The sequence below is a fragment of the Phenylobacterium sp. genome (assembly GCF_046291545.1).
In the GTDB taxonomy this organism is placed as follows: Bacteria; Pseudomonadota; Alphaproteobacteria; order Caulobacterales; family Caulobacteraceae; genus Phenylobacterium.
Genome location: NZ_JBKBSM010000002.1, coordinates 1 through 56,627 on the forward strand (window position 1 = coordinate 1; position 56,627 = coordinate 56,627).

Sequence of the window (56,627 nt, forward strand, 5' to 3'; positions counted from 1 at the left end):
CGCCTGGGCCGTGATCCTCGGCGCGGCGGCGACCGCCGAGGCGGCGGCCGGGGCAGGCGGCGGGGAGTCGTAGAGGCTGGCGGGCGCGGGCGCCGGCGCGGCCTCAACGTCTCCCAGGCTGTAGGCGCGCGGATCGGCCGCGCGCGGTGCAGGGGCGCTCGGCTGAGGCGCCGCCGCGGCCGGCGGCTCCACCTTGCTCGCCCAGGTCAGCATCCGCCCGCCATAGGCCGGGGCGGCCGCGGCCAGGCGCACGTCGGCGCGCGGCGGGCCGTAGCGGTCCAGCGCCGGCTGGGCCGATGCGGCCTGGGAGGCCCCGGCGAGCACCAGCGTCGAGACGAAGGCGAGCTTCACATACATGCGGCGACGGTTACACCGCCGCGCTTAATCGCCGGCTAACGGCCGCGCCACCACTTCAGGCCGGCCTTTTCAAGGCGGTCGAAAGCCGCATGCAGGGCCGCGCCGAGGAGCCCCAGAACGACCAGGGCGGCGAACATGCGGGCGGTCTGCAGGCGGTTGCCGGCCTCGAGGATCTTCCAGGCCAGGCCCTGGGCTCCGCCGGAGCCGGCGACGAACTCGGCCACCACCGCGCCGATCACGGCCAGGCCCCCGGCCACCTTGTGGCCTTCCAGCAGGAACGGCACGGCCGAGGGCAAGCGCAGCCGGAGCAGCCGCTGCGCGCGACCTGCGCCGTAGAGGTCGAACAGGCGCTCCAGGTCAGGGTCGGCCGACTTCAGGCCGGTGAGCGCGCCCGAAAAGATCGGGAAGAAGGCCACCACCGCGGCGAGACCGACGATGGCGCGTTCGGGATGGTCGATGCCGGCCCAGATCACCACCAGCGGCGCGATGGCCACCACCGGGGTCACCTGCAGCACCACGGCCAGGGGGCGCACGGCCCGCTCCGCGGTCGGGCTGAGGGCCACGCCGAGAGCCAGCGCCTGGGCGAGCACGCTGGCGACCAGCAGGGCCGACAGCGCCATGGCCAGGGTGTTCCACGCCGATCCAAGCAGGTCCGGCGCGTCCGCCGCCAGGGCGACGGCGACGGCGGACGGCGGCGGCAGGAAATAGGCCGGCACCTCGCCCAGCCGGCAGGCCGCCTCCCAGGCGCCGAGCAGCAGCGCGATCAGGGCCAGCGGCGCGAAGACGGCGACCAGGCGGCTCATGCGGCGGGCTCCATGGCCGCCTCGAGCGCATTGGAGACAGCCTCCACCGCCCGCCGGAACGGCTCGCTCGCGCGAAAGCCGTGGGGCCTGGGCAGGGGGCCTTCGACGGCGAACTCGCCGGCGATGCGGCCCGGTCCGCGGCTCATGACCACCACGCGCGAGGCCATGTAGACCGCTTCCTCGACATTGTGGGTGACGAAGACGATCGCCGGACGGCTCTCGCTCCACAGCGCCAGCACGTCGTCGGCCAGGGCGCGGCGGGTGATCTCGTCCAGCGCGGCGAACGGTTCGTCCAGGAGCAGCAGGCGCGGCTGGGTCACCAGGGCGCGGGCGAGGGAGACCCGCATGGCCATGCCGCCCGAGAGCTGGGCGGGGCGCGCCGCCTCGTGGCCCGCCAGGCCCACCCGTGCGAGCGCCTCGGCGGCCTGGGCCCGAGCCTCGGCCTTGCCGGTCCCGGCGAGCTCCAGCGGCAGGGCGGCGTTGGCCTGCGCCGACATCCACGGCGCCAGCGTCGGCGCCTGGAAGACCACCGAGGTCTCCCCCCGGCCGGGCGTGCGCCGCACCCGGCCGCGGCTGGGGCCTTCGAGCCCGGCGAGCAGGCGCAGGGCGGTGGACTTGCCGCAGCCGGAAGGCCCGACCAGGGAGACGATCTCGCCGGCCGCCAGGGCGAGGCTGACCGGCCCCAGGGCGCGGCCCCGCCCCGGATAGTCGACCTCGACGTCCTCCAGGGCGGCGATGCTCACTGGGCGGCCTGGTCCACGAACGACAGGGTGTAGGCGCTCTTGGGGTCGAGCGTGGCGGGATAGACCCCGTTCTGCTTGGCCATGTCCGCGAACTCTGTCCAGCGCGCCTCGGTCATGACGCCGATCCCGCGGGTGGCGGCGTCCCCGCCCTGGACGATGCCGTAGGTCTTCAGCTTTTCCCGCGCCTGGTCCAGCACGTCTTGGGTCATCTCGGGGTTGTCCTTGAGGATCAACCGGTTCGCCGGCGCAGGATCGCCCTCCAGATAGGACTTCCAGCCCGCCGCGGTCGCCTCGACGAAGGCCTTCACGGCGGCGGGGTTCTTGGCGATCAGGCTGTCGGGCGCCAGGACCATGGTGGCGTATCCCGGGTAGCCGTTGTCGGCGAGCAGGAAGACCTTGGGCTTCAGGCCGGCCTCCTTCTCGATCGTGTAGGGCTCGGAGGTGACATAGCCCTGCTGGGCCACCCGCTTGTCGGCCAGGAACGGCGCGGAGTTGAAGGTGTACTTGCGCACCTGGTCGTCGGTGAAGCCATACTTGGCCTTCAGCCACACCCAGAAGGCTGTGACCGAGGCGTCCGACAGCAGGATCGGATGGCCCTTAAGGTCGGCCAGGGTCTCGACGCCCTGGTCGGGGTGGGCGATCAGCACCTGCGGATCCTTCTGGAAGATGGCCGCCACGGCCTTCACCGGCACCCCCTCCTGGGCGAGGTTCAGCACGATGAAGCTGTTGGAGCCCATCCCCATCTCGACTGCGCCGGACGCGAGCAGCTGAGGCACGTTCACCCCGGGCCCGCCCTGGACGATCTGAACGTCCAGGCCCCGCTTGGCGTACTCGCCGGTGGCCAGCGCCTGATAGAACCCGCCGTGCTCGGCCTGCGCCCGCCAGTCGGTGGCGAAGCGGATCGTCGTGCGGCCGTCGGCCGGCGCGGCGTCCTTCCTGGCCGGCGAACAGGCGCAGAGGAGGGCGGCGAGGGCGATCGCGAGGGGACGTAGGACTTTCATGCGGACTCCCGGACTCGAAGGCGGAAACCTAGAGCGCGGCCGTCAAAAGTGGAGTCCGGTTTTTCGTCGGCGGGAGCGCCGCGCCGGCTCAGGCGGCCCGCAGGGCGCCTTCCCTGTCGCGCCCGGCCCAGCGCGAGAGCATGGCGTGCAGGTCCTCGATCCTGATCGGTTTGGCCGCCACGTCGACCATGCCGGCCCGGCGGCACCGCTCGGCGGTCTCGGGCATCACGTCGGCGGACAGGGCGATGATCGGCGTGCGCGCCGCCTCTCCGCCCAGAGCCAGGATGCGCCGTGAGGCCTCCCAGCCGTCCATGTGCGGCATGTGCAGGTCCATCAGGATGGCGTCGTAGACGTCCAGTTGCGCGGCGGCGATCGCCTCCTCGCCGTTCTCGGCCACGGTGGTCCGGCAGCCCAGGATGTCGAGCAGGGTCGCGCCCAGTTCGCGGTTCATCGGATGGTCGTCCACCAGCAGCACGCGGATTTCGCCGTGCGCCTGGGCTTCGGCGGCCGCGGTCGGCGCGTCGTCCGCCACCGCCGTGGGCGCCGGAATCTCGAACCAGAACTGCGACCCGGCGCCGGGCGTGCTGGTCACGCCGATCCGCCCGCCCATCCGCTCGGTCAGCCCCTTGCAGATGGCCAGGCCCAGGCCCGTGCCGCCATAGGCGCGGCTCACGGAGCTGTCGGCCTGGGAGAAGCGCTTGAACAGACGGTCGAGCTTGTCGGCCGCCACCCCGACGCCGGTGTCGATGATGCTGAACCGCAGGCGCCGCCCGGCGCCGTCGCCCTCCACCTCCAGGCGCAGCTTCACCGCGCCAGCGTCGGTGAACTTGACGGCGTTGCTGAGTAGGTTGAGCAGGATCTGGCGCACGCGCAGATCGTCGATCAGCACCGGCCGTCCGGCGTCGCCCTCGATCTCCACGGACACGTCCAGGCCCTTGGCGCGGGCGGCGTCGGCGACAATGGCCATGGCCCCGTCGGCTACCTCCCGCGGCGCGCAGGCCCGCGGCAGGAGCTCGATTTCCCCGGCCTCCATCTTGGAGAAGTCGAGGATGTCGTTGACCACCGCCAGCAGCGAGGCGCCGGCTTGGTCGATCAGGCCAAGCTGGCGGCGGGCGTCGGCGGAGAGGTCCTCCCGGCGCAGCAGCACCTCGGTGAAGCCGAGGATGCTGTTCATCGGCGTGCGGATCTCGTGGCTCATCGTCGCCAGGAACTCGGCCTTGGCCTGGCCGGCCTTCAGCGCCCGGGCCTGGGAGCGGCGGGCCAGGTTGCTGCGGTTGGTCCACAGCCGCTTGAGCCGCGCCTGGTCGCTGACCGCCATCGCCGTCGCCAGGGAGGTCAGGAAGATGGTGGAGATCAGCAGCTGCCCCGCATGCATGCGCTCGGTCATCGTCCAGCCCGGATTGACCCCGTCGCCGAAGGGCGCGAGGGCGACGAAACCGACGGTGATGGCCGTCAGCAGCAGCATCGCGAAGCCGGTGCCGCGGGGCCCGACCCTGAAGGCCGCCAGCAGCGAGGCCGGGAACAGCAGGAAATGCAGGGGCAGACCGCGGAAGGCGAAGGCGGCGACGGTCGCCGCGGCCAGGGCGGCGTAGATCGCGACACGCTCCCAGACCGGGCGCCGGAAGTCCCGCGGCGTGATCCGCGCGAGCAGGAGCGCGGGCAGCACGAGGGCCATGCCGAGACCGTCGGACACGAACCAGGCGGTGAAGGTCAGCATCGGCGGGCGCTCGAGGATCACGGCCTCGACGGCCGCCGCGGCCGCCGCCGACACCGCCGCCGCCGGCGCCACCGCCAGGCCCAGCAGCCGCGCCACCCGGTTGAAATTGGTCAGGCGCACCGTGCGCCCGCAGGCCAGGCGCGCGAGGTGGGCGACCAGCAACGTCTCCATCACGTTGACTGCGGACAGGGACAGGTTCGCCGGCCAGCTGTCGTGGCGCAGGACGCCCAGGCCGATCTGGCCTGCAAAGCAGACGGCCACCACCCCAAGCCCCCAGGCCCGGGGCAGCATCAGCAGGGCGGCCGCCATGAAACCGTTGGCCACCCAGATCGGCGCAGCGCCGTCGGTCTCGGAGATCAGGGCGAGCCCGATCTGGGCGCCGATCATCGAGGCCACGGCGAGGCCTGCGGCCAACGCCAGGCGCCGGTTGAAGGTTGTGGTCGCGAAAGCCGCCATGAGCGCTCCAAGGAACACCGTGGCTTTAGAGCGCTCTCTGCGAGATTTTCGTTAATTCAGCGGCGTTTCGTCCCGACCGCCTTGGCCGGCTGCGCAAATAGCAAGAGGGCGGCGCTTCGGTCGCCCGGAGCGTCGCCCTCTCATCCAGATCCGTTGGGGGATCTGCGCCGGAAAGGTCGAGCCTGACTTCGATCGCGGGTGTCCCCGCAGGTTTCCGTCACTGCCCGGTGTCCATCAGAGGCAGGTCCCTGGGTCGCCCCAGCTTCCATCTCCTTTGAACCGCCTGCGGCGCTTGCGTTCCGGTCGCCCGGTTCGCCGTCGCCGCAGTTCCTCTCGGCCACTTGACGTTGCGCCCGAACCCTCTATGAAGCAAGCGCCAGAGTCGCCATCAGTGTGGGCGACGGTCGCGTCCACGGTGGACAGTCTGTGGATTGTCTGGGGGCGGACGGGTTTTTCCCGTTTCGATTCAATCGCCAAGGTTATCCACAGGAAACCCTTCGCCCGCCTGCGGGCGGCGAATCACGGGTCAGCGGCCGGCTTCCAGCGCCTCGCGCCGCTCCTCGAGCTCCAGCCATTCCTCTTCGCTGTCGGCCAGTTGCGAGCGCGCGGCCGCCAGGGCCTGGCCCAGCCGGTCGAACGCGGCGGGGTCGCGGCCGTACAGGGTCGGATCGGCGAGGTCGGCTTCGAGCCTGGCGATCTTCTCGGGCAGGTCGGCGATCAGTCCCTCGAGCTCGCTCAGCCGCCGCTGGTCCTTGTACGACAGCTTGGAGGGCCTGGCCGCGGGCGCGGGACGCTCCGCGCGTGGGCGGGCCGCGGACGTTGCGGCGGCCGGGCGCAGGAAGCCGGGGTTCTGGGACAGGAAGTCCTGCCACCCCCCGGGTGTCTCCACCACCTCGCCGCGGCCGTTGAGCGCGATGGTCGAGGTCGCCAGCCGGTCGACGAAGTCGCGGTCGTGGCTGACCAGGATCAAGGTGCCTTCGTAGTCGGCCAGCAGGTCCTCGAGCAGGTCGAGGGTGTCCATGTCCAGGTCGTTGGTCGGCTCGTCCAGGACCATCAGGTTGGCCGGCGTGGCCAGGGCCCGCGCCAGCAGCAGGCGGTTGCGCTCGCCCCCCGACAGGCTGCGCACCGGCTGCCTGACCTGGGCCTCGGTGAACAGGAACTCCTTGGCGTAGGCGGCCACGTGCTTGGGCTGGCCGCGGACCACCACCTGGTCGCCGCCGAGCGGGGTGAGCACGTCCTTCAGCGTCATGTCCGGCTTCAGGTCGGCGCGGGCCTGGTCGATGTAGGCGATCTCCAGATTGACCCCCAGCTTGACCTCGCCGGCGTCGGGCTCCAGCTCGCCCAGCAGCAGCTTCACCAGGGTGGTCTTGCCCGCCCCGTTGGGCCCGACGATCGCCACCCGGTCGCCTCGCAGGATCCGCGTGGAGAAGTCCTTGACGATCACCCGGTCGCCGAAGGCCTTGGTCAGGCCCTTCACCTCGGCCACCCTCTGGCCGGACAGGCCGGAAGAGGCGAGCCCCATGCTCAGCGAGCCGCGCGCCTCGCGCAGCCGCTCGGCCTTGGCGGCGCGCATGTCCAGAAGCCGGCGGCGGCGGCCCTCGTTGCGCGCCCGCCGGGCGGTGACGCCACGAGCCATCCAGTGCTGCTCGCGCTCGATCGCCTTGTCGAGGCGGCGGGCCTCCTCGGCCTCCGAAGCCATGATCCGCTCGGCCCAGTCGTCGAAGGCGGCGAACCCCCTGTCCAGCCGCCGCACGCGGCGGTGCTCCAGCCAGAACGAGCGGTCGGTCACCCGCTCCAGGAAGGCGCGGTCGTGGCTGACGATCAGCATCGCCGCGCCGCTGGCGGCGATCTGGGCCTCAAGGGTCTCGATCGCCAGGATGTCCAGGTGGTTGGTGGGCTCGTCCAGCAGCAGCACGTCCGGCGCGTCGGCGAAAGCGCGGGCCAGGGCCGCGCGCCGGATCTCCCCGCCCGAAAGACCCGTGGTCGCCTTCGCCGGGTCCATGCCGAAGGCCTGCAGCGCCGCCTCCGCCTCGTGCGCGGCCGCGCCGCCGGCGGTGGCGTAGTCGAGCAGGCTTGCGCCCTCGATCTGCGGCTCCTGGCGCACGAAGGCGATCCGCGCGCCCGGCGTGACGGTGCGTTCTCCGGCGTCGGCCTCGATCTCGCCGGCCAGCACGCGCAGCAGGGTCGACTTGCCGGCGCCGTTGCGGCCGACGAGGCAGGCGCGGCTGCGCGGCTCCAGCCCAAGGTCGACGCCGTCGAACAGCATCACGGGGCCGTCCGCCAGGCGGACGTCCTTAAGGGCGAGGATGGGGGGTCTCATGCGGCGAGGGACATAGCGGGGCGTACGATCCGTTCAAGGCTTTCCGGCCGTCCGGTCACGACGGCGGCGTCTCTGGGCCCTCCCCCAGGCTCTCCGCCGGCTCCTCCGCCTCCGCCTGGGCGGCGAGGCGGCCGAACTCGGAGGCCAGCACCCCATAGAAGCCGTTGCGGGCGTCCGGCGCGGCCGCGGCGGCCTCGGCCGGCGGGGCGATCCAGTCGAAGTCGCGGATCGGCAGGTCCTTGTGAGCGGCGATCATGAACCGCCGCCAAATCTCCGCCGGCAGGTCGCCGCCGGTCACGCGGTCCATCGGCCGGTCGTCGTCGGCGCCGACCCAGACCGCGGCCACATAGTCGGGGGTGAAGCCGACGAACCAGGCGTCGCGCCAGTTCTGGCTGGTGCCGGTCTTGCCCGCCGCGGGACGGCCGAAGGCGGCGCGTACGCCGGTGCCGGACGTCACGACCTTCTTCATCATCGAGACCATCTGCGCCGCGCGCGCCCGATCGTAGGCCGGCGCGGGGGCGGTCGGCGGGCGGACATGGACGGCGCGCCCGTCCATGGTGCGGATCTCCTCGACGATCCAGGGCGCGATCCGTCCTCCGCCCGCCTGGAACACCTGGAACCCGCCGGCCATCTCCAGCGGGCTGACCTCATAGGCGCCCAGCGCCGCCGACAGGTCCGGACGCGGCGGCAGGCCCGTGAAGCCGAAGCGCCGGGCAAGGGCGCCGACGGCCTCGGGTCCGGCTTCCCGCGCCAGCTTCACCGCCACGGTGTTGATCGAGCGGGCCAGGGCGGTCTCCACCGTCACCGGACCGGCATAGCCGCCGCCGTAGTTGCGGGGCGTCCAGGCGCCGATGCGCACGGGGCCGTCCACACGCACATCCGTCGGGCGCACGCCCTTCTCCAGGGCGGCGGCGTAGATGAAGGGCTTGAAGGCCGATCCGGGCTGGCGGCGCGCCTGCACCGCGCGGTTGAACGGGGTTTCCTCGTAGTCGGTCCCCCCGACCATGGCCCGAACGCCGCCGTCGGGGCCCAGCGCCACCAGCGCGGCCTGGTCGGCGCCGGCGGCGCGGCCGTCCTCCTCCAGCATTCGGCGCACGAGCTGGGCGGCTTGCCGCTGCAGCGCCGGGTCCAGCGACAGGCGCACCTGCAGGTCCGGTGCGTCGGGTCCGGCCAGGCGCACGGCCTCGGCGGTGGCGTAGTCGAGGGCGTAGCCGAAGTCGGCGACATCCTGGCGAGCCTCGGGCGATAGGCGGGGCGGGGCGGCCAGGGCCGCGGCCTCCTGGGCGGGCGTGATCCAGCCGTCGCGCCGCATCTCGCCCAGCACCCAGCGCGAGCGATCCAGGGCGGCGGCCATGTTGTGCGTCGGCGCCAGCCGGGAGGGCGCCTTGGGCAAGGCCGCCAGAAGCGCCGCCTCGCCTAGCGTCAGGGACGCGGCCGGCTTGCCGAAATAAGCTCGCGCCGCGCCGTCGATACCGTAGGTGTTCGCCCCGAAGTAGATCCGGTTCAGATAGAGCTCGAGCACCCCGTCCTTGCCCAGCCGGCCCTCCAGGCGCGCGGCGAGGACGGCCTCCTGCAGCTTGCGCTTGAGGGTCTGTTCGGGCGTCAGGAACAGGCCTTTGGCCAGTTGCTGGGCCAGCGTCGAGCCGCCTTGCACGACCTCGCCCGCCCGCCAGTTGGCCATGGCCGCGCGGACGATCGCCCTCAGCTCCACCGGCCCGTGCTGATAGAAGCGCCGGTCCTCCGCGGCCAGGAAGGCGAGGGGCACGTGCTCGGGCAGGTCCGCCAGCCTCACACGCTCGCCGTAGCGCGGCCCGCGGGCGGCGATCACCTGGCCGGCCCGGTCGAGGAAGCGGATCGCCGGCGCCCGATTGGCCGCGAAGAGCGCCTCTTGCGCCGGCAGGGGCGGGACGTCCCGCAGGTAGGCCAGCCAGATCGCCAGGGCGAAGCCGAGCGCCGTCACCCCACCCGCCGCCGCCGCCGCGCCAACCGCCGCCGTCAGCCGCACGCGGACCCGGCGCCGCGGCTGCGACGGCCCCGCCCCGGCGAGGGGGCGCGGCTTGGCCCGGCCGAATGGGCGGGGGGGCGGACGATGAGGCGGCGAGGGATCAGTCAAGGGATCGACGTTGGCGGCGCGGCCCGATTGGGTTTAGGACGCTGGCCCCATGGCGACGAGACCTTTCTGGGAGACCAAGCGCCTCGAGCAGATGACCGTGCGCGAGTGGGAGAGCCTATGCGACGGCTGCGGGCTCTGCTGCCTGGTTCGCTTCGAGGACGAGGAGAGCGGCGAGGTCATCCCCACGCGGGTGCACTGCCGGCTGTTCGATTCGGCCACCTGCCGCTGCAGCGACTACGCCAACCGCAAGCAGCACGTGCCCGACTGCATCAAGCTGACGCCGCACAATATCGACGCCCTGGAATGGATGCCCAGGAGCTGCGCCTATCGCCGGCTGCACGAGGGCCGGCCGCTGCCGTCCTGGCATCCGCTGATCACGGGCGATCCGGAAAGCGTGCACGCAGCCGGGGTTTCGATCCGCGGACAGACCTTCTCGGAGGCGGAGCTGGAGGATCCGGAGGACGCGATCGACTACACCGCCTGGGACCTCATGGAGGACAAGGGCGACCTCTAGGCGGGCCCGCGCGATCGTGTGGTAATTATGTCACACGCGGCCTTGCGTGACTCACCGGACACTCCAATCTAGAGGGCGTAGGGTGACACAGGCTGGAGAGGCGATTTCCCTTGGCGAACGACCCGTATCAGGAGCTGGGCGTTTCCCGCAGCGCGAGCGCGGACGAGATCCGCAAGGCGTTCCGCAAGCTGGCCAAGGCCCACCACCCCGACACCAACCCCGGGAACAAGGCGTCCGAAGAGCGCTTCAAGCGCGTCAGCGCCGCCTTCGACATCCTGGGCGATCCTGAAAAGAAGAAGAAGTTCGACGCCGGCGAGATCGACGCGGACGGCCGCGAGACGTTCCGTGGGCATCCGGGCGGCCCGTTCGGCGGCGGCTTCCAAGGCGGGCCGCGGGGCGGCTTCTCCTCGGCCGAGTTCGAAGGCGTCGATTTTTCGGACATCCTCAGCGAGATGCTCGGCCGCGGGCGCGGCGGTCCCCGCGGTTTCGACAGCGGCCCCTTCCAGAGCCGCGGATCGGACGTGCGCGCCCGCCTGGAGATCGATCTGGAGGAGGCCATCCAGGGCGCGCGCAAGCGCATCGCCTTCTCCGACGGCCGCACGATCGACGTGACCATCCCCAAGGGCGCGTCCGACGGCCAGACCCTGCGGCTGAAGGGGCAGGGGGCCCCGGGCCGCGCCGGTCCCGGCGACGCCCTCATCGAACTGTCGATCCGCCCGCATCCGATCTTCAAGCGCGACGGCGAGGCGCTGGTCATGGATCTGCCGGTCTCGGTGCCCGACGCCGTGCTCGGCGGCAAGGTCGAGGCGCCGACCCCCGACGGCCCGGTGACCCTGACGGTCCCCAAGGGCTCCAACACCGGCTCGCGCCTTCGGCTGAAGGGCAAGGGGCTGGTCGACGCTAGGGGCGAGCGCGGCGACCTTTTCGCGCGGCTGGTGGTGACCTTGCCCGACACGCCGGACGCCGAGCTCGAGGCCTTCGCCGAGGCCTGGCGCAAGGAACGGCCCTACACGCCGCGCCGCCGGCCGTGATAGAGGCGGTTGCGGCTTCCTGAGCCGAGTGTTCAGCCTGGGTTCAGTGACCGGGGGCTAAGTCTGGCGCCATGAAACGCCTGCTCGTCATCACTGCTCTGCTGGCCGCGCCCCTCGCCGCGGCGGCCCAGCCGTGGCCTGACGGTGGCCGCGCCGCCTATGGCGCGGACCGCAGCGACCAGGACCGCGCCCGCGACGCCGTGCGCTCGGGCCGCCAGGCGCCCCTGTCGCGGGTGCTGGCCATGATCGCCCAGCGCACGCCGGGCCGGCACCTGAACACCACCCAGGGCGACCAGGGCGGCCGCCCCGTCTACTTCGTCCAGTGGCAGATGACCGACGGGCGGGTCGTGATCTTCGTCGTCGACGCCGAAAGCGGCCAGATCATCGGCCGCCAGGGCGGCTAGGAGCCAGACGCATGCGCATTCTACTCGTGGAAGACGATCCGGACCTGTCGCGCCAGCTGAAGATCGCGCTGGGCGACGCCGGCTACGCCGTCGACCACGCCCCCGACGGCGAGGAGGCCCAGTTCCTCGGCGAGACCGAGCCCTACGACGCGGTGATCCTGGACCTCGGCCTGCCCAAGGTCGACGGCGTCTCGGTGCTGGAGCGCTGGCGGCGGGGCAATGTGACCACGCCGGTGCTGATCCTGACGGCCCGCGGCGCCTGGAGCGAGAAGGTCGCCGGCTTCGACGCCGGCGCCGACGACTACCTGACCAAGCCGTTCCATACCGAGGAGCTGCTCGCCCGGCTCCGCGCGCTGCTGCGCCGCTCGGCGGGCCACGCCGCGCCCAGCCTGACCTGCGGCGGCCTGCGCCTGGATCCCCGCGCGGCCAGGGCCACCGTCAACGGCGAGCCCCTGCGGCTCACCTCCCTGGAATACCGGCTGCTGCACTATCTGATGATGCACCAGGGCCGGGTGATCAGCCGCACCGAGCTGATCGAGCACCTTTACGACCAGGACTTCGACCGCGACTCCAACACCATCGAGGTCTTCATCGGGCGGGTGCGCAAGAAGATCGGCGCCGATCGGATCGAGACCGCCCGCGGCCTCGGCTATCGCCTGACCTGCCCCATGGAGGAACTGGACGGCGGGGCCGCCGGCCGGTGAGGCCGGTTCCGTGAAGCTCGAGGTCCTGCGCCGGCCCTCCCTGGTCCGCCGGCTGGTGATCCTGGCCGCCGGCTGGAGCCTGGCCGTCCTGCTGGTGACGGCGATCGTCCTGGCCATGCTGTTCCAGCAGGCGGCCCTGCGCCGGTTCGACCAGGGGCTGAGCGAGCTGATCGACAACCTGCTCGCCGGCGCCACCATCGGCGAGAACCAGGAGGTGATCGCCCCTGCGCTCACCGATCTGCGGGCGCTGCGCGCCTATTCGGGCAAGTACTGGCAACTGGCCGAGCCCGCGTCCGGCGGCGCGGTGCGCGTGCTGGTCCGCTCGCGCTCGCTCTGGGACAGCGAGCTGAAGGCCCCGGCCGACATCGTCGCCGAAGTGGCCGCCACCCCCGGCAGGCCGGTGGTCTACGACACCCGCGGGCCGCTCAACGAGCCGTTGCGGGCCATGGCCTCCCAGGCCCGGCTGCCGGGGCGCGAGGCCCCGGTGATCTTCATGGCCGCCGAGGACCGCAGCCCGGTGGACCGCGACGTGCGCGGCTTCATCGCCGCCACGGCGCTCGCCTTCGCCCTGTTGGCCGCCGGCATGATCGCCGCCGTGGTCGTGCAGGTGCGGGTGGGCCTTGCGCCGCTGTTCGACCTGCGCCGGGAGGTCGCCTCGGTCCGGCGGGGCAAGGCCGAGCGGCTGGTCCGGACCTATCCCACCGAACTCGCCCCCCTGGCCGACGAGCTCAACGCCCTGGTCGCGCACAATCAGGAGGTGGTCGAGCGCCAGCGCACCCACGTGGGCAATCTCGCCCACGCCCTGAAGACGCCGCTGTCGGTGATGTCCACCGAGGCCGAGCAGCAGCCTGGCCCCCTGGCCGAGGTGGTCGCCCGGCAGGCCGAAGCCATGCGCCGCCAGGTCGATCATCACCTGCGCCGCGCGCGGGCCGCGGCGCGCACCCAGGGCCAGGGCGAGCGCACCAGCGTGGCCGAGGTGCTGGATGAACTGGCCCGCACCCTCGAGCGGATCTTCCAGGACAAGGGCGTCACCGTGGACTGGGACGCCGACGAGGAGCTCTTCTTCCTGGGCGAGCGGCAGGACCTGCTGGAGATCGCCGGCAACGCCATGGACAACGCCTGCAAGTGGTGCCGGGGCCGGGTGCGGGTGCGCGCCCGCCCGCTCTCGCCCACGCGCTTCTCCCTCGTCATCGAGGATGACGGCGAGGGCCTGCCTGCGGAACGGCGTGAGGAGGTGCTTCAGCGCGGCGCCCGGCTCGACGAAGCCGCCCCCGGCTCGGGCCTCGGCCTCAACATCGTCGACGAGCTGGCCCGCGCCTACGGAGGCGCCCTGCGCCTGGGGGACGCCCCCCTGGGCGGCCTCGCCGTGGAACTGGAGCTGCCGCGGGCCGAGGCGTGATTCCACGAGCGAAGGTCGTGGTTTGTCAAACCTTAACCCACCTGGGCGAGTGTCGGCTCTTGGCGCGGGCGACCGCGCATGGATGACGACATGGCCGGCCTGCCCGAGCAGAAAATCGCGATCGTGAGACACCTCGTCGAGTCCGCTCCGGACGGCGTTGTCGGCAGCCTGCAGGCCGCCCTCATGAACGTCGGCGCCGACCCGGCCCTGTCGAGCGTGCGCCGCCTGGTCGAGGTCGAGGCCGCGGACCGGCGTCTTCGCAACACGGTCCTTGGTCCCATTGCGCCGCTCTGCGTCGGCGACGGCCGGGATCCGGAACGCCTGCGGTTCCCTGCGCCGGTGCTGGGGCTGATCTGGCGCGGCCTGAAGAGCGTCTGCCCCCACGAGGTGGAATACGCCGCCGCGGTGCTGATCGACTTCCGCGCCGACGAGTCCTCCCCAGAACCCTTCGACGACCTGGTCCGCCGCGCCCTGGCCGGACTTCGCCGGCGGGAGACCTCCGAGTTCGCCCGGGCCGTCGAACTCGCCGACCAGGCGCGGGCCAACGGCGCGGCCGAGCTCTGCGCCTGCCTGGAACTGGCCGCCATCGTGCGCGAGGCCACCCTTCGCCTGCCCGAATGGATCGGCCGCATCTCAGAGGAGAAGGCCGCGGTCGCCCGCCTGGCCTACAAGGACGCCGTCACCGTCTCCGAGGACGCCGGGCCGCGCTTTTTCGAGATGCTGGCGGGACAGCTCGCCGATCCGTGGATGATCCTTCGCATCATTTCGGTGGTGATGGACCGGCCGCCGGAATCCTACCTCGCCAGTTCCGAGCTCGCGATCTTCGCCGAGCGGGTCCTGAAGGCGGTGGACGAGGCCCTGGCCGAAGTCGGCCGCCTCAATCCCGAGGGCGGCGCCGATCACGGCCGCGCGGTCGGCAAGGTCGTCGAGCTGATCACCATGCAGATCGGCCAGATCGACGAGTCCATCGAACTGGCGCGCGACAGCGGCTGGGGCAAGCGTGTGGCCCAGCAGAAGAAGACCCTGGCCGCCGTCGTCGAGCGCCGCCTGCGCGAGGCCGAGCGGGCCCTGGTCGCCGCCCTTCCGCGCCATCCCATGCGCGTGGCCCGGGTGATGAAGGACATGCCGCGCCTCACCGAGGCGCCGGACCCGCAGGCCGTGACCCGGGCCATGACCCTGCTGCACTTCGCCGACGAGCTGCGCAACAGCGCCAACTACGGCGGCTTCGCCTCGATGCGGGCCAAGCTCCTGGAAAGCCTCGGGGAAGTGCTGGACGTCTACGTCGAGGAGGTGCTCGACTTGATGCGGCACGGCGAGGTTGAGGATCCGGCGATCGGCCAGACCTTCCTGAATCTGGCGGCGACCTTCAGCGGTCTGGTGCGCGACCGCCGCGCCGCCGAGATTGTCCGCCGCCGCGCGGCGGCGCTCAACGCCGCGGCCTGAGGCTCAGGCCTCCAGGAGTTCAGACGCGCCGTTGCGCAGGCCGGCGACGAACTGGCGAACGCTGGAGAAGTTGGCGGCCACCAGCCGGTCCACCTCCGGCCGCCGCATCACCTCCGAGGGCGTGATGACGCCGCGGGCGCCGACCTTGTTCACATAGCCGAGCTCGACCAGACGGTTCACGTGCCGGCGGGTGGTCTCGTAGGGCAGGCCCAGGAACTGGGCGAGGCCAAGCACGCTGACCGGCCGGCGCAGCTCGTCCGGGAAGACGCCGTCCACGGCGGACGGATTGAGCCGCAGGGGCTTGTTCAGGTGCTGCACGCTCGACTGGGCGATGGCCACGAAGATCAGGCCGGTCAGCAGGTTGCCCTCGAAGAGCTCCGAACAGGCCGTGGCGAGCCGTACGAAGAAGTCCAGGCCGAGCCGCATGACGTAGCGCTGCAGCGCGATGTCATGCTCGTCCTCGTTGGCCGCGATCGTGGCGTCCGGCAGACGCGCCACGCCGTTGCGCGTGTCCATGAGAGTCAGGCTCCCGCGTGGACGCGCGAGGCCGCAGCGGCAGTCGGGTTCGACTGGAGCACGATAGAATCCCCCAAAAAATCACGGGTATCCGGATAGCTCGGGTATGCTGAAGGGCATATGATCTAGGTCAGGCCGTCGGGGCCTGCGGCTACCCAAAGTGGGTCGGCAAGGGTGCGGCGCATCGACCCTGGCCCCCTCCGCAATGGCACGGACCTCGCCTGCGTCGCCGCTTTGGGCTAAAGCCGCGGCCATGATCAGCTTCTGGGTCGTGGCCGCGCTCCTTTCCGCCGCCGCCGCGGGTCTTGTTCTGCAGCGCGCCGCCCGCGCCGGCGCCTCGGCTCCGGCGGAAGACCCGGCGCTTTCCCTCTACCGGCGCCAGTTGCAGGAGATCGACGACCTCGCCGAGCGCGGCCTGCTGGGCGAGGCCGAGCGCAAGAGCGCCCACGCCGAGGCCGGCCGGCGGCTCCTGGGCGCGGACGCCCGCCGTGCGGCGTCCTGGAGCGCCGGAGGAAGCCGCCGGGCGATCCTCGCCATCGCTACGGCCGGTCCTCTCCTGGCCATCGGCCTCTACCTGTCGGTCGGCTCCCCGGGAGCGCCGGATCAGCCCTACGCCGCGCGCCTGGATCAGTGGGTGCGAACCCCGCCCGAGCGCCTCGATCCGCCGCGCTTGGCCGCCGTGCTGAAGGCCCTCGTGGCCCGCCGTCCGAACGATCCCGAGGCCTTCCGCTACCTGGCCATGGCCGAAGCCGCCTCGGGGGACACGGCAGAGGCCTCGCGCGCCCTGCGCCGGGCCATCGAACTCGCCCCCGAGCGCATCGACCTGTGGGAAGCGCTCAGCGAGGTGCTGCTCGTCGAGGCCGAGGGCGCGGTCACGCCCCAGGCCGAAGCGGCCCTGCGCCAGGCGCTGAAGCGCGATCCCGAGTCGGTCATGGCCCGTTTCCACCTGGCCCGCGGACGCATCGAGGCGGGCGACCGGGCCGGCGGCCTGGCCGACTGGCGCGCCCTCCTGGCCGACCTGAAGCCGGACGACCCGCGCCGCGCGACCCTGCAGGCGGCCATCGCCGACGCCGAGAAGGCGCCCGCCCCGGCGCCGCCGCCGGCTTTCGCCGGCGACCAGCTCGAAGCGATCCGCGGGATGGTGGCGGGCCTCGCCGCCCGCCTGGAGGAATCGCCGGACGACGCCGAGGGCTGGGTGCGCCTGGTGCGCTCCTACGCGGTCCTCGGCGATGACGCCGCGCGCGACGCCGCCCTGGCCAAGGCCCGCGCCCGCTACGCTGAACGGCCTGACGTGCTGCAGGCGCTCGACGCCGCCGCCGCCACGCCGGCCATGACCCCTGCTTCGGAGTCCCGCCCATGAGCGGCTTTCTTCCCAAATCTCGCACGGCGCGCCGCCGGCTGCTGCTGGTCGCCGCCATCGGCCCGGTCCTGGCCGTGGCCGCCGGCCTGACCCTCTGGGGCCTCAGCGACTCCATTTCGTTCTTCTACACCCCCTCCCAGGCCGAGGCGGCCCAGCCGCCGGCGGGGCGCTCGATCCAGCTTGGCGGTCTCGTCCAGCCGGGCAGCGTGACCAAGCACCCCGACGGGCGCGTGGAGTTCGTGGTCGCCGACCAGACCGCCACCGACCGCGTCGTCTACCAGGGCGACCTGCCGGACCTGTTCCGCGAAGGCCAGGGGATCGTCGCCACCGGCGCCTATCGCCCCGACGGGGTGTTCGAGGCCCGTCAGGTCCTGGCCAAGCACGACGAGCGCTACATGCCGCGCGAGGTCGAGAAGGCCCTGAAGGCCCAGGGCGAATGGCGCGGCGACGGCGCCACGCCCGCCTACGCCGCGCCCGAGACGCCGAGCGCGGAATGATCGCAGAAACCGGCGCCTTCGCCCTCGCCCTGGCGCTCGCCTTTTCGCTGGCCCAGGCCGGCGTCTCCGCGTTCGGCCGGCTGCGCCGTTCGGCGAGCCTGGCCGCGGCCGGCGAGGGCGCCGCCCTCGTGGCCTTCATCGGCGTGGCCCTGGCCTTCGCCGCCCTGGTGATTTCCTTCGTCACCTCCGACTTTTCCGTGGCCAACGTGGCGGCCAACTCGCACACGGAAAAACCCCTGCTCTACAAGGTGGCCGGCGCCTGGGGCAGCCACGAGGGCTCGATGCTGCTGTGGTGCCTGGCGCTCACCGGCTTCGGCATGGCGGTCGCCCTCCTGGGCCGCGGCCTGCCCCGGGAGCTGAAGGCCACGGCGGTGGCCGTACAGGGGACCCTGGGCTCGGTGTTCCTGGCCTACACGGTCTTCGCCTCCAACCCCTTCGCCCGCCTCGCCAACGCGCCGATCGAGGGGCGCTCCCTCAACCCGCTCCTGCAGGACCCCGCGCTCGCCCTGCATCCGCCCATGCTCTACGCCGGCTATGTCGGCTTCTCGGTGGTCTTCTCCCTGGCGGTCGCCGCCCTGATCGAGGGGCGCACAGACCCGGCCTGGGCCCGCTGGGTGCGGCCCTGGACCCTGGCGGCCTGGAGCTTCCTGACCCTCGGCATCACCCTGGGCGCCTTCTGGGCCTACTATGAGCTCGGCTGGGGCGGCTGGTGGTTCTGGGACCCGGTGGAGAACGCCAGCTTCATGCCCTGGCTGATCGGCGCGGCCCTGCTGCACTCGGCCATCGTCACCGAAAAGCGCGGCGCCCTGGCCGGGTGGACAGTGTTCCTGGCCCTGGCGGCGTTCACCTTCTCGATGCTGGGCGCCTTCCTGGTGCGGTCCGGCGTCCTGACCTCGGTGCACGCCTTCGCGGTCGACCCGACGCGCGGCGTGCTCCTCTTGATCATCCTGGGCGCGACGGCCGGGCTCGCCTTCGCCCTGTTCGCCTGGCGCGCGCCCAGCCTGCAGCGGGGCGGGCTGTTCGCCCCGATCAGCCGCGAGAGCGCCCTGGTGCTCAACAATATCCTCCTGGCCGCGGCCACCACGACGGTGCTGCTGGGCACGCTCTACCCGCTGATCCGCGAGGCGGCGACGGGGGAGGCGATCTCCGTCGGGCCGCCCTATTTCAACCTGACCTTCACCCCGCTCATGGCCGCCCTGCTGATCCTGGTGCCGGCCGGTCCGCTGCTGGCGTGGAAGCGGGGCGACGCCGCCGGCGTGGCCCAGCGCCTGGGGGTGGCGGCCCTGATCGCCCTGGCCGCCGGCGTCGCGGCGATCGCCCTGGTCAGCCCGCGCCACGCCTGGGGGGCTGCCGGCCTGGCCCTCGGCGCCTGGCTGATCGCCGGGGCGCTCGCCGAACTGGCCGAGCGCACCCGCGCCTTCCGCGTTCCCGCCGCCGAATCCTTCCGGCGCCTGCGCGGGCTGCCCCGTGGCGCCTGGGGCATGACCCTGGCCCACATGGGCCTGGGCGTGTTCGTGCTCGGCGCCTGTTTCGAGACCACCTGGAAGGTCGAGGCGGCCGAAGCCCTGCCCGTGGGCGGCGCCCTGGACGTCGGCGCCTATCACCTCACCGTCGAGCGCATCGGCGGGATCGACGGTCCGAATTACGAGGCGGAGCGCGCCATCGTCCGCGCCACCCGAGGAGGCCGCGAGGTCTGCGTGGGCGAGCCGGAGCGGCGGTTCTACCCGGCCGGCGGCCAGACCACCTCGGAGGTGGCGATCTGCAACCTCGGCCTCAGCCACCTCTACATGGTCCTCGGCGAGCGGCGCGAGACCGGCGGCGAGCCGGTGTGGCTGATCCGCGCCTACTGGAATCCCTGGGCCCTGCTGATCTTCGCCGGGCCCGCGATCATGGCCCTTGGCGGGGCGGTCTCCCTGTCCGACCGACGCCTCAGGCTGGCGGTCGGGCGCAAACGGAGCGATGCTGCGGCATGATCCGGGCGATGCTGCGCAGCTTCGCGAGCTTCTTCGCCGCCGTCGCGGCCGTGATGTGCATGGCCGCGGCCTCCGATCCGGCCGAGCGCCTGAGCGACCCCGCCCAGGAGGCCCGCGCGCGGGCCATCTTCCGCGATGTCCGCTGCCTCGTCTGCCAGAACGAATCGATCGACGACTCCAGCGCCGAGCTCGCCGCGGACCTGCGCCGCATCGTGCGCGAACAGGTGGCGGCCGGACGCAGCGACGCGGAGGTCCGCACCTTCCTGACCGAGCGCTACGGCGAGTTCGTGCTGCTCAAGCCGAGCTTCTCGGCCGGCAACGCCGCTCTCTGGATCGGGCCGTTCGTGATCGTGGGCTTCGGGCTCCTGCTGCTCGTCACGCAGCTTCGTCGGCGCGCGCCGGAGGCGGAACTCTCCGATGAGGAGGCCGACCGCTTGAAAGGCCTTACGCGTGACCAGGGGCCGTGACACGATTGCGCCCAAGATCGGACGCGTTCCGGCGCCCGAGCCTGACCTAAACGTAACTTGAGAGGCGTTGCGCTCTCGTGCATCGAACCTAGCTATCGGGTGAACGCGTTCAGTCCCGCGTCCCGAAGGGAATTCAAGTCTTATGACCTCCAAGAAGACCGGTTATCTCCTGGGCGCCGTGGCCGGCGCCGGTGTCGCCGCGGCCGCGCTGGCCGGGGCGGGGATGCAGCTTCCCCCCGCCCGCGCCGATCAGCAGGCGGGAATGATCAAGGCCTCCACGGCCCCCGTCTTCGCGCCGCCGCCCGGCGCGCCGCTGTCCTTCGCCGATATTTTCGACAAGGTCTCGCCGGCGGTGGTGTCGATCAACGTCACCTCGCGGGCGAACCCCAGCGCGCTGCAGCGCATCCCCGGCTTCGAGAACTTCCCCTTCGCCCTGCCGGGCCAGCCGGCCCCGGACGACGAAGAGGGCGACGAGGGCGGGACCACCCCGCGCGGCCAGCCCCGCCTGCCGACGCAGCAGTCGTCGGGCTCGGGCTTCTTCATCTCGTCCAACGGCTACATCGTCACCAACAACCACGTCGTCGAGAACGCTGAGACCATCAAGGTCGTGCTCAAGGACGAACGCGAGCTTGACGCCGAGATCATCGGCCGAGATGAGGGGACCGACCTGGCCGTGCTGAAGGTCAAGGGCTCCAACTTCCCCTATGTGAACTTCGAGAACGCGGCCAAGCCGCGGGTCGGCGACTGGGTGATCACCGTCGGCAACCCCTTCGGCCTGGGCGGCACCGCCACGGCCGGCATCATCTCGGCCTATGGACGCGACATCGGCGAGACCTTCGTCGACTACATCCAGATCGACGCGCCCATCAACCGCGGCAACTCCGGCGGCCCGACCTTCGACATCTACGGCCGGGTCATCGGCGTGAACACCGCGATCTTCTCGCCCTCGGGCGGGTCGGTCGGGATCGGCTTCGCCATTCCCGCCGACGTGGCCGATTCTATCACCAAGCAGCTGATCTCCGGCGGCAAGGTGACACGGGGCTACATCGGCGCGACCATCCAGAACTTCAGCGCCGAGATGGCCGAAGCCCAGGGCATGGGCGACCAGCGCGGCGCGATCATCGCCGACCTGGTGCCGGGCGGTCCCTCCCAGCGCGCGGGCCTGCAGCCCGGCGACGTGGTGGTCGGCGTGAACGGGACCCAGGTGAAGACCTCCACCGAACTCACCCGCGAGGTGGCCCAGGCCAGCGCCGGCGACATCCTGCGCCTGGACGTGATCCGCGCCGGCAAGCGGCGGGTGTTCGAAGTGCGCTCCGGAATCCGGCCGTCGGAGACCGAGCTGGCGGCCAACGACAACACGCCCGGCCGGTCCAACGGGGCCACCCCCGGCGCGCCGGGGGCGAGCCTGCCCTCGGTGCTCGGCATGGCCCTCGCGCCGCTCGATGAGCCCGCGCGCCGCCGCTACAACGTCGACGCCGACGTGCGTGGGGTCGTGGTGGACAGCATCGAGGCCTCCTCCGACGCCGCCCAGCGCGGCCTGCGCCGCGGCGACGTCATCGTGCGCGCGGGCGACGCCGACGTGGCTCAGGCCAGCGACCTCGCCTCGGCGGTGGACGCGGCGAAGAAGGCCGGCCGCTCCAGCGTGCTGGTCGGGGTGCATCGCGCCGGCCGCACCCTCTTCCTGCCGCTGAAGGTCGCGGGTTAGTCTGCGCACGACCAATCTGGGGGTGCGAATCGGATGCGGATCCTGATCGTCGAGGACGACCTCGAGGCGGCCGACGCGATGGAGCGCGGGCTTTCCGAAGCCGGTTTCGCGTGCGTCCGCGCCGCTGACGGCGAAGAAGGGCTCGCCGCCGCCCGCGGCGGCGAGTTCGACGTCATGATCGTCGACCGCATGATGCCCCGGATGGACGGGGTGACCCTGATCGAGACCATCCGGCGCGAGGGCGACCAGACTCCGGTGCTGTTCCTCTCGGCCCTCGGCGAGATCAACGACCGCGTGGCCGGCCTCAAGGCCGGCGGCGACGACTACCTCGTCAAGCCGTACGCCTTCGCCGAGCTGATCGCCCGGGTCGAGGCCCTGGCCCGACGGCGCGAGACCGGATCGGTCCAGACCCTTCTGCGGGTCGGCGACCTGGAGATGGACCTGATCGCCCGCACCGTGCACCGCCAGGGCAAGGAGATCGACCTGCAGCCGCGGGAATTCCAGCTCCTGGAGTTCATGATGCGCCACGCCGGCCAGTCGGTGACGCGCACCATGCTGCTGGAGAAGGTCTGGGAGTACCACTTCGACCCGCAGACGAATGTCATCGACGTCCACGTCTCGCGGCTGCGCTCGAAGATCGACAAGGGCTTCGACAAACCCATGCTGCAGACCATCCGCGGCGCGGGCTACCGGCTGGACGCCTAGGGAGGAACGGCGCCTCCATGCGCCTGCCCCGCATCTTCCGCACCACGCCGTTCCGGCTGACGCTGCTGTTCCTGGCGCTGTTCGCGGCCGCCGCCAGCGCGTTTCTGGCCTACATCTACGTCGCCACGGCCGGGGAGGCGGCGCGCCGCACCGACCGCGACATCACCCGCGAGATGCGCACCCTGCAGGGCGCCTACAACCGGGCTGGGATCGACGCCCTGAACCAGGCCCTGATCGAGCGAGCCGCGTCGGAGCGGCCGTTCCTTTATCTCCTGATGAGGTCCGACGGCGAACGGATCTCCGGCTCCATCGAAGAGAGTCCGGTCGAAGGGTTCAAGGGCGAGCCGACCTGGGCGACCTTCCAGGTCACCGACTACGACGTCCAGGGCCGTGAGATCCGCCATCCGGCCCGCGGCCTGCAGGAACGGCTCTCCGGCGGGGAAATCCTGTTCGTCGGCGCCGACGTCGGCGAGGACGAGGCCTATGTGGTCAAGGTGGTCCGCGCCCTGTGGGGCGCCGGCGGTCTGGTCATCGTGCTGGGCCTCGCGGGCGGGGTGATCGTCAGCCGCAACGTCAGCCGCAGCATGGGCGGGCTGAACGACGTGGTGGCCGCCGTCCGCAACGGCGACCTCGGGGCGCGGGCCCATGTGCGCGGCGCGCGCGACGAGTTCGACGAACTGGCCGAGGGCCTCAACGAGATGCTCGACCGGCTGGAGCGCTCCATGGCCGGCCACCGGCACGCCGGCGACGCCATCGCCCACGACCTGCGCTCGCCGCTCACCCGCCTGCGCGCGCGGCTGGAGGCGGCATACCTCGACGTGGAGGCGGGGCGGGGCGATCCGACCAAGGCCCTGGCCCAGGCGATCGAGGACACCGACGGGGTGCTCAAGACCTTCGGCGCCGTGCTGTCGATCGCCCGTCTGCAGGCGGCCGGCCAGGCGCCGGACCAGACCGTCTTCGACCCGGCCGAGCTCGCCGCCGACATCGCCGAACTCTACGAGCCTCTGTGCGAGGACAAGGAGATCGACTTCAAGGCCGAGCTGCAACGCCACCTGACGATCCGCGGCAACCGCGAGTTCCTCGCCCAGGCCCTGGCCAACATCCTGGACAACGCGGTGAAGTACACGCCCCCCGGCGGGGCCATCATGCTGCGGGTGCGCCGCCGCTCCTCGGGCGAGATCGAGTACTCGGTGACGGACACCGGCCCCGGCGTCCCCGAAGCCGACCGCGCCCGCGTGGTCGAGCGTTTCGTGCGCCTGGAGAACAGCCGCAACGAGCCGGGCTCGGGCCTCGGCCTGTCCCTGGTCGGCGCGGTGGCCGAGGCGCATGGCGGTCGCCTGGAGCTCGACGAGGGCCCCGGCAAGGTCGGCGAGATCGGCCCGGGCCTGCGCGTCGCCTTCATCCTGCCCCGCGCGGGCTAGCGCGAGATTGGCTTGGACCGCGGCCACATGGGCGGCAAAGTCGCAGCGATGACTCGCCTGGCCGACCGCCTCGCCCCCTGCGGCCCGATCGCCGACCCCAAGGCCGCCGCCCGCCTGCACGAGATCCTGGAGGAGGCGGCGAGGGAGGACGGCTGGACCGAGCTCTTGGACGCCGCCTGGCCGTCCCTGGCGCCGGCCTTCGCCGCAGCGCCCTATCTGGCGGGACTCGCCCGGCGCGATCCGGCGCGGGTGCGCGTGCTGCTCGAAGCCGATCCGGACGCCCAGTTCGCCGACCTGATGGCGCGCACGGCGCAGGCGGCTGCGGAGCTCCCCGATGAGGCCGGTCGGCGGCTGCGCAGGCTGAAGGCCGAGGCGCACCTGCTGATCGCGCTCAGCGACCTGGGCGGCGCCTGGAAGCTCGACCAGGTGACCGGCGCGCTCACCCGCTTCGCCGACGCCACGGTGGCCGCCGCCCTGGAGAGCCTCGCCCGCGCCGAGGTGGAGGCCGGCCGCCTGGCGCGGCTGGGGCAGGGCGAGGACGGCCCCGTCCCCGGCTGGTTCTGCATCGCCATGGGCAAGCAGGGCGCCTACGAGCTCAACTACTCCAGCGACATCGACATCTCGGTCTTCTACGAGCCCGAGGCCCTGCTGGTCGCCGAGGGGACCGAGCCCCAGCCCTTCGCGGTGCGGCTCACCAAGGCCCTGTCGGAGCTGATGCAGACGCGCACCGGCGACGGCTACGTGTTTCGCGTCGACCTTCGCCTGCGGCCCGATCCGTCCTCGACGCCGCCGGCCGTGCCGGTGCCTGCGGCCCTGGAATACTACGAAAGCGTCGGCCAGAACTGGGAGCGCGCGGCGTTCATCAAGGCCCGCGCCTGCGCCGGCGACCTGCCCCGCGCCCGGGCGTTCCTTTCCGAGCTTCAGCCCTACATCTGGCGCAAGAACCTGGATTTCGCGGCGATCGCCGACATCCATTCCATCAAGCGGCAGATCCACGTGCACAAGGTCGACGAGCGCCTGACCGCCAAGGGGGTGGACCTGAAACTCGGCCGCGGCGGCATCCGCGAGATCGAGTTCTACGTCCAGACCCAGCAGTTGATCCTCGGCGGCCGAAATCCCGAGCTGCGCTCGCCGCGCACCCTCGAAGCTCTGGCCGCCCTGGCCGAGGCGGGGCACGTCCTGCCCCAGGCCGCCGCCGAGCTGGCCGAGGCCTATGTCACCCTGCGCGCCGTCGAGCACCGCGTGCAGATGGTGGCCGACGAGCAGACCCATCGCCTGCCCGAGGCGGACCCCGACCGCCGGCGCGTCGCCATGCTCAGCGGCTATTCGCGCCTGCCGAGCTTCGACGCGGCGATCGGCAGGATCCTGCGCACCGTGAACGCCCGCTACGGCGAGCTCTTCCCCGACGAGGAGCCGCTGTCCTCGCGCTTCGGCAGCCTGATCTTCACAGGCGTCGACGACGATCCGGAAACCCTGGCGACTCTGGCCAAGATGGGCTTCGACAGCCCGGCCCGCGTGTCGCAGACGATCCGATCCTGGCATCACGGCCACATCCCCGCCACCCGCACGGAGCGCGGCCGCGAACTGTTCACCCGCCTGGCGCCACGGCTGCTGGACGCCCTTCAGGCCACGGGCGCGCCGAACGCCGCCTTCAACCGGTTCGTGGACTTCTTCTCCAAGCTGTCCTCGGGCGTGCAGATCCAGTCCCTGTTCCTGGCCCAGCCCCGGCTGTTCGAGCTGATCGTGCAGGTGATGGCCTTCGCGCCCCGGCTCGCCTCGACCCTGGCCCGCCGTCCCGCAGCCCTGGACGCCATGCTCGACGCCGAATTCTTCGAACCCATCGACGTGGAGGAGAACCGCCAGGCCATGGCGTTGGCCCTGCGCCGCGCCGAGGGCTTCGAGGAAACGATGGACGTGGTGCGCCGCGTCCACCGCGAGCAGGCCTTCCGCGTGGGGGTGCAGGTGATGAGCGGGGCGGCCAGCGCCGAGGTCGCCGGCCACGCCTTCGCCGACCTCGCCGACCTGTGCATCGAGGTGCTCGCCGCCGCGGCCCTCGCCGAGGTGGAGCGCACCGCCGGCGCCTTCCCGGGCCAGGTGGCCGTCGTGGCTCTGGGCAAATGCGGCTCGCGGGAGATGAGCGCCGGCTCCGACCTCGACCTGATGACCCTCTACCGTGCCGATGATCCCGCCGCGGCCTCGGCGATCAAGGAGTGGGGGCCGGAGGTGTTCTTCGGCCGCTTCACCCAGCGCCTGATCGCGGCCCTGTCCGCCTCCACCGCCGAGGGCGGGCTCTACGAGGTCGACATGCAGCTTCGCCCGTCCGGCACCAAAGGGCCGGTGTCGGTCAGCTTCAGCGCCTTCGAACGGTACTATGACGGCGAGGCGGAAACCTGGGAGCATCTGGCGCTCACCCGCGCGCGGGTGGTGTGGGCGACCTCCGAGGCCTTCGCCCGCGACGCCGCCCGGGCCATCGAAGCGGCCCTTCGCCAACCCCGAGAGCGCGCGCGAACGCTCGCCGACGTGCGCGAGATGCGCGCCCTGATGGAACGCGAGCGTCCGCCCAAGGGCTTCTGGGACATGAAGCTCGGCCCCGGCGGCCTGGTGGACGTCGAGTTCGCCGCCCAGGCCCTGCAGCTCATCCACGGGGCGGCCGGCGGACCCTTGCGCCAGAACACCGCCGAGGCGCTCTCGGCGCTGAGCGAGGCCGGTCTTGCGCCGGCGGCGGCGCTGCAGGCTCTGGAGCGGGCCGGTCGCCTGCAGCACAACCTCACCCAGCTCATCAAGGTGGCGCTGGACGACGACGCCGATCCGTCCAGCGAGCCGACGGCCTTTCGCGAACTGCTGGCCCGGGCCGGGGGCGTCCGCGACTTCCGCGCCTTGAAGAGCCGCCTGCAGTCGGCGCGTGCGGCGGCGCGTGAAGCCCATGACATCGTCCTGCAAAGCTGAGCGACGGATATGCCGCCTTCGGCGCGTTCAAGCGGTCAGTGGCCGCGCGCGCCCCTCGCAAGGCCGAAAGGATGAAGATGAAGTACGCACTGATCGCCGCCGCGGGCCTCCTCGCCGCGGCGGGCGCGGCCCACGCCCAGATGCGGGGCCCGGACCCGGACGCCGACAGGAACGGCAAGGTCACCCTGGCCGAGTTCAAGAAGGCCCAGGCCGATGCGATGCTCGGCCGGATGGACGCCGACAGGGACGGCAGGATCACCCGCGCAGAAGCCAAGGCCATGACCGACCGCGCCAAGGCGATGGGCCGGCCCGAGGCCGGCCAGCGGATGGAGATGATGTTCGCCCGGTTCGACGCCAGCAAGGACGGGGCGCTGTCCCGCGCCGAGATCGAGGCCAGCGCCGGCCCGCGTTTCACCGCCGCCGACGCGAACGGCGACGGCTGGCTCAGCCGGTCCGAACTCTCCGCGATGCGGCAGCGCGGGAACCGTGCGGACTGACGGAACATATGCCTTCGGCCAAGGGGCGGCGCGGGGCGAGGTGAGGCTTGGACGAGGGCGATCCCGACGAGGCGCTGGTGGCGCGGGTGGGGCGCGGCGATCCGGCCGCGGTTCGCGCCCTCATGGCCCGCAAGCTGCCGCGCCTGATGTCCCTGGCCCAGCGCATGCTGGGCGATCGGGCCGAGGCCGAGGACGTGGTGCAGGAGACGTTCCTGCGCGCCTGGCGGCAGGCTCCCGGCTGGAAGCCGGGGGCGGCCCGCTTCGACACCTGGCTGCACAGGGTGGCGCTCAACCTGTGCTACGACCGCTTGCGCCGCCGGCGCGAGGTGCCGACGGACACCCCGCCGGAAAGGCCCGACGACGGTCCGGCGCCGGACCGGGGGCTGGAGGCGCAGGATGTCGGCCGCCGGGTGGCCGACGCCATGCGCCGCCTGCCCGACCGGCAGCGCGAGGCGATCACCCTTTGCCACTATCAAGAGATGACCAATATCGAAGCCGCCGCCGTCATGGGCCTCAGCGTCGAGGCCCTCGAAAGCCTCCTGGCCCGCGGGCGGCGCGGGCTGCGGGCGGCCCTGGCCGACATGGCCCAGCCGTGAGGATGCGATGACCGGCCCCACCTCCAGCCTGCCGCGGGCGCGCTTCCAGGACCTGGCGGACGCCTATGGCGGCGACCTTTCCCGCTGGCCCGAGGACGACCGCGACGCTGCGGCCCTGCTGATGGCCGACGAGCCGGCCTTCGCCGCCCGGCTGCTGGCGGAAGCCGCCGATCTGGATGCCGCGCTGGACGCCTGGCGCCCATCGCCCGTCTCCCGCGCCGTGCAGGAGGCGATCCTGGCGGCGGCCCCGCGCCCGCGCCGGGGCTTCGCGCCGGTCGCGTGGCTGGCGAGGGCGGGATTGGGCGCGGGTCTCGCCGCCGCCTGCGCTGCGGGCGTGGTCTTCGGCGCCCAGCTCTCCGCCCTGGATCAACCGCCGTCGGGCGCAGACGCGGTGGCCGTTGCGCTTGCGGGCTACGACGCCAGCCTGCCGGACGACGCCGGCGAGGAGAGCGCCGGATGAGCCGCCGCGTCCTGCTGATCGTCCTGTTCGTTTCGCTCGCCCTGAACCTGTTCGTCGCGGGCGCCGTCGTGGGCGGCCTGGTGGCCGGCGGACGCACGCCGCACGCCTCGCCGAGCCAGGCGAACCCCCGGCCGGGACCCGCCCTCTGGGCGGCCGGGGAGGCGCTGCCGCCGGACCGCCGCCGCGAATTCCGGCGCCTGTTGCGCGAGCAGGGGCCCGTCACCAACCAGCGCCTGCGCGAGGTGCGCCAGGCGCGCCGCGAGGCCTGGCTGATGCTGGGCAAGGAGCCCTTCGACCCTGTGGCCGCCAGCCGCGCCCTGGACGCGGCCCGCCAGGCCGAGATCGCGGCCCGCCGCGATGTCGAGCACCGCGTGGTCGAATTCGCCGCCCGCCTGCCGCCCGACGAGCGGGCCCGTTTCGCGCAAAGCCTCGCGCCGCCGGCGCCGGACCCCGGCGCACGCCGCGGACATCGCGAGCGGCCCTGAGGCTCAGGCCGCGGCCACGGCTCCGGGCTGGCCGGTGCGCGCCTGGCGGATCGGGACGGTGAAGCTCACCGTCGTGCCCTCGCCCGGGGTGCTCTGCATCTCCAGGGCTCCGCCGTGCATCTCCACCAGCGACTTGGTGAGGGCCAGGCCGAGGCCGGTGCCCTGCTGAGTCTTGGCGTGCTGGGTCTCGATCTGCTCGAACGGGCGGGCCAGGCGCGCCAGGTCCTCGGCGGCGATGCCGATGCCGGTGTCCTGCACGCTCACCCGCACCCGCTCGCCCAGCGGGTCGCGGCGCACGTCGGCTCGCACGGTCACCGCGCCGCCGCGCGGCGTGAACTTGATCGCGTTGGACAGCAGGTTCAGCAGCACCTGCTTGATCGCGCGGTAGTCCGCCTCCACGTCGGGCAGGCGAGGGAAGTCCAGGGTCAGCGTCAGGCCGGTGGCCTCGGCCCGGTTGCGCACCAGGCGCACGGCGTCTTCGGCGGCCTCCTCCAGCGACATCGACTCGAACTTCAGGCTCATCTTGCCGGCTTCGATCTTGGACATGTCGAGAATGTCGTTGATCAGCGCCAGCAGGTGCTGGCCGGAGCTGAGGATGTCCTGGGCGTACTCCTTGTAGCGGCGGTCGCCGAGGGGGCCGAACATCTCGCCGACCATGATCTCGGAGAAGCCGTTGATGGCGTTCAGCGGCGTGCGCAGCTCATGGCTCATGTTGGCCAGGAACTCGCTCTTGGCCTTGTTGGCCGCCTCGGCCCGCAGTTTCTCGGCCTCGTACTTGCGGGCGAGTTCGGAGAGCTGCTCCTGGCTCTGCTCCAGGCTGACGACGGCGCGCTGCAGTTGCTCCTCGTTCAGCCGCCGAGCCTCTTCCTGGGCCTTGATGGCGGTGATGTCGGCGGCGGTCATCACCAGCCCGCCCTCGGCGGTGCGGCGCTCGGAGATCTGCATCCAGCGGCCGTCATAGAGCTCGGCCTCGCGCACGCCGCGCCGTCCGTCGGGCGCGGGCGTCTCCTGCTTGATGGCGATCTGGGCGATCTTGTGGATCTGCTCGCGCGGGGCGCCGGGCTTCAGGATCCGCGCCTCCAGCGAGAAAAAGTCGCGGTAGTTCTTGTTGCAGAGCAGGAGCCGCCCGTGGCGGTCCCAAAGGACGAAGGCCTCCGACACGCTGTCGATGGCGTCGCGCAGGCGGATCTCGGCGGCCTGCGCCCGGGCCTGGGCGACACGCTCCTCGGTGACGTCCAGGGCCACGCCGATGATCCGGGCGTAGCTGCCGTCCGGCGCCCGGTCGAAGCCCTGGCCCCGGGCGTCGATCCAGATCGGGCGTCCGCCCTGGAGGCTGGGCACGCGGAACGATACGTCGAAGCCGCCGTAGATCGCCGCGGTGGTCACCGCCTGGCGCAGGCGCTCGCGGTGCTCGGGCGCGACTTTGTCGATCACCTCGTCGCCCTTGACCACGCCGCCCCCGCCCCAGCCCAGGATCGCGCCGGTGACGTCGGACATGAACATCCGGTCGGTGGCGACGTCCCATTCCCAGATGCCGCAGCGGGCGGCCTCGACGGCCATTCGGAAGCGCTGTTCGGATTCGCTGAACGCCTGCTCGGCGCGCTCGGCCTTGTAGCTCTGGTGCAGCAGCATCATCGCCAGCAGGAACGCGGCGAACAGGGGCGCCAGCACCCAGGCCATCTGTTCGCGCACCGACAACAGGGCGTCCGGCCCGGCGTTGACCGCGGCGATGGCCAAGAGCGCGCCCGACGCGGCCGGGCGCGCCGCCAGGTCCAGGGCGGCGCCGTCGGGACGGGCGCCACGCACCAGGCCGCCGGCCTTCAGTTCGTCCGGCGCGACGGCGAAGGCCTCGTTGACGCTCTTGGCCTGGGCGAGCCCCCCGTCGCCGGCGGCCGCCAGCAGCCGGCCGTCCCGTGCGGCCAGGGCCTCGGGCGAGGCTGTCGACAGCAAGCGCGTCAGTCGCTCGGGCGCGCCGGAGACGACGATCCAGCGCCGCCCCTGCGAGGTGTTGACGGCGGTCACGCCGGTCAGGGAGGGATCGCTCGCCCCCACCGCGCCGAACCACACCTCGCTGCTCGACCGGCCGCCGGCCCGGACCGCCTCGCGCCAGTCGACCCCACGGACCTTGCCCGCCTGGGCGATCAGTTCGGCGTCGTTCATCACGCCCACCGCGCGAGCGGCCCCGCCCGAGGCGCGCAGGCCGATCTCGGCGGCGTCGATCGGAGCGGCCGGGGAGCGGGCCAGGCTCTCCTTCGCGGCCAGTAGGCCGCCCCGCAGGGCCGCCGCCTCGCCGTCGAGCCGCGCCGCCAGGGCTTCGGCGCGGGACGGCGCCATCACGCTGGGCGCCGCCGCCCCGTGCGGTTCGCGCTGGATGCGCATCACCGCCACCACCGTGTAGATGGCCAGGAGCAGCAGGGTGGAAAGAATGACGATGCGGGCGAACGTCTGCGTCTCGGGCGGCCGCGAAGCCGCCCCCAGATCCCTCGCGGGCGTACTCGCCGTCGCGTCAGCCGCGTTTTCGCCCCCGCGCTTGGCCAACGCGCGCCGCTCCCTCTGCCGAACCCCGAGTCACCTCTTGTTAGGGAGTCTACGCGTGCGAGTCCGCCGCGTCACGACTCCCCGGCGCCGATCTCGTCGTGGAGAGTCTTCGGCGCCACAGCCGTCCGGCCCATGGGGCGAGCCGGGGTCAGTCCTCGTCCGAACCCAGCGCCTTGCTCGCCAGTTCGTAGACGTTTTTCGACAGGCCTTCATGGGCGCGGATGCGGGCGAGCTGCGCCTTCATCAGTTCGCCCAGCTCGGGGGTGTAGCGGCGCCAGCCGCCGAGGGGCTCGACCATCCGCGCGGCGGTCATCGGGTTGAAGCCGTCCACCGCCAGGATCTGGTCTGCGAGGAAGCTGTAGCCCGCCCCGCTGGGATCGTGGAACCGGGCGGGGTTGGCCGAGGAGAAGGTCGAGACCAGCGCACGCAGGCGGTTGGGGTTCTTCGGATCGAACGCGGGGTGGGCGGTCAGGCCCAGGACCCGCCCGAAGGCGCCCTCGGACGGATCGCGCGCCTGCAGGGCGAACCACTTGTCGATGACCAGGGGCTCGGACTTCCAGCGCTCGAAGAAGTCGGCCAGGGCGGCCTCGAAGGCCTCGCCGCCCACCAGCATCAGGGCGTTCAGCCCGCCGATGGCGTCGGTCATGTTGGTGGCGGCGCGATAGTGTCCCTCTGCCAGCTCGGCCACGTCGGCGCGCGGATTGGCGGCCAGCAGATCGAGCGCAGCGTTGCGCAAGGCCCGGCGCCCGGCCCCGGCGGCGTCCGGGGTGAACTCGCCCAGTTGCTGCAGGCCGATGTGCAGATGCTTGAGCTGCTCGCCCAGGTGCAGCGCCAGGCGCAGCCGCAGGGCGTCGCGCGCGGCGTGGAGGGCGGCCGGATCGGCCGGCTTCATGGCCAGCGAGAGCTCCGCCTCCGTCGGCAGGGCCAGCAGCAGGGCCTTGAACGCGGGGTCGGCCGCCTGGTCGGCGAGGGCCCGGCCGAGCGCTTCGGCGTAGCGCTCCTCGGCCACCTCGTCGGGGCGGCCGGCGGCGCGGGCCAGCATCAGGTCGCGGGCCAGGTCCTGTCCGGCTTCCCAGCGGTTGAACAGGTCCGGATCGCCCGCCAGCAGCACGTAACGGTCCTTGGGCTTGGCGTCGGTGACGAGGGTCACGGGGGCGGAGAAGCCTCGCAGGGCCGAGACCACCGGCTCGCGCTCCACGCCGGTGAGCGTGACCTTGGCCTCGGCGGCGTCGAGCACCACCAGGGTCTCGTCCAGCGCCTGGCCGTCCCGCTCGAAGGCCAGGGTGCGGCCCTCTGCGTCCAAGAGGCCGATGCGGATCGGCATGGGCAGGGGCCGCTTAGTCGGCTGGCCCGGCGTCGGCGCGGTCGACTGCGTCAGCTCCAGCTCCAGGGTCCTGGCGGCGGCGTCGTAGCGGCGCTTGACGGTCAGGGTCGGCGTGCCCGCCTGTTCGTACCAGGCGAAGAAGTCGGTCAGGTCCCGGCCGGAGACCTCGGCGAAACAGGCGATGAAGGCCTCCACCGTCGTGGCGTGGCCGTCCCAGCGCTCGAAATAGAGGTCCATCCCCTTGCGGAAGGCCTCGGCCCCGATCAGGGCCTTGAGCATCCGGATCACCTCCGCGCCCTTCTCGTAGATGGTGGCGGTGTAGAAGTTGTCGATCTTCAGGTAGCTGGAGGGGCGGACCGGGTGGGCCAGCGGCCCCTGGTCCTCGGCGAATTGGCGCGCCCGCAGGGCCTTCACGTCCTTGATGCGCTGGACCGCCTCGCCGCGCATGTCGGCCGAAAAGCTCTGGTCACGGAAGACCGTCAGCCCTTCCTTCAGGCAAAGCTGGAACCAGTCGCGGCAGGTGATCCGGTCGCCGGTCCAGTTGTGGAAGTACTCGTGGGCGACGACGCTCTCGATGCGCTCGTAGTCGAGGTCGGTGGCGGTCTCGGGGTCGGCCAGCAGGAGCGAGGAGTTGAAGATGTTCAGCCCCTTGTTCTCCATCGCCCCGAAGTTGAAGTCGCGCACGGCGACGATCATGAACAGGTCCAGGTCGTATTCGCGGCCGAACGCCTGCTCGTCCCACTTCATCGAGCGCTTCAGCGCGTCCATGGCGTAGGCGGCGCGGGGCGCCATGCCGGGGTCGACGAAGATGCGCAGGTCGACGGTGCGCCCGCTCATGGTGACGAGCTTGTCCTCCAGCACGTCGAGCTCGCCGGCCACCAGGGCGAACAGGTAGCAGGGCTTGGGGAACGGGTCGTTCCAGACGGCGTAGCGCCGCCCGCCCGGCAGGTCGCCGGCCTCGATCAGGTTGCCGTTGGACAGCAGGTGCTGGAAGCTCCTGTCCGCCTCGATGCGCACCGTGAAGCGCGAGAGCACGTCCGGCCGGTCAGGGTACCAGGTGATCTTGCGGAAGCCCTCGGCCTCGCACTGGGTGCAGAAGCGCCCGCCTGACATGTAGAGCCCGTCCAGCGCCTTGTTGGCCGCCGGGTCGATCTCGACCTCGGTCGCCAGAACGAACGCGTCCGGCACGTCCGGCACCGTCAGGAACTCGGCGTCGATCGTCCGCTCGCTCTCGCCGAGGACGCGGCCGTCGATCGCGACCGAGATCGGCTTGAGCCGCTCGCCGTTCAGCACCAGCGGCTCGGCGTGCTCGCCGTTGCGGCGCACGGAGAGCTGCGCCTTCACCCGCGTTCGGCTGGGCTCCAGGGCGAAGTCCAAGCGGACCTCGTCGATCAGGAAGGCGGGCGGACGATAGTCGGAAAGCCGGATCGGCTGGGGCGTCTCGGTGCGCATCGCAGGGATGTAGCGCCCCGGGGCACGCCCCGCCAGGGGGCCTGCGGCGTGTTGATCCAATTGAGCAATGTCAAGGCGAAGCCTCGCCAGCGGGAGGAGTTTCCGAGCGCTCGGCCGAAAGGCCATAAGAAATTTGGGGATATCTCATGCTCGCCACCCGTTACGCGCTCGCCGGCCTCGCCGCCCTGGCTCTGGCCGGGACCGCACAGGCCCAGGAGTTCCAGCCCAAGCAGAAGGGAACCCTGATGCTCAACGTGCGCGCCACCGGCGTGCTCACCGACGCGGACGATCCGATCCTGACCGCGGCCGGCGCGGCCACCGGCCTGAACGTCGACGTCAAGGACGACGTGATGCCGACCATCGGCCTCACCTACTTCATGACCGACAACATCGCCGTCGAGGTGATCGCCGGCACCACCCAGCACGAGGTCCGCGCCAAGGGCCCGGGCGTCGACGTGGCGGTGCATGAAACCTGGGTGCTGCCGCCGGTGGTCAGCCTGCAGTACCACTTCGCCCCGGCCGCCAAGGTCAGCCCCTACGTGGGCGCGGGGGTGAACTACATGATCTTCTACTCCGGCGAAGACCAGAACGGCTTCGACGTTGACCTGGACGACGGCTTCGGCTTCGCCCTGCAGGCCGGCGTGGACGTCGCCGTGAAGGGGCCCTGGAGCGCCAACGTCGACGTCAAGAAGGTGTTCTTCGAGACCGACGCCGACATCAACAACGGCGCGCTGAAGTCCAAGGTGAAGCTCGACCCGTGGGTCGTCTCCGCCGGCTTCGGCTACAAGTTCTGATCCCATTCGAGGAGGCCGGGCCGCGGCGGCCCGGCTTCATCGGGGCGTGGGGACGGCGTGGCTCAGGCCGCGACCGTCCCTTCGTCTTTCGGGTCCTTGAGCGGGGCCGGGACCTCGGCCAGGTAGCGCTCGATCTTCACCGCCTCTTCGGCCAGGCGGCGGATTTCCGCCGGCGCGTCGTCCGGCGCGTCGCTGATGAACTCGGTCAGGGCGCGGGCGAGGGCCAGCAGCCGCGGGGCGGAGGCGATCAGCCGGGCCTGGCCTTCGATCTTGTGCGGGTCGCGGTCGTATTCGGCGCCCGGCACGCGCCAGCCGCCCCAGTCGTTGGCGTCGGTCACCACCACCGGATAGGTGCCCGGATAGGGGTGGTGGCGGCAGTCCTCCGGGGTCTGCCACTTGTTGCGCGCCCGCAGCAGGCGCCAGGGCACGCCGGCCTGGTCGAGCACCTCCGGCCCGTCCTGCTCGGCGCGAAGCTCGTGGGCGTGGAACTCGCGGCCCAGGCCGACGTCGTAGGTCACCCGCACCGGCTCGTCGAAGCCGCGCGCCCAGATCGGCACGATGCGTTCGATCACCGACCAGGCGCCGACGCTCTCGACCCAGACCTTCTGGTTACGTTGGAATACCGCCTTGGCCATGTGCGCGTCCCTGCCGATATGAGCCCCGATGAAAACCCGAAATCCTTGACGCGAGGTCAATCTTTCCAAGGCTTCGCGCAGGGCTATGCTGGGCTTCAGGCGCCGATTGACGCTGCGTCAAAGAAATCGGCGAGCAAGCAACCGGGCAGGATGCGCAGGAAATGAATTTCGACTTCTCGGACGATCAGAAGTTTTTGAAGGGGGAAGCCAGGAAGTTCCTGGAGGCCAACTGTCCCACTTCCCGCGTGCGCGGCGTGCTGGACGACGACGCCAAGGCCCATGACGAGGCGCTCTGGAAGGCGGTCGCCGCCCAGGGCTGGCTGGGCTGCGCCATCCCCGAAGAACACGGCGGGTTGGGCCTCGGCCACGTGGAGCTGTGCGCCATCGCCGAGGAACTGGGCCGCGTGGTCGCGCCGATCCCGTTCGCCTCGACGGTCTATCTGCTGGCCGAGGCGGTGATGCTGGCCGGCTCGGACGCCCAGAAGGCCGATCTGCTGCCCAGGATCGCCGCTGGCGAGGTGATCGGCGCCCTGGCCTCGGCCGAGGGCCCGGGGGCGGTGACTGCGGCGACGCTGAAGACCGTCGTCAACGGCGGCAAGCTGTCGGGCGTGAAGATACCGGTGACCGACGGCGACATCGCCGACGTGGCCGTGGTCCTGGCCAGCGAGGGCGGCCAGCCTGGCCTGTTCCTGGTCGACCTGAACGGCGCGGGGGTCGCCCGCGAGAGCCTGAAGACCCTGGACCCGACGCGCGATGCGGCCCGGCTCACCTTCAAGGACGCCCCCGCCCAGCGCCTGGGCGCGGCCGGCGAAGGCTTCGCCCTGATGGAGCGCGTGCTCGACCGAGCCGCGGTGCTGATGTCCTTCGAACAGTGCGGCGGCGCCGACCGCTGCCTGGAGATGGCCAAGGAGTACGCCCTGGAGCGCTACGCCTTCGGCCGGGTGATCGCGTCCTACCAGGCGATCAAGCACAAGCTGGCGGACATGTACGTCAAGAACGAGCTGGCCCGTTCCAACGCCTATTACGGCGCGTGGGCGCTCAACACCGACGCGCCGGAGCTGCCGATGGCCGCCTCGGCCGCGCGGATCGCCGGCAGCGAGGCCTTCTGGTTCGCCTCCAAGGAGAACATCCAGACCCACGGCGGCATCGGCTTCACCTGGGAGATGGACTGCCACCTCTACTACCGCCGCGCCCGCCAGCTCAGCCTGGCCATCGGCGCCCCGCGCGTCTGGAAAGAGCGGCTCGTCAGCCATCTCGAACGTCGCAACGCGGCCTGAAGGAGCAAGAACGATGGACTTCAAGGACACGCCGGAAGAAGCGGCCTACCGCAAGCAGGTGCAGGACTGGCTGGCGGCCAACGCGCCCAAGCGCGGCGTCGAGGGCGACCCCGAGGGCGGCGGCGACCTGACGGCGGCCAAGGCCTGGCAGGCCAAGAAGGCCGCGGCCGGCTACGCCCAGATCACCTGGCCCAAGGAGTGGGGCGGGCAGGGCGGCACGCCGATCCAGCAGGTCATCTTCAACCAGGAAGAGGCCAAGTATCCGACGCCCGGAAATCCCTTCCAGATCGGCCTGGGCATGTGCGTGCCGACGGTGGCGACCTTCGCCGACGACGAGACCAAGAAGCGCTTCGTCGGGCCCGCGCTGCGGGGCGAGGAGATCTGGTGCCAGCTCTTCTCCGAGCCCTCCGGCGGCTCGGACGTGGCGGCCTCGCGCACCCGGGCGGTCCGGGCCGACGACGGCTCCGGCGACTGGATCATCAACGGCCAGAAGGTGTGGACCACGGGCGCCCAGTTCTCGGACTTCGGCATCGTCATCTGCCGCACCGACCCGAACGTGCCCAAGCACAAGGGGCTGACCATGTTCTGGATCGACATGCACGATCCGGGCGTGGAGGTGAAGCCGATCCACCAGATGTCCGGCGGGTCCGGCTTCAACGAGGTGTTCTTCACCGACGTGCGGGTCAAGGACAGCCAGCGCCTGGGCGCGGTGGGCGATGGCTGGAAGGTCAGCCTGGTCACCCTCATGAACGAGCGGCTGGCGGTCGGCGGCGCCTCGGGCGCGGGCTGGCAGGAGTTCATGGAGGCGGCCCGCTCGATCCTCACGGCGGACGGACGCACGGCCCTTCAGGACCAGGCGCTGCGCGAGAAGCTGGCGGACTGGTACGTGCAGTTCGAAGGGCTCAAGCACACGCGCAACCGCACCATGACCGCCCTGTCCCGCGGCCAGACCCCGGGGCCGGAAAGCTCGATCGGCAAGATCATCTCGGCCAACGCCATGCATGAGCTGGCCTCAAACGCCATCGACATGCTGGGCGAGTACGGGATCATCAGCGATCCGGATCTCGCGCCGCTGAAAAGCGCCTTTCACTCCTCGTGGATGTTCGCGCCGGGCCTGCGCATCGCCGGAGGCACCGACGAGATCCTGCGCAACATCATCGCCGAGCGGGTGCTGGGCCTTCCCGGCGACATCCGCCTCGACAAGGACGTGCCCTTCAAGGACATGCCGACGGGGCGCTGAGCCCCGTCCGGGCGGCTCGGGTCAGGCGCTGAGCGCCAGGGCCGAGCCGCGCCCGGCCCCGCCGGACAGGAGCCCGCCGTAGAGCCGCGTCAGGCCCTCGAACGTGGTGTTCCAGGCATGGCGGGTCTCCGCCCGCCGCCGGGCCGCGGCCGACAGGGCGGACAGGTCGCGCGCGAACAGGGCCTCGATCGCCTCGGCGAGGTCCGCCGGCTCGTCGCCGGCGGCCGGCTGGCCCACGGTTTCGTCGATCAGTTCGCCGACCCCGCCGGCGGCGGGCCCCACCACCGGCAGGCCGGCGGCCATGGCCTCCAGGACCACCAGTCCGAAGGGCTCGTTGGCGTTGCCGTGTACGAAGGCGTCGCAGCCGGCCATCAGGGCGGCCAGGGCGGCCGGGTCGCGCTCATAGTCCAGGGCCGTGACATGGCGCGAGTAGCGCGCATCGCGCCCGGCGCCGACCAGCAGCAGGCGATAGGGATCGCCCAGCCGCTCCACCGCGCAGACCAGGGACTCGATGTTCTTCTCCCGCGCCGGCCGTCCGGCGAAGACCAGCAGGCGCGTGCGCGCGGGCACGCCCAGGCGCCGGCGCAGGGCGCCAGGATCGCCCCTGGCGGGGTGGAACAGCTCGACGTCCACGCCCAGCGGCTGCACCGTCACCCGCCGCACGCCGGCCTCGGCCAGGCGACCGGCCATGTGGCGGCTGGGCGCGACCACCCGGTCGAACCGGCGGTAGGCCTGGGCCCAGCGCTTCATCGCCGGCGCTTCGGCCCAGTCCCCCAGGTGCAGGGCGGCCAGGGCCGCGGCGTCGGTGTGGCAGTAGCCGACCACGGGCACGCCCAGGGCTTCGCCGGCGTCCAGGGCCGCGTGGCCCGGCACCAGCACGTCGCCGGCCTCGATGATCTCGGGCTCCAGGAGGCGCAGCATGGATTCCCACTTCATCGCGCTGGCCGGCATGCGGTAGCCGTCGCCGAAGGGCAGGCGGGCGGCGGCGATGGTGACGAGCCCTCCCGGGCCGACCGCCGTCTTGGGGCCGGGCACCACCAGGGTGTGGCGCACGTCGGGCCGGTGGGCGGCCAGCCAGGCGTTCTTGGCCAGAAGGTAGCGCTTCACCCCGCCGCTGCGGGGTGCGAACATCATGGTCGTGTCGATGAGGTGGAAGCCCTGACGTCCCGGAGCGCCGAAGTGCGGCGCGTCTGCGGGATCCAGGCGGATCGTGCGGGCAAGATTCGAAGATGCAGCGTCGGACACCCCGGCGGCCTTTCTCGTTATAAGCTTCGCCTCAACACACAACCGCCGAGGCGGGGCAAATGATCCCTCGGCCAAGCTCAAAATTCGTCGCGCCGGCTTGACGGCGCCGGCGGCGGGGGAGGCAGGAGCATGGAACAGGCGGGCCGCCCGCAGATCGACGCAGCCCTCGCCAGGGACCTCGTCGCCGCGCAGTTTCCCCAGTGGGCCGACCTGCCCGTGCGGCCGGTCGCCCACGGCGGCTGGGACAACCGCGCCTTTCACTTGGGCGAGGGGATGATCGTGCGCCTGCCCAGCGCGCAGCACTACGCAGCCCAGGCGGCCAAGGAGCAGGCCTGGCTGGCGCGCCTTGCGCCGCACCTGCCCCTGGAGATCCCCTGTCCCCTCGGCCTGGGCAGGCCCGGGCCGGGGTTCGACCGGCCCTGGTCGATCCTGCGCTGGATCCCGGGCGAGACGGCCGATCGGGCGGCTGACCCCTCCGACGCCGGTCTCGGCCGGGCGCTGGGCGCGTTCCTCGCGGCCCTGCAGGCGATCGACGCCTCGGACGGGCCGGCTCCCGGACCGCACAACTTCTTCCGCGGAGGCCCCCTGGCGACCTACGACGAGGAGGTGCGCGAGGCGCTGCGCCGCCGCGCGGACCGCTCCGACGCCGTTGCGGCCGAGAGGGTGTGGAATGCGGCCCTGGGGGCCGAATGGTCGGGCCCGCCGGTCTGGGTCCACGGCGACGTCGCGCCCCGCAACCTGCTGATGCGCGACGGGGGCCTCGCCGCGGTGATAGACTTCGGCGGCCTGGGGGTCGGCGATCCGGCCTGCGACCTCGCGATCGCTTGGAGCTTCCTTCGCGGCGCGGGGCGGTCCGGCTTCCGCGCGGCCCTGCCCCTGGACCCCGGGGCCTGGGCGCGCGGGCGCGGCTGGGCGCTCTGGAAGGCGCTGATCCTGGCGACCGGGGTCGCCCGCGGTCCCGCCGCCGACGTCGAGGACGCCGAGCGGGTGCTCGGCGAAGTCCTCGCCGAGCCTCAGGCTTCCGACCAGCCGTAGCGCTGGTCGAGCTTGCCGAGCTGGCTGGTGAAGCCCTCGAGGGACATCTTCGTCCAGTGCGGGTCCAGGTGCGGGTGCAGGGTCACCACCATCCGCGTCTCCTCTCCCGCCGGAATGAACGCCACCTCGATGGTGGTCTCATAGGGATCCATCCCCTCCACGAAGTCGATCACGTGGACCAGGCTCAGCTTCACGTGCGGCGTGAACTCGGCGTAGCGGCCGCGGGTGTTGTGGGAGATCGGCTGGCCCATCTCCTTCATGGCGGCGACCGCCTCCGGCGCATCGGCGATCATGTCGTACTCCAGCACCCCGCCCTGACGCGGCTCCAGGGCGTGGACCTCGACGCGGAAGCCTTGCGGCCCCCACCACGACTCGAAGCCGGCCTTGGTGGTCCAGAGCGCCCACAGGTCCTCGGGCGAAGCGCGATAGGCGCGGGTGACGACCACGGCGGCCTGCGGGGCGGCGTCGGCGTGCGGATTTGCGTCGTTCATCGGTCGGTCTCCTTGTGGTCGGCGGCGTCCTTGCGACGTTGCTCCAGGGCGTCGCCGAAGCGGTCGAGGCGGGCCTCCCAAAGCCGGCGGTATTCGGCCAGCCAGGCTTCGAGTTCGCGGAAGGGTTCGGGGCGCAGGGCGTAGAGCCGCCGCTGGCCGTCCTGGCGCACCGAAACGAAGCCGGCCTCGTGCAGGATTCGCAGATGCCGCGAGACGCCGGACTGATGGATCCCGGCCTGTTCCACGATCGCATTGACCTGCTGCTCGCCGCCGCGCAGCGCCGCCAGGATGCGTCGCCGGGTGGGGTCGGCCAGGGTTTCGAAAGCGTCTGAATGCATAATGGTGTATATGTATGATGATGCATCATATGGGTCAACCCTCCGGGCCGCCTGCGCAAAAGAAACGGGCGCCGGAGAGCCGGCGCCCGAGGGCCGCAGACATCGCGCCCATAGGGAGGATCAGTCCGGCGCCGGCCGGGCGGCGGCGTTGCAGGCGGCGAGCCGCGCCTCGTCCAGCGGCCGCCGCGCGGCGAAGGCGGTGAGGGGGCCGACCTTTCGCGCGATCGTCCGGCAGGTGTCCGTGGCGAAGGTGCGCGGGGCGGCGGCCCTCGCCACACAGGTGTCGGTCTCGCAGATGAAGACGGCGCCGCCGGCGATGAGGCGGAGCTTTTCGGATACGGGCGTGGCGAGGGTCGCGGTGACCGGCCCTGCGGCCAGGGCCGGGTTCGCCGACGTCAGGGCGAAGGCCGCCGAGCAGGCGGCCGCGAGCGAATGGAGCTTCATGAAAGCCCTCCAACGGGGGTTAGCGGAGGGTCGGTGCGCAACGACTTGAGCGGACGCTAGCACGCGGCGCCCACGCCGCAGCCCCTCAACAATCGAAAGCACCTTTCGACTGTGGGCAACAATGCCCTGAGCCGCGACGGCTCAGCGGTCGGGCGCGGCGATGACCATGTCGACCAGGATCCGGTCGCCGGCGGTGACGTCGGCTTTCTTCCGAACCGCGGCCTTAAGCGGCAGGTAAAAGGTCCCGTCCTTGGGGAACAGCGAGGTGGCGAAGGCGACGCCGCCAAGGCTCGCCGTCACCGGCACGACGCCCCAGCCATAGGAGACCGCCCGCGCGACCCGTCGCACCTCCTCGGCCGCGGCGGGCGGAAGCGGCGCGTAGAAGAAGGGCGAGGGGCCGCGCCAGTAGACGACCTCGGCCTCGAAGCTCAGTTCAGCGATGGGCTCGGCGTCGCTGGCCATGGCCTACCCTAGCCCAGCCGCAGCCGGCGCTGAAGCCTGCCCGCCTCAGCCCAGCGGCGGGCCGGGCGGCAGCGGGAAGCGCGAACGTGGCGAGCCGCCCCAGGCCGGCGCCGAGGTCTTGGGCGCGTGCGCCGCCGGATCGGCGAGGAAGGCTTCGATGTCCCGGGCGGTCTGGCGATAGAAGGCCGCGGTCAGCGGATCGGCGTCCTTGCGGGTCTTCAGGCCGGCGGCCAGGCCCGCGAGCTGGTCCAGCACATAGGCCCGGGCCTCCGGTGAGGCGTCGTCCGCCGCGCCCAGCATCATCATGGACTTCAAGGCCACGTCCTGGCTCACCCGCCGCAGCGCCTTGCCCTGGGCCGTCCCGTCGGCGGGCGCCTTCCAGGTGCGGGCCATCACCGCCTCGACCATCTGCGGGAAGGTGAGGGCGTCGTCCTGGCGGACGGCGAGGTCGACCATGCGCGCGGCGCGGTCCTTGGCGAACAGCGGCTCCAGCACCAGGGCCGCGCGGATGCGGGCGGCGCGCATGGCGTCGAAGGCCGCGTCCTCCGACAGGTCCTCCAGGGCGCCGCCGGGATCGGGGGTGAGCTGGGCCAGAAGCGCCGGCGGCAGCGCCAGGGCTTCCGGCTCCACCGCATCAAGGAGCTGGTTCAGCACCTGGCGCTGGGTCGCACCGGGAATGAACTCGGTGGGCGGCAGCTCCTCGCCCTTGACCACGATGTTGGTGAAGAGGCCGCCGACGTACTTCAGGCCGGATTCGATCGCCCAGCGGTCGTGCAGATAAGCCATCCACAGGCGCATGTCGCGCATGGCGCCCAGCGGCTCGCCTGGCTCGAGCATGGCCGGGCCGAAGCCGGCGAGCATGATCTTCCGGGCCGCCGCGGTCTCCGACAGGTACGCCTGCGGCGTGGCGCGGTCGTCGTACCAGGTCCAGCGGGGGTCGGTGGAGGGCACATAGATGACGCCGTGGCCGCGCATGTCCCTGATGACGCCGTCCAGCCCCGCAGCCTCGTTCTCCGGCGCGAAGGGCGTGTAGGCGTAGCGCACCATGAAGGTGTCGTAGGCGCCGATGGCCTTCTGGAACGACTCCGACAGGTCGAGCTTGCCGTCGACTACCTTCACCCGCGGCGTCGGGTACTCCATCACCGAGGCGCGGTCGTTGAGGCTGGAGGCGAAGTTGTGCCCAAAACCCTGGGCGTGGCCGAGTTCGTGGGCCGTGAGCAGGGCCTGGCGCAGGAGCACCATGTCCCGCTGGCCGGGCGCCATGCCGTCCAGCCCCGCCGGCGTCAGCAGGTTCGGGTCGGCGACGGTGATCGCCGATCCGTCGCCGGGCAGGCCGCCCATGTAGGCCTCGAAGTAGTTGGCGATGGTGCGGATGCGGTGGGAGTCCATCCGCGTCTTGGACCCCAGGATCTCGCCGGTGCGGGGGTCGCGGTAGGTGCCGCCCGAGGAGAAGCCGCGCTCGTCCCGCTCGATCCACAGGACATAGGCGTAGCGGATGTCCATGGGGTCCATGTCGGCCGGCGCGTCGCGGGCCTCGATGGCGTTCTTGAAGCCGGCGGCCTCATAGGCCTTGTTCCACCACAGCAGCCCCTCCTTCATCGCCTGGCGCAGGGGGGCGGGGATCGCCGGGTCGAAGTAGAAGACGATCGGCTTGACCGGTTCGGACAGGGCGGCGGCCGGGTCCTTCTTCTCCAGCCTCCAGCGGGTGATCCACTCGGTGGTCGGCGCGTCGTTGATCGGCTTGGAGAAGTCGCGGAATTTCAGCGCCGAGACGCCGATGCGCGGGTCGGCCGCCCGCGGGGTGTAGCCGGTGGGGGCCCTGAGGAACGAGTGGCGCACCTGCAGCGTCAGGTAGCGTGGATCGGGGGTGACGTTGCGCACCAGGGCGCCCGGGGCGTCGGCGACGTAGGTGACCTGGGTCTCGATCTCGGTGTTCTCGGGGAAGGCCTTCATCCGCGCTGGCTGGAAGGCGCTGCGGGCGGCGTCGAACTTGAAGGCGCCCTGGTTGGCCCGCTTCAGCGCGCTCTCGACGTTGGCCGCATCGCGCATGAACAGGGCGGTGGCGTCGACCACCACCTTCCCGCCGGTCTCCGATTCCACCGGCAGCGAGGCCAGGAGCGAGGTCGGGAACGAGGCTTCGACGTTGGCGGCGCGGGCCGCATCGCCCTTAGGGGCGCGATAGCCGAGGTTCTGCTCGACCACCAGCACCTTCTGGCCGACCCTCTGGAAGCGGATTACGGCGCTGTCGACGATGCCGCGGTCCAGGGGCAGCTCCACCGAGCCGCCGCCGCTGGACAGCGAGACGTAGTAGAGCACGTCCTCGTCGAAGACCGGGACCTCGATCAGCACGCGGCCGCGGGCCGCGTCCCAGGTGAAGGGGACGAAGCCCTCGGCCCGCGCCGGCGCGGGCTTGGCGGCCGCCGCGGGCGCAGCAGCCAGGGCAGGCGGCGCGACCGCCGCGGCGAGCGCCAGCGCCGAGGCGGCGCTGAGAGCCAGATTGCGAAATCCCCGTCGGCCAGTTCGCGTCATGGTCGGTCCCCCCGTTTCAGCGCGGTTTGAAATGAGGGGCCGCAAGGGCAGATCGCATCAATATCCGAAGTGATCGCGCGGCGTGACTTCGGATATCTGCAAAGACTCCGCTCAATCTGATGAATTTCGCTGCAGGCGGCGCCCGCCGCGCGCGACCGAGCCTAAGGGGTTTCGTTGAGCGTCCGCGCGCCGTCGGCGGCGCGGGCGAGCTGTACGAATTCGGCGCGCAGGCCGAACGGGTCCTCGCCCCGGGCGCCCTGGGCCAGGTCGATCACCTGCGCCCAGCCGAAGGCCGGATCGACCCAGGGATCGCCCCGCAGCTTCTGGCCGAAGCCGGCCACCGCCAGGGCCCACCGCGTGGCCTCCGGCGCGGTGGCCAGGCTTGGAAGCACGTCCGCCCGGGTGATCGGCCGCTCAATGAGGTGCGAGGCGCCCTCGCCCGGGCGCTTGTAGCGTATCTTCAGGTAGGCGAGTTCGCCGCTTGGCCCGGCCCTCGAGGCGGGGGACGAATAGCGCAGCGGGTCGCTCGACGGCCTCGCCCCGGCTGGGGTGATCTCGTAGAGCGCCGTCACCGAGGCGCCGGAGCCGACCTCTCCGGCGTCGACCCGGTCGTTGTTGAAGTCCTCGCGATTGAGCAGCCGCGTCTCATAGCCGATCAGGCGGTATTCGCTGACCTGGGCCGGGTTGAACTCCACCTGGATCTTCACGTCGTCGGCGATCGGAAAGAGGGAGCCGGCCAGGTCGTCGCGCAACAGCTTGCGCGCCTCCGCCAGGGTGTCGATGTAGGCGGCCGCTCCGTTGCCGTTCTGGGCCAGGACCTGCATCCGCGCGTCCTGATAGTTGCCGCGGCCGAAGCCGTAGACGGAGAGATAGACGCCGGTCTTGCGCTTGGCGGCGACGAAGTCCTCGAGCTTCTCGTCGTCGGTGACGCCGACGTTGAAGTCGCCGTCGGTCAGCAGGATCACCCGGTTCACTGCCTTGGGGTCGAAGTTCTGCCCCGCCAGGTCGTAGGCCAGCGCCAGGCCCTGTCCGCCCGCCGTGGAGCCGCCGGCCCGCAGGGCGCCGAGGGCGCAGCGCATCTTCAGCTTCTGGCGGCCGTCCGTCGGGGCGAGCACCGCCCCGGCCGAGCCGGCGTAGGCGACCATGGCCACCCGGTCCTGCGGGCGGAGCTGGTCGATCAGGATGTTCAGGGCCTTCTGCGCCAGCGGCAGGCGGTCGGGCCCCCACATCGAACCGGAGGTGTCGACCAGGAACACCAGGTTCAGCGGCGGCTGCTCGGCCCGGGGAATGTCGTAGCCTTGCAGCCCGATGTGCAGGATCTGGCGGTCCTTCGACCAGGGCGAGGGCACGACGGCGGCGTAGGTCGAGAAGGGCTGGCGCCGGTCCGTCGGGGGCGCATAGCCGTAGTCGAAATAGTTGACCAGTTCCTCCACCCGCACCGCGTCGCTCGGCGGCGCCTGGCCATCGTTCAGGAAGCGGCGGACGTTGGCGTAGGCGGCGGTGTCCACGTCGATGGAGAAGGTCGATACCGGGTCCTCGGCCGCGCGCTTGACCGGGTTCGGCGTGGCGTCGGGATAGCGTTCGGTCTCCACCCGCGGCGGGCCGCGACGGCGTGAGGCGGTGACGGTCACTTCCTGCGGCCCGGCCTTGAACTCTCCGATGCGGCCCTGGACCATAGGCGAAGCCATTGGCGGCGCGGGCGGCGGCGGGGCGGCCAGGCCGACGCGGGGCGAGCCGAAGCGGACCTCGGCCCCGGATGCGGCGGGAAAGCCCAGCCGCGCGCACGCCTCGGGCGTGACCTCGCCATCGAGTACGCCGGCCCGCGGCGCCGCTCCGGCTGGGGCGGAGGCGGCCGTCAGGGCGGCGAGCAGAACGACGGAAACACTGCGCAAGGCGATCGGCCTGGCCATGACGCGTTCACTCCCTGGGGCGTCCCTCACGCTGGAGCTTGGCGCACGATCTGGGGCGAAATGTGGACGCCTTCAGTCCTTCGGCGCATAGGCGGCGGCGATCTCGGGGCGCAGCGAGATCGAGGGCGCGAAGCTCGGGGTCACCCGCGCCTGCGTCGCCTGCTCGAAGGCGTATCCCAGGGACAGGAGCCGCCCGTCGCTCCACTTCGGCCCGATGAAGGACAGCCCCACCGGCAGGCCCGACACCGCCCCCATCGGCACGGTCAGGTGCGGATAGCCCGCCACCGCGGGCCAGGTGGAGGGTGATCCCAGCCAGCGGCCGCCGTTCACCGGATCGACCACCGAGGCGGGCCCGCCGGACGGGGCGACCAGGGCCTCCACCCCGGCCGCCGCCAGCACCCTGTCGAGGCCCTCGGGCCCCGCTAGCCGGCGGCCGCTGTCCAGCGCCTGCAGATACGTGGGGTCCGTAAGGCCGGGCGCGCCGGCGGCCTGCTCGAACACCTCCTGCCCGAACAGGACCGTCTCGCGGGGCTCGGCGGCGTTGAAGGCGATCAGGTCGGCCAGGCTGCGGGTCTTCACCTGCGGCGGGGTCGTGGCGAGATACGCGTCGACGCCGGCCTTGAACTCCGCCCCCAGGATGATGCGTTCGGCCTCGTCCACCGGGGTTTCGTCCGGCAGCTCGACCTCGACCAGAACCGCGCCGGCCGACTTCAGGGCCTCCAGGGCGCGGTCGAACAGGGCCTCCGTCTGCGGCGAGCGGCCCGCCAGGTAGCGCACCACGCCCAGCCGCGCGCCCTTCAGCGAGCCCGGTTCGAGGCCGGCGGCGAAGTCCGCCGCGTGGGCGTCCGCCTCGGCGGTGGCCGGATCGGCCGGATCGGTCCCGGCCATGGCCGTGAGCAGAAGGGCCGCGTCGGCCACGGTGCGGGCCATGGGCCCGGCGGTGTCCTGGCTGGCCGAGATCGGCACGACGTGGGTGCGCGAGACCAGGCCCACGGTGGGCTTCAGGCCCACGATCCCGTTCATCGCCGCCGGGCAGGTGACCGAGCCGTCGGTCTCGGTGCCGATCGCCGCCCAGGCGAGGCCCGCGGCCACCGCCGCCCCGGAACCGGAGCTGGATCCGCAGGCCGATCGGTCCAGCGCATGCGGGTTGCGGGTCAGCCCGCCCAGGCCGCTCCAGCCGCTGATCGAGCGCGTGGAGCGGAAATTGGCCCATTCGGACAGGTTCGACTTGCCCAGGATCACCACCCCCGCCCGGCGCAGCCGCGCGACGAGCGGCGCGTCCCGCCCGGTGACGTTGTCCTTCAGCGCCAGAGAGCCGGCCGTGGTCGGCATGCGGTCGGCGGTCTCGATGTTGTCCTTCACCAGGATGGAGAGGCCGTGCAGCGGCCCCTTCGCGCGGCCGGCCCGGCGCTCGGCGTCCCGGGCCGCGGCGTCCTTCAGGGCGTCGGGATTGAGCGAGAGCACGCTGTTCAGGCGCGGGCCCGCGCGGTCGATCTCGCCGATGCGGCGAAGGTAGGCCTCCGCCAGGGACCGCGAACTCGCCGTTCCCGCGGCCAGGGCCGCCTGCTGTTCCGCCGCGCTGGCCATCGCCAGGTCCTGCGCCGCCGCCGGCGCGGCGCCCAGCGCCATCACGATTGCTCCCGCCCAGGCTCTCAGCATCGGCCCCTCCCGTCCCGGGCCCATTGGAGACCGGCCGAGCGTCGAGGGGAAGCGGCAAGAGAGGGCGAAACCGCCGGCGCCGGAAATCCGGTCGTCGTCAGCCGGCCGCCGTACGGTCCAGGAGCGCGGCGAAGGCGGCGCGTGCCGCCTTGCGGGCGCCGGCGTCGTCCAGCATCCGCCGCGCGTCGCTGTGGCCGAGCACGAAGCTCTTCATCTGGAAGACGGCGAGGCCGGCCTCCTCCTCCGACAGCGGCGGCTCGCGCAGGGCCTGCATCTCGCGCACCAGGTTGCGCCGCCAGCGCTTCACCCGCGCTTGCAGCAGGTCGCGCATCGGCCCTGGCTGGTCATCCAGCTCGACGCTGGCGGCCATCAGCAGGCAACCGCCCTGGGCGTTCTCCACCTCGGTCCAGTCGATCCACCGGTCGAACACGGCCTCCAGCCTGGCCCGGCCCGGCGCCAGCGCTTCGGCGGGCGTCCAGACGAAGTCGACGAAGCGATCGAAAGTGCGATCCAGCGCCTCCAGCTCCATCGCCTCCTTGGAGTCGAAGTGCTTGAAAAGGCCGCTCTTGGACAGGCCCGCGGCCTCGGCCACGTCGTTCAGGCTGACCGCGCCGAACCCCTTCACCGCCGCCTGGCGGGCGGCTTCCTCGAGAATCCGCGCGCGCGTCGCATCGCCCTTGCGCATAGGCCCTCCCTTGAAAGAAGCGACCGACCGAGCTCGTCTGGCAAATGGTTACCGACCGTGCCCTTTTTACCCCTCTGGCGCCTCACCTGCAAATCCGGCCCATCCGCGCCCGCCCCGGCCGGCGGCGTTCAGGCGTTTACATAAGACAAGGCCCCCGCCGTGAGGCGGGGGCCTGGCTTTTCCGCTTGAGGGCGCGGTTGCGCGCTAGTGCTTCAGCGCGTCGCGGACGCCTTCCTTGAGCTCGCCGACGCCCTTCTGCAGCTTGCCCTCGGCCTTGTCGGCCTTGCCTTCGGCCTGAAGCTTCGGATCGTCGGTGACCTTGCCGGCCGCGTCCTTGACGGCGCCCTTGGCCTGTTTCGCCGTGCCTTCGACTTCGTCCTTGTGCATGCCTCGCTCCTTTTCCGGTGTTCGGCGGCCATCGACCGCCGTCTTCGGATAGGGCGACGCACAGACAGGCTTTTGGTTCCTAAGGCGGCGCTTGGCGCGACCGGCCGGCGTGGGGTCCCGGTCCGGCCGCGCCGCGCCTCCTCAGGCGGCTCAGAAGGCCTTTCGCACGGTGACGAAGGCCTGGCGGGGCGCGGCCGTCTGCAACGTCATGGCGTCGCCGGAGTAGCCGAAGCCGTTGGTGCCCATCGTCGAGACGTAGTCCTTGTCGAACAGGTTGGTGACGTTGAGCTGGACCTCCAGGTCCTTCATCCAGTCGTCCCGGTCGAAGCGGTAGCCGACGGACAGGTCCATGGTGACGGCCGGATCGACCGACTGGTCGTTGGTGTAGGTGTAGTAGCGCTCGGAGGTGTAGTGCGCCGAGAGCTTGCCGAACCAGGCGCCGTTGTCATAGGCGGCCTCGGTGTTGAACAGGTGCTTGGGCGTGTCGACCACCGTCTTGCCCGAGATCCGCTGGGTCACGACGCCGGCGGCGTTGACGATGTCGTCGTCGTACTGGGAGTCGTTGTAGGCGTAGGAGGCGAACAGCGACCAGTCCGAGCCCTCCGGCGTCCAGGTCGCCGCCGCCTCGAACCCCTTGGAGGTGACAGAGCCGGCGTTGGCCAGGATCGTCGGGTTGCCGACGATGCCGGCGCCCGCCGAGGTGCCGATCAGGCGGTCCTCGAACTTCACGTAGTAGGCCGCCACGACGCCCTGGATCGTGCCGGTGCGAAAGCGCCAGCCCGCTTCCACGGTCTTGGAGGTTTCCGGCTCCAGGGTGTTCTTGATGGCGTTGAAGCCCGCCTGGGTCGTCGCGAAGGGCGACAGCCCGGTGTGGGCGGCCCCGAACGCGCGCATGTTCTCGGTGTAGCCGCCGAAGAACTCGTTGTTCTCGTCCAGGCGGAAGTTCACGCCCACCTGCGGCAGGAAGCCGTTCTCGGAGGTGATCTCGCCGTTGATCACGTCGGTCCCGACCAGGGTGTCGGAGGTGCTTTCCACCCGCACGGCCTTGAAGCCGAAGTTCACCTTCAGGGCGTCGTTGATCGTCCAGACGTCCTGGATGAAGCCCTGGGTGGTCTTGGTGTTGAAGCCGTACTCCCACTGGGTGAAGAACGGATCGGAGAAGAAGTCGAGGTTGCCCTGCGGCGAGGCCAGGTCGAGCGCATAGAAGCGGCGGGCCTGGGTGAAGTCGTTGTCCTCGTACCAGCCGCCGAAGCTGATCACGTGGGCGCCGAGCGTCCAGTCGGCCTTAGCGACGACGCCGGTGCGGTCGATCTCATACTCGGTGGTGCGCACGGAGATCGGCGCGTTGTCGCTGGTGGCGCCGGCGACGCCGTAGTTCGGGGAGGGGACATAGGGCGTGTACCAGGTGCCCTGGCCCTCGTTGGTGTGGCCGTAGACCGTGGCGCTGGCGGCGAAGGTCTCGGTCAGCGGCCAGTCCACGGTGGCGCCCCACAGGTCGTCGTCCCGCAGGCCCGAGGCGTTGTAGTAGGCGTCGTCCACGCACTTGATCGGCGAGGGATAGGCGTTGGTGGTGCAGTCGCCCGCCGGGTTGGCCAGATAGATCTGCGCCACGGCGACGGCGAGGTCCCACTGGCCGGTGATGTTGTCCCAGCTCGAGCCCAGCCGCTCGATCATGCCCTGGGACAGGTCCTGGTAGTCGTTCTCGCGCCGGCGGGAGAGATTATAGAAGCCGGTCAGGGTGGCCGGGCCGATCGGCTGGACGAACTTGACGTCGAGCTGGCTCTGCTTCTGCTCGCCGTCGCCCTTCCACTTGTCGGCGTGCTGTTCGGCGTAGGTGATGTAGCCGCGACCGCCGCTCGGCAGGTCGCCGGTCTCGAAGCGGCCGACCAGGCGCCAGGTGTTGCTGGAGCCGCCGGTCGCCTGCAGCATCCCGCCCATCTCGTGCGAAGGATCGCGCGACAGGAACTTCAGCGTGCCGCCCAGGTTCGAGGTCGAGGCGGTGGCCAGCGAGCCCGCGCCCTGGGCCAGCTCCACCCCGCCCAGGTCCTCGTTGATGATCGCGCGGCTGATGTGCAGGCCGTTGAAGTTGCCGTAGCTCATGTCGCCCAGCGGCACGCCGTCGAGGGTGAAGCCGAGCTGGTTCTGGTTGAACCCGCGGATCGAGATCCGGGTCGACCACTCATAGGCGCCGAAGGGGTCGGAGGACTGGAAGTTCACCCCCGGCAGCTTCTCGACCAGCTTGATCGGGCTCGTGCCCGGGGCGGCGGTGGTGATCTCCTGCGGCGTGATGGCCTGGACCTGGCGGGACTCGCCCTGGCCGTAGACGACCAGTTCGGAGACTTCGGCGGCGTCGGCCGCCTCCGCCTCGGCGGCGCTCGCCTGGGCGGCGGAAATCATGAGCGCGCCGAACGCGGCGCCCAGCAGCAGATGGTGTTTCATGTCGATGATCCCCTGTGCGCCTTCACGGGCGCTATCGGCGAACGCCGCTATCAGGGACCTGCGACGGACATCTGATGGATTTGTTGCGCGTCGGCGTCGACGCCATGACGCTTGCGTGACGGCGCAAGCGCGCGGCGTCCCGGTGCGCCATTGCGCCTGGGCCGCGCGGCGGCTATCTCCGGCGCCGACTTCCCAAAACATCCTCAGGCGGGCGCGGACCATCCATGGCGCAGCAGTACATTTTCCAGATGCAGGGCCTGACCAAGGCCTATCCGGGCGGCAAGAAGGTGTTCGAGAACATCTGGCTGTCGTTCTACCCGGACGCCAAGATCGGCGTCGTCGGCGTCAACGGCTCGGGTAAGTCGACCCTGCTCAAGATCATGGCCGGCCTGGACACCGAGTTCTCCGGCGAGGCCCGCGCGGCCGACGGCACCAAGATGGGCTACCTGGAGCAGGAGCCCCAGCTCGACGACCAGCTGAACGTCTGGGGCAACGTGATCGCCTGGTGCGAGGAGAAGAAGATCTTCGACCAATACAACGAGGTCGCGGCCAAGCTGGGCGAGGACTACTCCGACGAGCTGATGGAGGAGATGACCGCCCTGCAGGAGAAGCTGGACGCCGGCGACCTGTGGGACATCGATTCCCGCATCGAGATGGCCATGGACGCCCTGCGCTGCCCGCCCAACGACTGGCAGGTGGAGAACCTCTCGGGCGGCGAGAAGCGGCGGGTCGCCCTGGCGCGGCTGCTCCTGTCCAAGCCCGACATGCTGCTGCTGGACGAGCCGACCAACCACCTGGACGCCGAATCGGTGGCCTGGCTGCAGCACCACCTGGAGCAGTTCCCCGGCTGCGTGATCCTGGTCACCCACGACCGCTACTTCCTGGACCAGGTCACCAAGTGGACCCTGGAGCTCGACCGCGGCAAGGGCATCCCCTACGAAGGCAACTATTCGGCCTGGCTGGAGCAGAAGGCCAAGCGCACCGCCCAGGAAGAGCGCGAAGAGGCCGGCAAGAAGCGCACCATCGAGCGCGAGCTGGAATGGGTGCGCTCCTCGCCCTCGGCGCGGCGCTCCAAGTCCAAGGCGCGCCTGGCGGCCTTCGACGAGCTGGTCAACCAGGCCGAACGGGCCAAGCAGACCTTCGCCCAGATCCAGATCCCGCCCGGCCCGCGCCTGGGCAGCGTGGTGATCGAGGCCGAGAACCTGGAAAAGGCCTACGGCGACAAGCTGCTGTTCAAGGACCTCGACTTCAAGCTGCCGCCGGGCGGCATCGTCGGCGTCATCGGGCCGAACGGGGCGGGCAAGTCCACGCTGTTCAAGATCATCACCGGCCAGGAACAGCCTGACGCCGGCTCGATCCGCCTGGGCGAGACCGTCAAGCTCGCCTACGTCGACCAGAGCCGCGACGCCCTGGATCCGAACAAGACCGTCTGGGAGGAGATCTCCGGCGGCCTCGACGTCATGAAGGTCGGCACGCGCGAAATCCCCAGCCGCGCCTACGTCGGCTCGTTCAACTTCAAGGGCGGCGACCAGCAGAAGAAGGTCGGCCTGCTGTCGGGCGGCGAGCGCAACCGCGTGCACCTGGCCAAGACTCTGGCCGACGGCGGCAACGTCATCCTGCTCGACGAACCGACCAACGACCTGGACGTGGAGACCCTGCAGGCGCTGGAAAGCGCCCTGGAGGACTTCCCCGGCTGCGCGGTGGTGATCAGCCACGACCGCTGGTTCCTGGACCGGCTGGCCACCCACATCCTCGCCTTCGAGGGCGACAGCCACGTCGAATGGTTCGAGGGCAACTTCGAAGCCTACGAAGAGGACAAGAAGCGCCGCCTGGGCGCCGACAGCCTCATCCCGCACCGGATCAAGTTCCAGAAGTTCGGCCGCTAAGCCGGGCTTTAGGAACCGGGCGCGCCTGGGTCGGTTCTTGGCGGACCCCCAAGTTCCGATGCGAGGAGAGCGTCCATGGAAAGCCAGGTTCTGCAAGGCCGTCGCGTGGCCGTGCTGGCCACCGACGGCGTCGAACAGATCGAGCTGACCAAGCCGGTCGAGGCCCTGAGGGCCGCCGGCGCCGTGGTGGAGATCGTCGCGCCCAAGGCCGGCGAGATCCAGGGCTTCAACCACCACGACAAGGCCGACCGCATCCGCGTCGACCGGCCCCTCGCCGAGGCCGAGGCCGGCGGCTACGACGCCATCGTTCTGCCCGGCGGGGTGATCAATCCCGACCAGCTGCGGCTGGAGCCCAAGGCGATCGACTTCGTCCGCACCTTCGCCCTCGCCGGCAAGCCGATCGCCGCCATCTGCCACGGCCCCTGGACCCTGATCGACGCCCGTGCGGTGCAGGGGCGCAAGATGACCTCCTGGCCCTCCCTGCAGACCGACCTGACCAACGCCGGCGCCCAGTGGGTCGACGAAGAGGTGGTGGTGGACCAGCAGCTCGTGACCTCTCGCAAGCCCGACGACCTGCCGGCCTTCTGCAAGAAGATGGTGGAGACCTTCGCCCAGCGGGCCGGCGCCCAATAGGCGGTCGCGGCCGCAAGGCCCGGCGGCCTCGACAGGGGCGGCGGGCGGCTGTAGGCGGACTCGATCCCCCTTCCGGAGACGACCGTGACCGAGCCCGCCGCGCCCCTCGTGCTGATCTCCCATCCCATGCTGCTGGCCGTGCAGCCGGCGCTTGAGGCGCAGGGCTGGCTGGTCGGCCGCCGCTGGGAGCTCGCCGACGAGGACCGCGGCCGCGTCCGCGTCATCGTGCACGCCGGCGAGGTCGCCCTGCCGCCGGACTTCCTGCAGACCTTGCCCAACCTCGGCCTCATCGCCTGCGTCAGCGTCGGCTACGACGGCGTGGACGTGCCCTGGTGCCGCGCCCACGGGATCGAGGTCAGCCACGCCGAAGGGCTGAACGCCGAGGACGTCGCCGACCACGCGGTGGGCCTGCTGATCGCCTCCTGGCGAGAGATCGTCGCCGGCGACCGCATGGTTCGCGAGGGCGGCTGGGGCCCCTCCCAGCGCATGGCTCCGCGGCCCGGCCTGCGCGGCCGCAAGGTGGGGATCGTCGGCCTAGGCCACATCGGCGCGGCGGTGGCCAGCCGGGTGGAAGCCTTCGGCATGAGCGTCGCCTGGTGGGGGCCGCGGCACAAGCCCGCCCCCTGGCCGCGGGCGCAGAGCCTGCTCGAACTGGCGGGCGACGCCGACATCCTGGTGGTGGCCTGCCGCGCGGACGCGTCCAACCGCGGCCTGGTCTCGGCCGAGGTGATCGAGGCGGTCGGGCCGCGGGGCCTGATCGTCAACGTCGCCCGCGGCTCGCTGATCGACGAAGACGCCCTGATCGCGGCCCTCAAGGATCGCCGCCTGGGCCGCGCCGCCCTGGACGTCTTCGCCACCGAGCCCACGCCGGCCGCCCGCTGGGCCGACGTGCCCGGCGTGGTGCTGACCCCGCACTCGGCAGGCGGCACGATCGAGTCCATTCCGCGCATGGTCGCCCAGGCCCTGGACAACATCGAGCGCTTCCTGGCCGGCCAGCCGCTGGCCAGCCCCGTGCCCGACTGAGCCGCCCCTACGGCGTGATCCGATAGATCGCGTTCTCCACGTCGGAGGTCACATAGATCGCCCCGGAGGGCGCCACGTCCAGTCCGCCGGCCAGGACGGCGGGGGAGGTGACCTGTCCGACCGGCAGCCCCTCGGCGATCACGGTCCTCCGGCCGCTCGCGGGGTCCACCGCGACCACGGCGCGGGCGCCGGTCTCCAGCACGATCAGCCGCCCGTCCGCCGCCACGGCCACCGCCTTCGGCGCCTTCAGGCCCTCGGCGACGACCGTCTTGGCGCCGTCCGCCAGGGCGATGCGGGTGATCCGCCCGGCGCCGGTCTCGGCCACGTAGACGCTCTGCTCCGGACCGGCGGCCAGGCCCCCGGGGGCGAGGAGGCCGGACGCCAGGACGGCGCGGGCCTCCCCGTCCACCTTCACCAGGTTTCCGCTGGCGAGTTCGGCGACGACCAGGGCCCCGCCCGGCAGCTCCAGGGCGTCGGTCGGCGCCTTGAAGCCGTGCAGCACCTTCAGCGGCGCCTGTCCGTCGTGGATCATCACCGAGCCGGCGGCGCTGCTCGCCAGCACCGCCCGGCCGCCGGCGCCGATGGAGACGCCGGTGGGGTACTCCAGGGGCTCGTCCTTGGCGTGGACCCGGCGCAGGTCCGACACCTTCCCGCTCGCCGCGTCCACCTCGCGCAGGGCGAAGACGTCGGCCACCACCACGACCTCGCGCCCGTTCGCCACCTTGACGGCGACGTCGGCGGGGAAGGCGAGGGGGCCGCGCATCACCTGGCGCACGGCGCCGGTCGCCAGATCCACCTCCTGCAAGCCGTTGTCGGCCATGTTGGAGACGATCGTGCGGTCGTCGGGCCCGATGGTGAAGTTGTCGAGGGAGCTGGAGAGCTGGGCCACCCGGGTCCGCGCGCCGCTCGCGGGGTCGATCCGCAAGAGCTCGCCGGTGGCGCTGTCGATCACGTACAGCCGGTCGCGGCTGTCGAACTTGACCGAGGCGGGCGTGGCCAGCCCTTCGGCCACAACCACGCTCTCCCCGGTGTCCGGATTGATCTTCACCACCTGGCCCTTGAACCAGACCGGGCCGTAGAGCCAGCCGTCCGGGCCGGGTGCGAAGGAATTGAACCCGCCGATGTCCTTGGCGATCAGCCGGCGCGGCTTGATCCCCTTGGGGTCCAGCTCCCACAGGGCGTCGCCGCCGAACACCTGGCTGGCGAACAGCCGCGCGCCGTCGCGGCTGAAGGCGATGGCGTTGACGCTGACCAGGTCGGGGTCGAGCCTGGTGACCGGCCCCTCGCCGATGCGCGAATAGACGACGTTCTCGGAGATCGCGGTCCAGACCACCTGGCCGCCCGGGCCGAAAGCCATGTCGTCGGCCATGCCCTGGGGCGGTCCCACCCACACCTCGGCGGTCCCCTTGTCCGGATCGACGCGATAGAGGCTCTGCCCCGCCACGCTGCCGGCCAGCAGCACGCCGCCGGGGCCGAAGCGCACCCCGTGCACCCCATGGAACGCCGAGGGCGGTGTGATCCGCTCCACCTCCGCCGCCAGGGCGGGCGCCGCCGTCCAGGCCAGGGTC

The 56,627-nt window shown here is 71.6% G+C and carries 47 protein-coding genes and 1 pseudogene (1 of these 48 running past the window's edge); 25 read left to right on the top strand and 23 right to left on the bottom strand.

The window, feature by feature from the left end:
* The 7 genes and pseudogenes from ACK4YQ_RS06550 to ACK4YQ_RS06580 all read right to left on the bottom strand — a co-directional run.
* A pseudogene (locus ACK4YQ_RS06550) lies at positions 1-357 on the bottom strand (hypothetical protein); the annotation flags it as partial.
* Between the two features lie 35 nt (positions 358-392).
* A complete protein-coding gene (locus ACK4YQ_RS06555) occupies positions 393-1,160 on the bottom strand; it encodes an ABC transporter permease (RefSeq protein WP_409609554.1) in 768 nt (255 codons plus the stop codon).
* The gene (locus ACK4YQ_RS06560) at positions 1,157-1,903 is read right to left on the bottom strand and encodes an ABC transporter ATP-binding protein (protein ID WP_409609556.1); all 747 of its coding nucleotides are present in this window, start codon (positions 1,901-1,903) and stop codon (positions 1,157-1,159) included. The genes ACK4YQ_RS06555 and ACK4YQ_RS06560 overlap by 4 nt, the downstream gene beginning before the upstream one ends.
* On the bottom strand, positions 1,900-2,904 hold the full coding sequence (locus ACK4YQ_RS06565) for an ABC transporter substrate-binding protein (protein WP_409609558.1): 1,005 nt from the start codon (positions 2,902-2,904) through the stop codon (positions 1,900-1,902). The genes ACK4YQ_RS06560 and ACK4YQ_RS06565 overlap by 4 nt, the downstream gene beginning before the upstream one ends.
* Before the next feature lie 88 nt (positions 2,905-2,992).
* Complete coding sequence (locus ACK4YQ_RS06570) at positions 2,993-5,077, bottom strand: ATP-binding protein (RefSeq protein ID WP_409609560.1); 2,085 nt, start codon at positions 5,075-5,077, stop codon at positions 2,993-2,995.
* A 526-nt stretch (positions 5,078-5,603) separates the two neighbouring features.
* Positions 5,604-7,397, bottom strand: a complete 1,794-nt coding sequence (locus tag ACK4YQ_RS06575; RefSeq protein WP_409609562.1) for an ABC-F family ATP-binding cassette domain-containing protein — start codon at positions 7,395-7,397, stop codon at positions 5,604-5,606.
* A 55-nt stretch (positions 7,398-7,452) separates the two neighbouring features.
* Complete coding sequence (locus ACK4YQ_RS06580; protein ID WP_409609564.1) at positions 7,453-9,510, bottom strand: transglycosylase domain-containing protein; 2,058 nt, start codon at positions 9,508-9,510, stop codon at positions 7,453-7,455.
* A gap of 49 nt (positions 9,511-9,559) precedes the next feature.
* On the opposite strand from ACK4YQ_RS06580, the gene ACK4YQ_RS06585 reads away from it, so the two are divergent.
* The 6 genes from ACK4YQ_RS06585 to ACK4YQ_RS06610 all read left to right on the top strand — a co-directional run bounded on the left by ACK4YQ_RS06585 (position 9,560) and on the right by ACK4YQ_RS06610 (position 15,005).
* Positions 9,560-10,024: a YcgN family cysteine cluster protein gene (locus ACK4YQ_RS06585; protein ID WP_409609566.1), complete on the top strand. Its 465-nt coding sequence runs from the start codon at positions 9,560-9,562 to the stop codon at positions 10,022-10,024.
* Between the two features lie 110 nt (positions 10,025-10,134).
* The gene (locus tag ACK4YQ_RS06590) at positions 10,135-11,055 is read left to right on the top strand and encodes a DnaJ C-terminal domain-containing protein (RefSeq protein ID WP_409609568.1); all 921 of its coding nucleotides are present in this window, start codon (positions 10,135-10,137) and stop codon (positions 11,053-11,055) included.
* Positions 11,056-11,126: 71 nt separating this feature from the next.
* The gene (locus ACK4YQ_RS06595) at positions 11,127-11,459 is read left to right on the top strand and encodes a PepSY domain-containing protein (protein WP_409609570.1); all 333 of its coding nucleotides are present in this window, start codon (positions 11,127-11,129) and stop codon (positions 11,457-11,459) included.
* Between the two features lie 11 nt (positions 11,460-11,470).
* Positions 11,471-12,163 carry a response regulator transcription factor gene (locus tag ACK4YQ_RS06600; protein ID WP_409609572.1) on the top strand — a complete coding sequence of 231 codons (693 nt, stop codon included), beginning with the start codon at positions 11,471-11,473 and terminating at the stop codon, positions 12,161-12,163.
* 10 nt (positions 12,164-12,173) lie between these two features.
* Positions 12,174-13,562: an ATP-binding protein gene (locus tag ACK4YQ_RS06605; protein ID WP_409609574.1), complete on the top strand. Its 1,389-nt coding sequence runs from the start codon at positions 12,174-12,176 to the stop codon at positions 13,560-13,562.
* Between the two features lie 78 nt (positions 13,563-13,640).
* Positions 13,641-15,005, top strand: a complete 1,365-nt coding sequence (locus tag ACK4YQ_RS06610) for a hypothetical protein (protein WP_409609576.1) — start codon at positions 13,641-13,643, stop codon at positions 15,003-15,005.
* Between the two features lie 3 nt (positions 15,006-15,008).
* Here ACK4YQ_RS06610 and ACK4YQ_RS06615 read toward each other — a convergent pair whose 3' ends face one another.
* Positions 15,009-15,521 carry a hypothetical protein gene (locus ACK4YQ_RS06615; RefSeq protein WP_409609578.1) on the bottom strand — a complete coding sequence of 171 codons (513 nt, stop codon included), beginning with the start codon at positions 15,519-15,521 and terminating at the stop codon, positions 15,009-15,011.
* A gap of 253 nt (positions 15,522-15,774) precedes the next feature.
* Between ACK4YQ_RS06615 and ccmI the strand changes: the two genes are divergently transcribed.
* From ccmI to ACK4YQ_RS06675, 12 genes are all read left to right on the top strand, one after another.
* Positions 15,775-16,881, top strand: coding sequence for a c-type cytochrome biogenesis protein CcmI (gene ccmI / locus ACK4YQ_RS06620; protein WP_409609580.1), 1,107 nt, complete (start codon positions 15,775-15,777; stop codon positions 16,879-16,881).
* Positions 16,878-17,378 carry a cytochrome c maturation protein CcmE gene (ccmE, locus tag ACK4YQ_RS06625; RefSeq protein ID WP_409609582.1) on the top strand — a complete coding sequence of 167 codons (501 nt, stop codon included), beginning with the start codon at positions 16,878-16,880 and terminating at the stop codon, positions 17,376-17,378. Before ccmI ends, ccmE begins: the two co-directional genes overlap by 4 nt.
* Positions 17,375-19,351 carry a heme lyase CcmF/NrfE family subunit gene (locus ACK4YQ_RS06630; RefSeq protein ID WP_409609584.1) on the top strand — a complete coding sequence of 659 codons (1,977 nt, stop codon included), beginning with the start codon at positions 17,375-17,377 and terminating at the stop codon, positions 19,349-19,351. The genes ccmE and ACK4YQ_RS06630 overlap by 4 nt, the downstream gene beginning before the upstream one ends.
* A complete protein-coding gene (locus ACK4YQ_RS06635; protein WP_409609586.1) occupies positions 19,348-19,818 on the top strand; it encodes a cytochrome c-type biogenesis protein CcmH in 471 nt (156 codons plus the stop codon). Before ACK4YQ_RS06630 ends, ACK4YQ_RS06635 begins: the two co-directional genes overlap by 4 nt.
* A 142-nt stretch (positions 19,819-19,960) precedes the next feature.
* Complete coding sequence (locus ACK4YQ_RS06640; RefSeq protein ID WP_409609588.1) at positions 19,961-21,523, top strand: Do family serine endopeptidase; 1,563 nt, start codon at positions 19,961-19,963, stop codon at positions 21,521-21,523.
* A gap of 33 nt (positions 21,524-21,556) precedes the next feature.
* On the top strand, positions 21,557-22,228 hold the full coding sequence (locus ACK4YQ_RS06645; protein WP_409609590.1) for a response regulator transcription factor: 672 nt from the start codon (positions 21,557-21,559) through the stop codon (positions 22,226-22,228).
* Between the two features lie 17 nt (positions 22,229-22,245).
* Positions 22,246-23,649 (top strand): ATP-binding protein, encoded by a 1,404-nt coding sequence (locus ACK4YQ_RS06650; RefSeq protein WP_409609592.1) that lies wholly within the window; start codon positions 22,246-22,248, stop codon positions 23,647-23,649.
* A gap of 27 nt (positions 23,650-23,676) precedes the next feature.
* Positions 23,677-26,595: a bifunctional [glutamine synthetase] adenylyltransferase/[glutamine synthetase]-adenylyl-L-tyrosine phosphorylase gene (locus ACK4YQ_RS06655; RefSeq protein WP_409609594.1), complete on the top strand. Its 2,919-nt coding sequence runs from the start codon at positions 23,677-23,679 to the stop codon at positions 26,593-26,595.
* A 77-nt stretch (positions 26,596-26,672) separates the two neighbouring features.
* On the top strand, positions 26,673-27,092 hold the full coding sequence (locus ACK4YQ_RS06660) for an EF-hand domain-containing protein (RefSeq protein ID WP_409609596.1): 420 nt from the start codon (positions 26,673-26,675) through the stop codon (positions 27,090-27,092).
* A gap of 47 nt (positions 27,093-27,139) precedes the next feature.
* Positions 27,140-27,688, top strand: a complete 549-nt coding sequence (locus ACK4YQ_RS06665) for an RNA polymerase sigma factor (protein ID WP_409609598.1) — start codon at positions 27,140-27,142, stop codon at positions 27,686-27,688.
* 7 nt (positions 27,689-27,695) lie between these two features.
* On the top strand, positions 27,696-28,148 hold the full coding sequence (locus ACK4YQ_RS06670) for a hypothetical protein (RefSeq protein WP_409609600.1): 453 nt from the start codon (positions 27,696-27,698) through the stop codon (positions 28,146-28,148).
* The gene (locus tag ACK4YQ_RS06675; RefSeq protein ID WP_409609602.1) at positions 28,145-28,633 is read left to right on the top strand and encodes a periplasmic heavy metal sensor; all 489 of its coding nucleotides are present in this window, start codon (positions 28,145-28,147) and stop codon (positions 28,631-28,633) included. Before ACK4YQ_RS06670 ends, ACK4YQ_RS06675 begins: the two co-directional genes overlap by 4 nt.
* A gap of 3 nt (positions 28,634-28,636) precedes the next feature.
* Here the strand turns inward: ACK4YQ_RS06675 and ACK4YQ_RS06680 are convergent, their stop codons facing one another.
* Both ACK4YQ_RS06680 and pepN read right to left on the bottom strand, forming a co-directional pair.
* On the bottom strand, positions 28,637-31,171 hold the full coding sequence (locus ACK4YQ_RS06680; protein WP_409609604.1) for an ATP-binding protein: 2,535 nt from the start codon (positions 31,169-31,171) through the stop codon (positions 28,637-28,639).
* Positions 31,172-31,319: 148 nt separating this feature from the next.
* Positions 31,320-33,947 carry an aminopeptidase N gene (pepN, locus tag ACK4YQ_RS06685; protein WP_409609606.1) on the bottom strand — a complete coding sequence of 876 codons (2,628 nt, stop codon included), beginning with the start codon at positions 33,945-33,947 and terminating at the stop codon, positions 31,320-31,322.
* A 146-nt stretch (positions 33,948-34,093) separates the two neighbouring features.
* Here pepN and ACK4YQ_RS06690 point away from each other — a divergent pair, with 146 nt between their 5' ends.
* On the top strand, positions 34,094-34,741 hold the full coding sequence (locus tag ACK4YQ_RS06690; RefSeq protein WP_409609608.1) for an OmpW/AlkL family protein: 648 nt from the start codon (positions 34,094-34,096) through the stop codon (positions 34,739-34,741).
* A gap of 62 nt (positions 34,742-34,803) precedes the next feature.
* Here the strand turns inward: ACK4YQ_RS06690 and ACK4YQ_RS06695 are convergent, their stop codons facing one another.
* Positions 34,804-35,376, bottom strand: a complete 573-nt coding sequence (locus tag ACK4YQ_RS06695) for a hypothetical protein (RefSeq protein WP_409609610.1) — start codon at positions 35,374-35,376, stop codon at positions 34,804-34,806.
* 161 nt (positions 35,377-35,537) lie between these two features.
* On the opposite strand from ACK4YQ_RS06695, the gene ACK4YQ_RS06700 reads away from it, so the two are divergent.
* Positions 35,538-36,653 (top strand): acyl-CoA dehydrogenase family protein, encoded by a 1,116-nt coding sequence (locus tag ACK4YQ_RS06700; RefSeq protein WP_409609612.1) that lies wholly within the window; start codon positions 35,538-35,540, stop codon positions 36,651-36,653.
* Between the two features lie 13 nt (positions 36,654-36,666).
* Positions 36,667-37,893: an acyl-CoA dehydrogenase family protein gene (locus ACK4YQ_RS06705; protein WP_409609614.1), complete on the top strand. Its 1,227-nt coding sequence runs from the start codon at positions 36,667-36,669 to the stop codon at positions 37,891-37,893.
* Positions 37,894-37,914: 21 nt separating this feature from the next.
* Here ACK4YQ_RS06705 and ACK4YQ_RS06710 read toward each other — a convergent pair whose 3' ends face one another.
* Positions 37,915-39,138 (bottom strand): glycosyltransferase, encoded by a 1,224-nt coding sequence (locus ACK4YQ_RS06710; protein ID WP_409609616.1) that lies wholly within the window; start codon positions 39,136-39,138, stop codon positions 37,915-37,917.
* Between the two features lie 129 nt (positions 39,139-39,267).
* On the opposite strand from ACK4YQ_RS06710, the gene ACK4YQ_RS06715 reads away from it, so the two are divergent.
* Positions 39,268-40,173 carry an aminoglycoside phosphotransferase family protein gene (locus ACK4YQ_RS06715; protein WP_409609618.1) on the top strand — a complete coding sequence of 302 codons (906 nt, stop codon included), beginning with the start codon at positions 39,268-39,270 and terminating at the stop codon, positions 40,171-40,173.
* On the opposite strand, the gene ACK4YQ_RS06720 is transcribed toward ACK4YQ_RS06715, so the two are convergent.
* The 10 genes from ACK4YQ_RS06720 to ACK4YQ_RS06765 all read right to left on the bottom strand — a co-directional run bounded on the left by ACK4YQ_RS06720 (position 40,152) and on the right by ACK4YQ_RS06765 (position 51,517).
* Positions 40,152-40,664: an SRPBCC domain-containing protein gene (locus tag ACK4YQ_RS06720; RefSeq protein ID WP_409609620.1), complete on the bottom strand. Its 513-nt coding sequence runs from the start codon at positions 40,662-40,664 to the stop codon at positions 40,152-40,154. The two genes, ACK4YQ_RS06715 and ACK4YQ_RS06720, sit on opposite strands and share 22 nt — an antisense overlap.
* A complete protein-coding gene (locus ACK4YQ_RS06725; protein WP_409609622.1) occupies positions 40,661-41,002 on the bottom strand; it encodes an ArsR/SmtB family transcription factor in 342 nt (113 codons plus the stop codon). Before ACK4YQ_RS06725 ends, ACK4YQ_RS06720 begins: the two co-directional genes overlap by 4 nt.
* 120 nt (positions 41,003-41,122) lie before the next feature.
* Complete coding sequence (locus ACK4YQ_RS06730) at positions 41,123-41,446, bottom strand: CC_3452 family protein (protein WP_409609624.1); 324 nt, start codon at positions 41,444-41,446, stop codon at positions 41,123-41,125.
* A 141-nt stretch (positions 41,447-41,587) separates the two neighbouring features.
* A complete protein-coding gene (locus ACK4YQ_RS06735; protein WP_409609626.1) occupies positions 41,588-41,908 on the bottom strand; it encodes a DUF1905 domain-containing protein in 321 nt (106 codons plus the stop codon).
* 45 nt (positions 41,909-41,953) lie between these two features.
* Positions 41,954-44,437 (bottom strand): zinc-dependent metalloprotease, encoded by a 2,484-nt coding sequence (locus ACK4YQ_RS06740; protein WP_409609628.1) that lies wholly within the window; start codon positions 44,435-44,437, stop codon positions 41,954-41,956.
* A gap of 161 nt (positions 44,438-44,598) precedes the next feature.
* Complete coding sequence (locus ACK4YQ_RS06745) at positions 44,599-46,347, bottom strand: vWA domain-containing protein (RefSeq protein ID WP_409609630.1); 1,749 nt, start codon at positions 46,345-46,347, stop codon at positions 44,599-44,601.
* Between the two features lie 72 nt (positions 46,348-46,419).
* On the bottom strand, positions 46,420-48,006 hold the full coding sequence (locus ACK4YQ_RS06750) for an amidase (RefSeq protein ID WP_409609632.1): 1,587 nt from the start codon (positions 48,004-48,006) through the stop codon (positions 46,420-46,422).
* 97 nt (positions 48,007-48,103) lie between these two features.
* Positions 48,104-48,691 (bottom strand): TetR/AcrR family transcriptional regulator, encoded by a 588-nt coding sequence (locus ACK4YQ_RS06755; protein ID WP_409609634.1) that lies wholly within the window; start codon positions 48,689-48,691, stop codon positions 48,104-48,106.
* A 204-nt stretch (positions 48,692-48,895) separates the two neighbouring features.
* A complete protein-coding gene (locus ACK4YQ_RS06760; RefSeq protein ID WP_409609636.1) occupies positions 48,896-49,078 on the bottom strand; it encodes a CsbD family protein in 183 nt (60 codons plus the stop codon).
* A gap of 150 nt (positions 49,079-49,228) precedes the next feature.
* Positions 49,229-51,517, bottom strand: coding sequence for a TonB-dependent receptor (locus tag ACK4YQ_RS06765; RefSeq protein ID WP_409609638.1), 2,289 nt, complete (start codon positions 51,515-51,517; stop codon positions 49,229-49,231).
* Positions 51,518-51,741: 224 nt separating this feature from the next.
* Here ACK4YQ_RS06765 and ettA point away from each other — a divergent pair, with 224 nt between their 5' ends.
* The 3 genes from ettA (at position 51,742) to ACK4YQ_RS06780 (ending at position 55,059) form a co-directional block, all read left to right on the top strand.
* Positions 51,742-53,403, top strand: coding sequence for an energy-dependent translational throttle protein EttA (gene ettA, locus ACK4YQ_RS06770; RefSeq protein WP_409609640.1), 1,662 nt, complete (start codon positions 51,742-51,744; stop codon positions 53,401-53,403).
* A 75-nt stretch (positions 53,404-53,478) separates the two neighbouring features.
* Complete coding sequence (locus ACK4YQ_RS06775) at positions 53,479-54,036, top strand: type 1 glutamine amidotransferase domain-containing protein (protein ID WP_409609642.1); 558 nt, start codon at positions 53,479-53,481, stop codon at positions 54,034-54,036.
* A gap of 126 nt (positions 54,037-54,162) precedes the next feature.
* Positions 54,163-55,059, top strand: a complete 897-nt coding sequence (locus ACK4YQ_RS06780) for a 2-hydroxyacid dehydrogenase (protein ID WP_409610668.1) — start codon at positions 54,163-54,165, stop codon at positions 55,057-55,059.
* Between the two features lie 7 nt (positions 55,060-55,066).
* Here ACK4YQ_RS06780 and ACK4YQ_RS06785 read toward each other — a convergent pair whose 3' ends face one another.
* Positions 55,067-56,627 carry the 3' portion of a hypothetical protein gene (locus tag ACK4YQ_RS06785; RefSeq protein WP_409609644.1) on the bottom strand. It continues 32 nt past the right edge of the window, so 1,561 of the gene's 1,593 nt are visible here — the last part of the coding sequence; its start codon lies off the right edge, out of view; it ends in the stop codon at positions 55,067-55,069.

Bases quoted from the DNA above. Each gene is read 5' to 3' on its own strand.
- ACK4YQ_RS06750 (WP_409609632.1), bottom strand. From the start codon at position 48,006: ATGCTGAGAGCCTGGGCGGGAGCAATCGTGATGGCGCTGGGCGCCGCG.
- ACK4YQ_RS06765 (WP_409609638.1), bottom strand. From the start codon at position 51,517: ATGAAACACCATCTGCTGCTGGGCGCCGCGTTCGGCGCGCTCATGATT.
- ACK4YQ_RS06630 (WP_409609584.1), top strand. From the start codon at position 17,375: ATGATCGCAGAAACCGGCGCCTTCGCCCTCGCCCTGGCGCTCGCCTTT.
- ACK4YQ_RS06600 (WP_409609572.1), top strand. From the start codon at position 11,471: ATGCGCATTCTACTCGTGGAAGACGATCCGGACCTGTCGCGCCAGCTG.
- ACK4YQ_RS06670 (WP_409609600.1), top strand. From the start codon at position 27,696: ATGACCGGCCCCACCTCCAGCCTGCCGCGGGCGCGCTTCCAGGACCTG.
- ACK4YQ_RS06700 (WP_409609612.1), top strand. From the start codon at position 35,538: ATGAATTTCGACTTCTCGGACGATCAGAAGTTTTTGAAGGGGGAAGCC.
- ACK4YQ_RS06585 (WP_409609566.1), top strand. From the start codon at position 9,560: ATGGCGACGAGACCTTTCTGGGAGACCAAGCGCCTCGAGCAGATGACC.
- ACK4YQ_RS06775 (WP_409609642.1), top strand. From the start codon at position 53,479: ATGGAAAGCCAGGTTCTGCAAGGCCGTCGCGTGGCCGTGCTGGCCACC.
- ACK4YQ_RS06780 (WP_409610668.1), top strand. From the start codon at position 54,163: ATGCTGCTGGCCGTGCAGCCGGCGCTTGAGGCGCAGGGCTGGCTGGTC.
- ACK4YQ_RS06720 (WP_409609620.1), bottom strand. From the start codon at position 40,664: ATGAACGACGCAAATCCGCACGCCGACGCCGCCCCGCAGGCCGCCGTG.
- ACK4YQ_RS06690 (WP_409609608.1), top strand. From the start codon at position 34,094: ATGCTCGCCACCCGTTACGCGCTCGCCGGCCTCGCCGCCCTGGCTCTG.
- ACK4YQ_RS06610 (WP_409609576.1), top strand. From the start codon at position 13,641: ATGGATGACGACATGGCCGGCCTGCCCGAGCAGAAAATCGCGATCGTG.
- ACK4YQ_RS06615 (WP_409609578.1), bottom strand. From the start codon at position 15,521: ATGGACACGCGCAACGGCGTGGCGCGTCTGCCGGACGCCACGATCGCG.
- ACK4YQ_RS06595 (WP_409609570.1), top strand. From the start codon at position 11,127: ATGAAACGCCTGCTCGTCATCACTGCTCTGCTGGCCGCGCCCCTCGCC.
- ACK4YQ_RS06760 (WP_409609636.1), bottom strand. From the start codon at position 49,078: ATGCACAAGGACGAAGTCGAAGGCACGGCGAAACAGGCCAAGGGCGCC.
- ACK4YQ_RS06705 (WP_409609614.1), top strand. From the start codon at position 36,667: ATGGACTTCAAGGACACGCCGGAAGAAGCGGCCTACCGCAAGCAGGTG.
- ACK4YQ_RS06675 (WP_409609602.1), top strand. From the start codon at position 28,145: ATGAGCCGCCGCGTCCTGCTGATCGTCCTGTTCGTTTCGCTCGCCCTG.
- ACK4YQ_RS06735 (WP_409609626.1), bottom strand. From the start codon at position 41,908: ATGGCCAGCGACGCCGAGCCCATCGCTGAACTGAGCTTCGAGGCCGAG.
- ACK4YQ_RS06650 (WP_409609592.1), top strand. From the start codon at position 22,246: ATGCGCCTGCCCCGCATCTTCCGCACCACGCCGTTCCGGCTGACGCTG.
- ACK4YQ_RS06725 (WP_409609622.1), bottom strand. From the start codon at position 41,002: ATGCATTCAGACGCTTTCGAAACCCTGGCCGACCCCACCCGGCGACGC.
- ACK4YQ_RS06660 (WP_409609596.1), top strand. From the start codon at position 26,673: ATGAAGTACGCACTGATCGCCGCCGCGGGCCTCCTCGCCGCGGCGGGC.
- ACK4YQ_RS06755 (WP_409609634.1), bottom strand. From the start codon at position 48,691: ATGCGCAAGGGCGATGCGACGCGCGCGCGGATTCTCGAGGAAGCCGCC.
- ACK4YQ_RS06555 (WP_409609554.1), bottom strand. From the start codon at position 1,160: ATGAGCCGCCTGGTCGCCGTCTTCGCGCCGCTGGCCCTGATCGCGCTG.
- ACK4YQ_RS06570 (WP_409609560.1), bottom strand. From the start codon at position 5,077: ATGGCGGCTTTCGCGACCACAACCTTCAACCGGCGCCTGGCGTTGGCC.
- ACK4YQ_RS06635 (WP_409609586.1), top strand. From the start codon at position 19,348: ATGATCCGGGCGATGCTGCGCAGCTTCGCGAGCTTCTTCGCCGCCGTC.
- ACK4YQ_RS06695 (WP_409609610.1), bottom strand. From the start codon at position 35,376: ATGGCCAAGGCGGTATTCCAACGTAACCAGAAGGTCTGGGTCGAGAGC.
- ACK4YQ_RS06645 (WP_409609590.1), top strand. From the start codon at position 21,557: ATGCGGATCCTGATCGTCGAGGACGACCTCGAGGCGGCCGACGCGATG.
- ACK4YQ_RS06740 (WP_409609628.1), bottom strand. From the start codon at position 44,437: ATGACGCGAACTGGCCGACGGGGATTTCGCAATCTGGCTCTCAGCGCC.
- ACK4YQ_RS06715 (WP_409609618.1), top strand. From the start codon at position 39,268: ATGGAACAGGCGGGCCGCCCGCAGATCGACGCAGCCCTCGCCAGGGAC.
- ettA (WP_409609640.1), top strand. From the start codon at position 51,742: ATGGCGCAGCAGTACATTTTCCAGATGCAGGGCCTGACCAAGGCCTAT.
- ACK4YQ_RS06565 (WP_409609558.1), bottom strand. From the start codon at position 2,904: ATGAAAGTCCTACGTCCCCTCGCGATCGCCCTCGCCGCCCTCCTCTGC.
- ACK4YQ_RS06575 (WP_409609562.1), bottom strand. From the start codon at position 7,397: ATGAGACCCCCCATCCTCGCCCTTAAGGACGTCCGCCTGGCGGACGGC.
- ccmE (WP_409609582.1), top strand. From the start codon at position 16,878: ATGAGCGGCTTTCTTCCCAAATCTCGCACGGCGCGCCGCCGGCTGCTG.
- ACK4YQ_RS06745 (WP_409609630.1), bottom strand. From the start codon at position 46,347: ATGGCCAGGCCGATCGCCTTGCGCAGTGTTTCCGTCGTTCTGCTCGCC.
- pepN (WP_409609606.1), bottom strand. From the start codon at position 33,947: ATGCGCACCGAGACGCCCCAGCCGATCCGGCTTTCCGACTATCGTCCG.
- ACK4YQ_RS06655 (WP_409609594.1), top strand. From the start codon at position 23,677: ATGGGCGGCAAAGTCGCAGCGATGACTCGCCTGGCCGACCGCCTCGCC.
- ACK4YQ_RS06730 (WP_409609624.1), bottom strand. From the start codon at position 41,446: ATGAAGCTCCATTCGCTCGCGGCCGCCTGCTCGGCGGCCTTCGCCCTG.
- ccmI (WP_409609580.1), top strand. From the start codon at position 15,775: ATGATCAGCTTCTGGGTCGTGGCCGCGCTCCTTTCCGCCGCCGCCGCG.
- ACK4YQ_RS06640 (WP_409609588.1), top strand. From the start codon at position 19,961: ATGACCTCCAAGAAGACCGGTTATCTCCTGGGCGCCGTGGCCGGCGCC.